The organism is Sphingomonas sp. RIT328 (genome assembly GCF_000632225.1).
GTDB lineage: Bacteria > Pseudomonadota > Alphaproteobacteria > Sphingomonadales > Sphingomonadaceae > Sphingomonas > Sphingomonas kyungheensis.
Genome location: NZ_JFYV01000054.1, coordinates 113,927 through 167,176 on the forward strand (window position 1 = coordinate 113,927; position 53,250 = coordinate 167,176).

The 53,250-nt window shown below is 68.5% G+C and carries 53 protein-coding genes and 2 pseudogenes (1 of these 55 running past the window's edge); 29 read left to right on the top strand and 26 right to left on the bottom strand.

The window, feature by feature from the left end; all coding sequences use genetic code 11:
• The 4 genes in view from ilvD to BW41_RS18250 are tightly spaced (each overlapping or abutting the next) and all read left to right on the top strand, a layout consistent with a single transcriptional unit that may run on beyond the window.
• A protein-coding gene (gene ilvD / locus BW41_RS18235) for a dihydroxy-acid dehydratase (RefSeq protein ID WP_037536368.1) crosses the window boundary here: on the top strand, positions 1 to 283 show its 3' portion. 1,436 nt of this gene lie to the left of the window's left edge; the window shows 283 of its 1,719 coding nt (coding positions 1,437-1,719); its start codon lies beyond the left edge, outside the window; it ends in the stop codon at positions 281 to 283.
• A complete protein-coding gene (locus tag BW41_RS18240) occupies positions 270 to 665 on the top strand; it encodes a hypothetical protein (protein ID WP_037536370.1) in 396 nt (131 codons plus the stop codon). The genes ilvD and BW41_RS18240 overlap by 14 nt, the downstream gene beginning before the upstream one ends.
• Positions 662 to 2,044: an NAD(P)H-hydrate dehydratase gene (locus BW41_RS18245; RefSeq protein ID WP_037536371.1), complete on the top strand. Its 1,383-nt coding sequence runs from the start codon at positions 662 to 664 to the stop codon at positions 2,042 to 2,044. The genes BW41_RS18240 and BW41_RS18245 overlap by 4 nt, the downstream gene beginning before the upstream one ends.
• A complete protein-coding gene (locus BW41_RS18250) occupies positions 2,041 to 3,225 on the top strand; it encodes a class I SAM-dependent RNA methyltransferase (RefSeq protein ID WP_037536373.1) in 1,185 nt (394 codons plus the stop codon). Before BW41_RS18245 ends, BW41_RS18250 begins: the two co-directional genes overlap by 4 nt.
• Positions 3,226 to 3,675: 450 nt before the next feature.
• Here the strand turns inward: BW41_RS18250 and truA are convergent, their stop codons facing one another.
• Together truA and fmt are read right to left on the bottom strand one after the other, a co-directional pair.
• Positions 3,676 to 4,413 (bottom strand): tRNA pseudouridine(38-40) synthase TruA, encoded by a 738-nt coding sequence (gene truA, locus BW41_RS18255; protein ID WP_037536376.1) that lies wholly within the window; start codon positions 4,411 to 4,413, stop codon positions 3,676 to 3,678.
• Complete coding sequence (fmt, locus tag BW41_RS18260; protein WP_037536377.1) at positions 4,410 to 5,336, bottom strand: methionyl-tRNA formyltransferase; 927 nt, start codon at positions 5,334 to 5,336, stop codon at positions 4,410 to 4,412. Before fmt ends, truA begins: the two co-directional genes overlap by 4 nt.
• Positions 5,337 to 5,390: 54 nt before the next feature.
• On the opposite strand from fmt, the gene recR reads away from it, so the two are divergent.
• From recR to BW41_RS18280, 4 genes are all read left to right on the top strand, one after another.
• Positions 5,391 to 5,987 (top strand): recombination mediator RecR, encoded by a 597-nt coding sequence (recR, locus tag BW41_RS18265; protein WP_037536379.1) that lies wholly within the window; start codon positions 5,391 to 5,393, stop codon positions 5,985 to 5,987.
• A gap of 68 nt (positions 5,988 to 6,055) precedes the next feature.
• Positions 6,056 to 6,574, top strand: a complete 519-nt coding sequence (gene def / locus BW41_RS18270; RefSeq protein ID WP_037536381.1) for a peptide deformylase — start codon at positions 6,056 to 6,058, stop codon at positions 6,572 to 6,574.
• Between the two features lie 178 nt (positions 6,575 to 6,752).
• On the top strand, positions 6,753 to 8,198 hold the full coding sequence (rmuC, locus tag BW41_RS18275) for a DNA recombination protein RmuC (RefSeq protein ID WP_037536383.1): 1,446 nt from the start codon (positions 6,753 to 6,755) through the stop codon (positions 8,196 to 8,198).
• Positions 8,199 to 8,209: 11 nt separating this feature from the next.
• Complete coding sequence (locus BW41_RS18280; RefSeq protein ID WP_037536385.1) at positions 8,210 to 8,440, top strand: hypothetical protein; 231 nt, start codon at positions 8,210 to 8,212, stop codon at positions 8,438 to 8,440.
• A gap of 255 nt (positions 8,441 to 8,695) precedes the next feature.
• Here the strand turns inward: BW41_RS18280 and BW41_RS18285 are convergent, their stop codons facing one another.
• The 7 genes from BW41_RS18285 to BW41_RS18315 are packed head-to-tail and all read right to left on the bottom strand — an operon-like array spanning position 8,696 to position 13,833.
• Positions 8,696 to 9,508 (bottom strand): TrmH family RNA methyltransferase, encoded by an 813-nt coding sequence (locus BW41_RS18285; RefSeq protein ID WP_037536387.1) that lies wholly within the window; start codon positions 9,506 to 9,508, stop codon positions 8,696 to 8,698.
• Positions 9,509 to 9,547: 39 nt separating this feature from the next.
• Positions 9,548 to 9,823: an HPr family phosphocarrier protein gene (locus tag BW41_RS18290; RefSeq protein WP_037536388.1), complete on the bottom strand. Its 276-nt coding sequence runs from the start codon at positions 9,821 to 9,823 to the stop codon at positions 9,548 to 9,550.
• The gene (locus BW41_RS18295; protein ID WP_037536390.1) at positions 9,820 to 10,227 is read right to left on the bottom strand and encodes a PTS sugar transporter subunit IIA; all 408 of its coding nucleotides are present in this window, start codon (positions 10,225 to 10,227) and stop codon (positions 9,820 to 9,822) included. Before BW41_RS18295 ends, BW41_RS18290 begins: the two co-directional genes overlap by 4 nt.
• A gap of 14 nt (positions 10,228 to 10,241) precedes the next feature.
• Positions 10,242 to 11,150, bottom strand: a complete 909-nt coding sequence (gene rapZ, locus BW41_RS18300; protein WP_037536497.1) for an RNase adapter RapZ — start codon at positions 11,148 to 11,150, stop codon at positions 10,242 to 10,244.
• Positions 11,151 to 11,157: 7 nt separating this feature from the next.
• Positions 11,158 to 11,586, bottom strand: a complete 429-nt coding sequence (locus tag BW41_RS18305; protein ID WP_037536391.1) for an HPr kinase/phosphorylase — start codon at positions 11,584 to 11,586, stop codon at positions 11,158 to 11,160.
• On the bottom strand, positions 11,583 to 13,154 hold the full coding sequence (locus BW41_RS18310; RefSeq protein ID WP_037536394.1) for a sensor histidine kinase: 1,572 nt from the start codon (positions 13,152 to 13,154) through the stop codon (positions 11,583 to 11,585). The genes BW41_RS18305 and BW41_RS18310 overlap by 4 nt, the downstream gene beginning before the upstream one ends.
• On the bottom strand, positions 13,123 to 13,833 hold the full coding sequence (locus BW41_RS18315) for a response regulator transcription factor (RefSeq protein WP_037536395.1): 711 nt from the start codon (positions 13,831 to 13,833) through the stop codon (positions 13,123 to 13,125). The genes BW41_RS18310 and BW41_RS18315 overlap by 32 nt, the downstream gene beginning before the upstream one ends.
• A gap of 213 nt (positions 13,834 to 14,046) precedes the next feature.
• On the opposite strand from BW41_RS18315, the gene BW41_RS18320 reads away from it, so the two are divergent.
• The 3 genes from BW41_RS18320 to BW41_RS18330 all read left to right on the top strand — a co-directional run bounded on the left by BW41_RS18320 (position 14,047) and on the right by BW41_RS18330 (position 17,601).
• A complete protein-coding gene (locus BW41_RS18320; RefSeq protein WP_051583671.1) occupies positions 14,047 to 15,660 on the top strand; it encodes a phosphoenolpyruvate carboxykinase in 1,614 nt (537 codons plus the stop codon).
• An 83-nt stretch (positions 15,661 to 15,743) separates the two neighbouring features.
• Entirely contained in the window at positions 15,744 to 16,964 is a 1,221-nt protein-coding gene (locus BW41_RS18325) for a DUF3419 family protein (RefSeq protein ID WP_037536501.1), read from the top strand.
• Positions 16,957 to 17,601, top strand: coding sequence for a class I SAM-dependent methyltransferase (locus BW41_RS18330; RefSeq protein ID WP_051583672.1), 645 nt, complete (start codon positions 16,957 to 16,959; stop codon positions 17,599 to 17,601). The genes BW41_RS18325 and BW41_RS18330 overlap by 8 nt, the downstream gene beginning before the upstream one ends.
• Before the next feature lie 8 nt (positions 17,602 to 17,609).
• Here BW41_RS18330 and BW41_RS18335 read toward each other — a convergent pair whose 3' ends face one another.
• The 3 genes from BW41_RS18335 to BW41_RS18345 are packed head-to-tail and all read right to left on the bottom strand — an operon-like array spanning position 17,610 to position 19,536.
• Positions 17,610 to 18,050, bottom strand: a complete 441-nt coding sequence (locus BW41_RS18335) for an acyl-CoA thioesterase (RefSeq protein WP_037536399.1) — start codon at positions 18,048 to 18,050, stop codon at positions 17,610 to 17,612.
• Between the two features lie 59 nt (positions 18,051 to 18,109).
• Positions 18,110 to 18,562: an NfeD family protein gene (locus BW41_RS18340; RefSeq protein WP_037536401.1), complete on the bottom strand. Its 453-nt coding sequence runs from the start codon at positions 18,560 to 18,562 to the stop codon at positions 18,110 to 18,112.
• Complete coding sequence (locus BW41_RS18345; protein WP_037536402.1) at positions 18,559 to 19,536, bottom strand: SPFH domain-containing protein; 978 nt, start codon at positions 19,534 to 19,536, stop codon at positions 18,559 to 18,561. The genes BW41_RS18340 and BW41_RS18345 overlap by 4 nt, the downstream gene beginning before the upstream one ends.
• Before the next feature lie 75 nt (positions 19,537 to 19,611).
• Here BW41_RS18345 and BW41_RS18350 point away from each other — a divergent pair, with 75 nt between their 5' ends.
• The 4 genes from BW41_RS18350 (at position 19,612) to BW41_RS18365 (ending at position 23,574) form a co-directional block, all read left to right on the top strand.
• Complete coding sequence (locus tag BW41_RS18350) at positions 19,612 to 20,349, top strand: hypothetical protein (protein WP_152542411.1); 738 nt, start codon at positions 19,612 to 19,614, stop codon at positions 20,347 to 20,349.
• A 61-nt stretch (positions 20,350 to 20,410) separates the two neighbouring features.
• The gene (guaB, locus tag BW41_RS18355; RefSeq protein ID WP_037536406.1) at positions 20,411 to 21,868 is read left to right on the top strand and encodes an IMP dehydrogenase; all 1,458 of its coding nucleotides are present in this window, start codon (positions 20,411 to 20,413) and stop codon (positions 21,866 to 21,868) included.
• A complete protein-coding gene (locus BW41_RS18360) occupies positions 21,869 to 23,041 on the top strand; it encodes an RsmB/NOP family class I SAM-dependent RNA methyltransferase (RefSeq protein ID WP_037536407.1) in 1,173 nt (390 codons plus the stop codon).
• 32 nt (positions 23,042 to 23,073) lie between these two features.
• The gene (locus tag BW41_RS18365) at positions 23,074 to 23,574 is read left to right on the top strand and encodes a tetratricopeptide repeat protein (protein WP_081793193.1); all 501 of its coding nucleotides are present in this window, start codon (positions 23,074 to 23,076) and stop codon (positions 23,572 to 23,574) included.
• 2 nt (positions 23,575 to 23,576) lie between these two features.
• On the opposite strand, the gene rsmA is transcribed toward BW41_RS18365, so the two are convergent.
• The 4 genes from rsmA to BW41_RS18385 all read right to left on the bottom strand — a co-directional run bounded on the left by rsmA (position 23,577) and on the right by BW41_RS18385 (position 29,074).
• Entirely contained in the window at positions 23,577 to 24,416 is an 840-nt protein-coding gene (gene rsmA / locus BW41_RS18370; protein ID WP_037536412.1) for a 16S rRNA (adenine(1518)-N(6)/adenine(1519)-N(6))-dimethyltransferase RsmA, read from the bottom strand.
• Complete coding sequence (gene pdxA / locus BW41_RS18375; protein ID WP_081793185.1) at positions 24,413 to 25,405, bottom strand: 4-hydroxythreonine-4-phosphate dehydrogenase PdxA; 993 nt, start codon at positions 25,403 to 25,405, stop codon at positions 24,413 to 24,415. The genes rsmA and pdxA overlap by 4 nt, the downstream gene beginning before the upstream one ends.
• A gap of 1 nt (position 25,406) precedes the next feature.
• Positions 25,407 to 26,768: a peptidylprolyl isomerase gene (locus BW41_RS18380; RefSeq protein WP_037536414.1), complete on the bottom strand. Its 1,362-nt coding sequence runs from the start codon at positions 26,766 to 26,768 to the stop codon at positions 25,407 to 25,409.
• 83 nt (positions 26,769 to 26,851) lie between these two features.
• Positions 26,852 to 29,074 (bottom strand): LPS-assembly protein LptD, encoded by a 2,223-nt coding sequence (locus BW41_RS18385; RefSeq protein ID WP_200870473.1) that lies wholly within the window; start codon positions 29,072 to 29,074, stop codon positions 26,852 to 26,854.
• 178 nt (positions 29,075 to 29,252) lie between these two features.
• On the opposite strand from BW41_RS18385, the gene BW41_RS18390 reads away from it, so the two are divergent.
• The 4 genes from BW41_RS18390 (at position 29,253) to BW41_RS18405 (ending at position 32,213) form a co-directional block, all read left to right on the top strand.
• On the top strand, positions 29,253 to 30,722 hold the full coding sequence (locus BW41_RS18390) for a leucyl aminopeptidase (protein ID WP_037536418.1): 1,470 nt from the start codon (positions 29,253 to 29,255) through the stop codon (positions 30,720 to 30,722).
• 9 nt (positions 30,723 to 30,731) lie between these two features.
• Entirely contained in the window at positions 30,732 to 31,172 is a 441-nt protein-coding gene (locus BW41_RS18395) for a DNA polymerase III subunit chi (protein WP_037536420.1), read from the top strand.
• Between the two features lie 97 nt (positions 31,173 to 31,269).
• The gene (ndk, locus tag BW41_RS18400) at positions 31,270 to 31,692 is read left to right on the top strand and encodes a nucleoside-diphosphate kinase (protein ID WP_037536422.1); all 423 of its coding nucleotides are present in this window, start codon (positions 31,270 to 31,272) and stop codon (positions 31,690 to 31,692) included.
• Positions 31,692 to 32,213: a GNAT family N-acetyltransferase gene (locus BW41_RS18405; RefSeq protein ID WP_037536424.1), complete on the top strand. Its 522-nt coding sequence runs from the start codon at positions 31,692 to 31,694 to the stop codon at positions 32,211 to 32,213. The genes ndk and BW41_RS18405 overlap by 1 nt, the downstream gene beginning before the upstream one ends.
• Before the next feature lie 43 nt (positions 32,214 to 32,256).
• On the opposite strand, the gene BW41_RS18410 is transcribed toward BW41_RS18405, so the two are convergent.
• Positions 32,257 to 32,886: a carbonic anhydrase gene (locus BW41_RS18410; RefSeq protein WP_037536425.1), complete on the bottom strand. Its 630-nt coding sequence runs from the start codon at positions 32,884 to 32,886 to the stop codon at positions 32,257 to 32,259.
• Positions 32,887 to 33,025: 139 nt separating this feature from the next.
• Here BW41_RS18410 and lipA point away from each other — a divergent pair, with 139 nt between their 5' ends.
• On the top strand, positions 33,026 to 33,961 hold the full coding sequence (gene lipA / locus BW41_RS18415; RefSeq protein ID WP_037536427.1) for a lipoyl synthase: 936 nt from the start codon (positions 33,026 to 33,028) through the stop codon (positions 33,959 to 33,961).
• Positions 33,954 to 34,412, top strand: coding sequence for a type II toxin-antitoxin system RatA family toxin (locus BW41_RS18420; RefSeq protein WP_037536429.1), 459 nt, complete (start codon positions 33,954 to 33,956; stop codon positions 34,410 to 34,412). The genes lipA and BW41_RS18420 overlap by 8 nt, the downstream gene beginning before the upstream one ends.
• Here BW41_RS18420 and BW41_RS18425 read toward each other — a convergent pair.
• From BW41_RS18425 to BW41_RS18435, 3 genes are read right to left on the bottom strand one after another with little or no spacing between them, the layout of a single operon-like run.
• A complete protein-coding gene (locus BW41_RS18425; protein ID WP_037536431.1) occupies positions 34,373 to 34,873 on the bottom strand; it encodes a CinA family protein in 501 nt (166 codons plus the stop codon). The genes BW41_RS18420 and BW41_RS18425 overlap by 40 nt on opposite strands.
• Positions 34,873 to 35,394: a hypothetical protein gene (locus tag BW41_RS18430; protein WP_037536433.1), complete on the bottom strand. Its 522-nt coding sequence runs from the start codon at positions 35,392 to 35,394 to the stop codon at positions 34,873 to 34,875. Before BW41_RS18430 ends, BW41_RS18425 begins: the two co-directional genes overlap by 1 nt.
• Entirely contained in the window at positions 35,391 to 36,515 is a 1,125-nt protein-coding gene (locus tag BW41_RS18435) for a bifunctional 2-C-methyl-D-erythritol 4-phosphate cytidylyltransferase/2-C-methyl-D-erythritol 2,4-cyclodiphosphate synthase (RefSeq protein WP_037536435.1), read from the bottom strand. Before BW41_RS18435 ends, BW41_RS18430 begins: the two co-directional genes overlap by 4 nt.
• Before the next feature lie 81 nt (positions 36,516 to 36,596).
• Between BW41_RS18435 and dusB the strand changes: the two genes are divergently transcribed.
• The 7 genes and pseudogenes from dusB to hflX all read left to right on the top strand — a co-directional run bounded on the left by dusB (position 36,597) and on the right by hflX (position 45,690).
• Positions 36,597 to 37,604, top strand: coding sequence for a tRNA dihydrouridine synthase DusB (gene dusB / locus BW41_RS18440; protein WP_037536436.1), 1,008 nt, complete (start codon positions 36,597 to 36,599; stop codon positions 37,602 to 37,604).
• 7 nt (positions 37,605 to 37,611) lie between these two features.
• Positions 37,612 to 38,664: a two-component system sensor histidine kinase NtrB gene (locus tag BW41_RS18445; protein WP_037536439.1), complete on the top strand. Its 1,053-nt coding sequence runs from the start codon at positions 37,612 to 37,614 to the stop codon at positions 38,662 to 38,664.
• A complete protein-coding gene (gene ntrC / locus BW41_RS18450) occupies positions 38,661 to 40,076 on the top strand; it encodes a nitrogen regulation protein NR(I) (RefSeq protein ID WP_037536442.1) in 1,416 nt (471 codons plus the stop codon). The genes BW41_RS18445 and ntrC overlap by 4 nt, the downstream gene beginning before the upstream one ends.
• A 111-nt stretch (positions 40,077 to 40,187) precedes the next feature.
• Complete coding sequence (locus BW41_RS18455; protein WP_051583673.1) at positions 40,188 to 42,413, top strand: sensor histidine kinase; 2,226 nt, start codon at positions 40,188 to 40,190, stop codon at positions 42,411 to 42,413.
• Between the two features lie 2 nt (positions 42,414 to 42,415).
• Positions 42,416 to 43,792 carry a nitrogen assimilation response regulator NtrX gene (ntrX, locus tag BW41_RS18460; protein ID WP_037536443.1) on the top strand — a complete coding sequence of 459 codons (1,377 nt, stop codon included), beginning with the start codon at positions 42,416 to 42,418 and terminating at the stop codon, positions 43,790 to 43,792.
• 99 nt (positions 43,793 to 43,891) lie between these two features.
• A pseudogene (gene hfq, locus BW41_RS18465) lies at positions 43,892 to 44,401 on the top strand (RNA chaperone Hfq); the annotation flags it as partial.
• Positions 44,402 to 44,403: 2 nt separating this feature from the next.
• Positions 44,404 to 45,690 (top strand): GTPase HflX, encoded by a 1,287-nt coding sequence (gene hflX / locus BW41_RS18470; RefSeq protein ID WP_037536447.1) that lies wholly within the window; start codon positions 44,404 to 44,406, stop codon positions 45,688 to 45,690.
• Here the strand turns inward: hflX and mazG are convergent.
• On the bottom strand, positions 45,687 to 46,412 hold the full coding sequence (gene mazG / locus BW41_RS18475) for a nucleoside triphosphate pyrophosphohydrolase (protein ID WP_081793186.1): 726 nt from the start codon (positions 46,410 to 46,412) through the stop codon (positions 45,687 to 45,689). The genes hflX and mazG overlap by 4 nt on opposite strands.
• Positions 46,413 to 46,706: 294 nt before the next feature.
• Between mazG and BW41_RS18480 the strand changes: the two genes are divergently transcribed.
• Positions 46,707 to 49,079: a TonB-dependent receptor gene (locus BW41_RS18480; RefSeq protein WP_200870469.1), complete on the top strand. Its 2,373-nt coding sequence runs from the start codon at positions 46,707 to 46,709 to the stop codon at positions 49,077 to 49,079.
• Between the two features lie 63 nt (positions 49,080 to 49,142).
• Here the strand turns inward: BW41_RS18480 and BW41_RS18485 are convergent, their stop codons facing one another.
• The 5 genes and pseudogenes from BW41_RS18485 to BW41_RS18505 form a co-directional block, all read right to left on the bottom strand.
• Positions 49,143 to 49,760, bottom strand: coding sequence for a retropepsin-like aspartic protease family protein (locus tag BW41_RS18485; protein WP_037536453.1), 618 nt, complete (start codon positions 49,758 to 49,760; stop codon positions 49,143 to 49,145).
• Positions 49,757 to 50,521 (bottom strand): MBL fold metallo-hydrolase, encoded by a 765-nt coding sequence (locus BW41_RS18490; RefSeq protein ID WP_037536455.1) that lies wholly within the window; start codon positions 50,519 to 50,521, stop codon positions 49,757 to 49,759. Before BW41_RS18490 ends, BW41_RS18485 begins: the two co-directional genes overlap by 4 nt.
• Entirely contained in the window at positions 50,518 to 51,294 is a 777-nt protein-coding gene (locus BW41_RS18495) for a TatD family hydrolase (RefSeq protein ID WP_037536508.1), read from the bottom strand. Before BW41_RS18495 ends, BW41_RS18490 begins: the two co-directional genes overlap by 4 nt.
• Positions 51,294 to 52,847 (bottom strand): methionine--tRNA ligase, encoded by a 1,554-nt coding sequence (metG, locus tag BW41_RS18500; protein WP_037536457.1) that lies wholly within the window; start codon positions 52,845 to 52,847, stop codon positions 51,294 to 51,296. The genes BW41_RS18495 and metG overlap by 1 nt, the downstream gene beginning before the upstream one ends.
• 41 nt (positions 52,848 to 52,888) lie before the next feature.
• A pseudogene (locus tag BW41_RS18505) lies at positions 52,889 to 53,250 on the bottom strand (DNA polymerase III subunit delta'); the annotation flags it as partial.

Sequence of the window (53,250 nt, forward strand, 5' to 3'; positions counted from 1 at the left end):
CGGCTTCTGCATCGGCCACGTCGGCCCCGAGGCGGCGGAAGGCGGCCCGATCGCGCTGGTCGAGGACGGCGATCCGATCCGCATCGATGCCGAGGCGGGGACGATCGCCCTGCTCGTCGCCGACGACGTGCTCGCCGCCCGCCGTACCGCCTGGACGCCGCGGGTGAACGATTACGGGTCGGGCGCATTGTGGCGCTATGCACAGAATGTCGGCCCGGCCTGGCAGGGCGCCGTCACCCATCCCGGCGCCAAGGCCGAAACGCACGTCTATGCGGATATCTGACCGCGGCGCGGCGGTGGCGGCTCTGCTGCTGCTCGCCGCCTGCGGGGACCGGACGACGGACGGCAACCGGCTGGCCGCGGTCGAATCGGAACAGGCTGCTGCTGCGGCGGACGCCGGCACCGTGCCGTGCGCGCGCGGCGGCGCGGCGCTTGCCTCGGTCTGCACCGTCGATCAGGTGGCGAGCGCGGACGGGCTGGTGCTCACCGTCCGTCATCCCGATGGCGGCTTCCACCGCCTGCTCGTCACCCGCGATGGCCGCGGTGTCGTCGCAGCCGACGGCGCGGAGGCGGCGCGGGTCACCATTCCGGCGTCCGGCCTGATCGACGTCGCGATCGGCGGCGACCATTATCGCTTGCCCGCAACGATCAAGCCGGCGCGATGATCGCCTGCGCCGGCCAGCCGATCCTCACCGCCGCGCAGACCCGCGCCGCCGAGGAGCGTGCGATCCGCGCCGGCCGTTCGGTCGAGGCGCTGATGCAGCGCGCGGGCGAGGGGATCGCCGCCGCGGCGCTGCGCTTCGCCGCCGGGCAGGCCATCCTCGTCGCCTGCGGACCGGGCAATAACGGCGGTGACGGATATGTCGCGGCGACCCTGCTCGCCGCCAAAGGGCAGCGCGTCCGCGTCGCCGCCTCCTCGCCGCCACGCACCGCGGCTGCGATGGCCGCGCGGGCGCGATGGGCCGGGCCGGTCGAGCCGCTGGAGACCGCCGCACCCGCCGCTCTGCTGATCGACGCCCTGTTCGGCACCGGCGCGCGGCCGCTAGATCCGGCGCAGGACGCGACGCTCGCCCGCCTTGCCGCCGCGGCCCGGCTGATCCTCGCCGTCGACCTGCCGAGCGGCAGCGACGCCGATACCGCCAGCGCGCCCGACTGGGCCGAGGCCCACCCCGCGACGCTGACACTGGCGCTCGGCGTGCTCAAGCCGGCTCACGTCCTACATCCTGCCGCCGCGGCGTGCGGCGCGGTGCGGCGGATCGATCTCGACCTTCTCGCCGATGAGACTGTTGCCGTCGCGTCCGCCCCGCAGCTGCCGGAGCCGGGCCCGACCTCGCACAAATATACCCGCGGCATGGTGGCGATCGTCACCGGCGCGATGGCGGGCGCGGCGCGGCTCGCCGGCATCGCCGCGTTGCGGAGCGGCGCCGGCTATGTCGCGCTCTACGGGGACGCCGGGCAGGGCGGCCCCGCCGCCATCGTCCACCGCGACTATGATGCGGAGGCGCTCGCCGAATCGAGGATCGGCTCGGTGCTGATCGGCCCGGGCCTCGGCCGTGATACGCAAGCGCGCGACCGCCTGACGGCGCTGCTCGCCGGCGACCGGCCGCTGGTGATCGACGGGGACGCGCTGCACCTCACCGACCCCGGGAGCCTGCGCGCGCGGCGCGCGCCGGTCGTGCTCACGCCGCACGCGGGCGAGTTCCAGGCGCTGTTCGGCACGCCCGCCGGCTCTTTGCTCGATCAGGCCCGTGCCGCCGCCGCAGCCGCGGGAGCGATCGTCGTGCTCAAGGGCGCGACGACGATCGTCGCCGACGCCGCCCGCTGCCGCGTCCATCCGCACGGCAATCCCTGGCTGTCGACCGCAGGAAGCGGCGACGTGCTCGCCGGGACGATCGCCGCGCAGCTCGCCCATCCGCACGCCGATCCGTTCGCGGCGGCCGACGCGGGCGTCTGGCTGCACGCGCGCGCCGCGGCGATCGCCGGCCGCAGCTTCCTCGCCGACGACTTGGCAAATGCGCTGACCGCGGCCAGAGCGACGGCATGACCTCGGACACCATCTTGCGCGTCGCGGCCCGCGGCGACGGCGTCACCGCCGACGGCCGCCACGCCGCCTTTGCCGCACCCGGCGATTCGCTGCACGCGGACGGCACCTTGAGCCACGGCCCGCATCACCAAATGCCGCCGTGCCGCCATTTCCCCGAATGCGGCGGCTGCCAGCTCCAGCATCTCGACGACGAGGCCTATGCCGCCTTCGTCACCGACCGGGTGGCGAGCGCGCTCGCCGGGCAGGAGCTCGCCGCCGATCTGCGTGCGCCGCTCGTCTCGCCGCCCGACACGCGCCGCCGCGCGACGCTGCACGCCGAGGCGAAGGGCGGTCGCATCCTGCTCGGCTTCACCGCCGAGAAGAGCCACGCCATCGTCGACCTGCGCGAATGCCATGTGCTCGCCCCGGCGCTGTTCGCGATCGTCGCGCCGTTGCGCGGCCTGCTCCAGTCGCTCGGCTTCCGCCGCCGCGGTGACGTCCATCTGACGCTCGCCGATCAGGGGCTCGACGTGATGGTGAGCAACCTCACCGCCGACGGGCTCGATGCGGCGGAGGCGATCACCGCCTTTTGCGAACGCCACGGCGTCGCGCGCTTCACGATCGACGGCGGCTATGGGCTGGAGACGCGGTGGGAGCCGCGGCCGGTGACGATCACGCTCGGCGGGCAGCCCGTGCCGCTGCCTCCGGCGAGCTTCCTCCAGGCGACGCAGGAGGGCGAGGCCGCGCTTGTAGCGGCGATGCGCGAGGCGACGCAGGGCGCAGGCACAATCGCCGATCTGTTCGCCGGGCTGGGCACCTTCTCGCTTGCGCTGCCGGCGCGCGTCTATGCCGCGGAGGGTGCGCGCGATGCGCTGGCGGCGCTGAAGGCGGCGGCGGGGCGCGCCCAGTTGCCGGTGTTCACCGAGCATCGCGACCTCTATCGCCGCCCGCTCACCGTCGCCGAGCTCGACCGGTTCGACGCGATCGTCATCGATCCGCCCCGCGCCGGCGCCCGCGACCAGGCCGAGGCGCTCGCCGCCTGTCAGGCGAAGGTGATCGGCTACGTCTCCTGCAACCCGTCGAGCTTCGCGCGCGACGCGCGGCTGCTCGTCGACGGCGGCTGGCGGATCGACTGGGTCCAGCCGGTCGGCCAGTTCCGCTGGTCCACCCACGTCGAGCTGGCGGCTCGCTTCGTGCGGTAGCGTCCGCGCGGACGACCGCTGTGCGGCGTGGGATTTGCCATCTTACGAAGACGCGAAGAGGTTGCGTTTAGTGTCGTCCGTATCGATCGGAAGACTATGCCTCCGGCGCGTTGATCAAATGGTTCGCGCCGAGGCGCAGAGGACGCAGAGCGGACGGGGCCGAGTCAGGCGGGCGGACCGCTCTACGGGAGCGACAATCTCCGCGCCTCCGCGTGACCCCGCTACTGCAAAATCAGAACGACACACCGCGATCGTAACGGCGTGATCGACCTCACCCGATCCCCATCATCTTCGCGTCTTCGCGAGAATATTTCACGCGGAGGCGCGGAGGCGCGGAGGCGCGGAGGCGCGGAGGCGCGGAGAGGGTGTGGTCGCGGCGGGTGTCTCGATCCTCACGGGATGAGATGGTCTGCCGTTCGCGAGCCATTCGGCGACCGCTATCGCCGCGCCTTAATACACCGCCGACATGAAGAAGAGCCCGTCCGGCGGGGCGTTGAGCCCGAGCCGGGCGCGATCCCGCGCGGCGAGCGCGTCCGCGACGTCGGCGACCGACCATCGCCCCATGCCGACCAGCGCCAGACAGCCGACCATCGAACGGACCTGATGATGGAGGAAGGAGCGCGCCGCCGCCTGCACCGCGACCCGCTCGCCGATCCGCGTCACCGACAGCCGGTCGAGCGTCCGCACCGGGCTGTCCGCTTGGCAATGCGCCGAGCGGAAGGTGGTGAAATCGTGCCGCCCGACCAGCAGCGCCGCCGCCGCCGCCATGGCGTCGCTGTCGAGCGGCTGCGGCACCTGCCACGCCAGTCCCGTTTCCCAGGTCAGCGGCGCCCGGCGATTGACGATGCGATATTCATAGGCGCGGCCGAGGCACGAGAAGCGCGCATGCCAATCGTCCGCCACCGCCTCACAGGCGAGCACTGCCACCGGCGCCGGCCGCAGCCGCGCGTTGAGCGCCTCCATCAGCCGGAACGGCGCGATCGGCTTGGCGATGTCGACGTGCGCGCGCATGCCGAGGCCGTGCACCCCGGCGTCGGTCCGCCCCGCGGCATGGACCGCGGCGCTCTCGCCGGTCACCGCGGTCACCGCCGCCTCCAGCGCCGCCTGCACGCTCGGCCCGTGCTTCTGTCGCTGCCAGCCCATGAAGGGGCGGCCGTCATATTCGACCGTCAGTGCGAACCGCGTCACGCAGCGGTGCCGCCCACCGTGGTACCGCTCGCCACCGGGAAGCCGCGCAGCAGCTCTGCGGTGCTCGTCACCGCGCGTCCGGCACGCTGCACCAGCGTCGGCCGGATCGCGCCGTCGCCGCAGGCGATCGTCAGGCCCGCATCGACCGTCGTGCCTTCGCCACCGGGGAAGCTGAACGGCAGCACCTCGGCGGCGAGCAGCTTGACCCGCTCACCCGCGATCTCGCACCAGGCGCCGGGCGCAGGGTGCATCGCGCGGATCAGCCGTTCGACCACGACGGCACTCTGGGTGAAGTCGATCCGCGCCTCCGCCTTGTCGATCTTGGCGGCATAAGTGACGCCCTCGGCGGGCTGGGCGACCGGCGGATGGGCATCGAGGTCGCCGAGCACCGTGACCATCAGCCGCGCGCCCAGCGCGGCGAGCTCGTCGGTCAGCGCGCCGGCGGTCTTGTGGTCGACGGGGACTCGCCCCTCCAGCCGCACCGGCCCGGTATCGAGCCCGGCTTCCATCTGCATGATGCCGACCCCGGTCTCGGCATCGCCGGCGAGGATCGCGCGCTGCACCGGCGCCGCGCCGCGCCAGCGGGGCAACAGCGACCCGTGCACGTTGAGGCAACCGTGGCGCGGCGCCGCCAGCACCGGCTTGGGCAGGATGAGGCCATAAGCGGCGACCACCGCGACATCGGCGTCGAGCGCGGCGAAGGCCGCCTGTTCGGCCGGGTCGCGCAGGCTGACCGGATGCCGCACCGCAATCCCCAGCGCCTCGGCGCGCTGCTGGACCGGCGAGGCGACCGTATCGCGCCCGCGTCGCCCGCCGGGACGCGGCGGCTGGCTGTAGGCTGCGACGACGTCGTGCCCGGCCGCCACCAGCGCGTCGAGCGTCGGCACCGCGAAGCCGGGAGTTCCCATGAAGATGATCCGCATGGCCCCGTCTTCAACGCGCTGGCGGGCGGGCGCGCAACCCCCTATCTGTTCTGCATGGCGTCTCCCGAAATCGAAGCCCTCACCCAGGCGCTGGCGCGGCTGCCCGGCCTCGGCCCGCGGTCGGCGCGGCGCGCGGTGCTCCACCTGCTCAAGAAGCGCGAGGCGGCGCTCGGGCCTTTGCGCGCCGCGCTGGAGGCGGTCGACGAGCGGCTGGAGACCTGCGCGACCTGCGGCAACGTCGATACCGCCAATCCGTGCGCGATCTGCGCCGATCCCCGCCGCGACGCACGCGCGCTCTGCGTCGTCGAGGAGGTCGCCGATCTCTGGGCGCTCGAACGTTCGCGGCTGTTTCCCGGCCGCTTCCATGTGCTCGGCGGCCGGCTGTCGGCGCTCGAAGGCGTACGGCCGGAGGATCTCGCGATCGACGCGCTGGTCGCCCGGATCGGCGCGGGCGGCATCGACGAGGTCGTGCTCGCGATGAACGCGACGCTCGAGGGGCAGACCACCGCCCATTATCTCGCCGACCGGATCGAGCAATTCCCGGTCCGCGTCACCCAGCTTGCGCACGGCCTGCCGGTCGGCGGCGAGCTCGACTATCTCGACGAGGGCACCCTCGCGCAGGCGCTGCGCGCACGGCGTCCGGTGGCCTGAACAGCGCCGCGGCAGCGCGGGCGCACGCCAATCTTGACGTGCCCCCGCCGCCCACCTAGCTCGACGGCATGGCAGTCCTCCCTATCGTCGAAGTACCCGATCCGCGCCTGCGCCTGATCTCCAAGCCGGTCGACGCGGTGACCGACGACACGCGCGCGTTCGTCGCGGACCTGATCGATACGATGTACGCCGCCAACGGCATCGGCCTCGCCGCGATCCAGGTCGGTGTCGACAGCCGCATCCTGGTCATCGATCTGCAGGACGAGAAGGACGCGGACGACAAGCCGATCAAGGCGCCGCACGCCTATATCAACCCGGAGATCCTGTCGGTCAGCGACGAGACGAGCAGCTACAACGAAGGCTGCCTGTCGATCCCCGAACAATATGCCGATGTAGCGCGTCCGGCGAGCTGCCGCGTCCGCTGGCTCGACGAGCAGGGGGAGAGCCATGAGGAAGAGCTCACCGGCCTCCTCTCGACCTGCATGCAGCATGAGATCGACCACCTCAACGGCGTGTTGTTCATCGATCATATCAGCCGGCTGAAGCGCGACATGGTGATGAAGAAGCTGGCGAAGATGCGACGCTGACGCACGAGGCCGGACGGGGCGGGGCCGTCCCGCCGCGGCGATCGTCGGCGCGTCACGGCGCGCTCCGGCCAACAAAGTTCTGTCTTCCTCCCGACGTTCGATCTATGTTCTTTCCGTATTGTTGTTTGTTGGTCACGCCGCCCGGGTTCGCGTCGGGAGGTGACCGTCGGGGAGAGACATGGACTTGACCACGCTCATCATCGCGATCCTCGCGCTTGCCGCCGGCCTGCTGGTCGGCTGGCTGCTCGCCAACCGCAAGGCGGCGACGCTCGCCGCCGATCTCGCGGTGGCGCAGAGCCGGGCGGCGGACCTCGATCTCGTCAGCCGCACCCGCGACGCGGTCGAGCGCGAGCGCAACGAAGCGATGCGCGAACTGGCCGCGCTGCGCGCGCAGGCGGATGATCGCGCCGCGACCCTCGATGCGCTGCGCGACGAGCTCGCCGCGGTGCGCGCCGACCGCGATGCCGCCCGGACCGGGCTGGCCACCACGCGTGCGCAGATCGAGGCGTTCGAGGCGCGGCTCGTCGACATGCGTGACGCCAAGGAGCAGATGGCGGCGCAGTTCAACGATCTCGCCAACAAGGCGCTGACCGATGCGCAGAAGGCCTTCCTCGACCGCGCCGAGGCACGCTTCCGCCAGTCCGAGGAACTCGCCGGCAACAACCTCAAATCCCTGCTCCAGCCGGTCAACGAACGCCTCGCCCGCTACGAGGAGGGCGTCGCCAAGGTCGAGGCCGAGCGCCGCGACGCCTTCGGCGATCTCAAGGGCCAGATCGAGCAGATGCGGCTCGGCCAGGAGCGCGTGTCGGGTGAGGCGGCCAAGCTGGTCAATGCGTTGCGCAACGCCCCCAAGGCCCGCGGCCGCTGGGGCGAGCAGCAGCTGCGCAACGTACTCGAGACCTGCGGCCTTGCCGAACATACCGATTTCGCGATGGAGGTCAGCGTCGCCGACGGCGAGGGCGGCCGGTTGCGCCCCGACGCCATCGTCCGCGTCCCCGGCGGCAAGTCGCTGATCATCGATGCCAAGGTCTCGCTCAACGCCTATCAGGATGCGTTCGGCGCGGTCGACGAGGCGGAGCGCCACATCGGCCTGACCGCCCACGCCGCGTCGATGCGGGCGCATATCAATGGCCTGTCCGCCAAGGCCTATTGGGCGCAGTTCGACGACACGCCCGAATATGTCGTGATGTTCGTCCCCGGCGAGCATTTCCTCTCCGCCGCGCTCGAACATGATGCGGGGCTGTGGGACTATGCCTTCGACAAGAGGGTGCTGCTGGCGACGCCGACCAATTTGATCGCAATCGCGCGGACGGTGGCGGCGGTCTGGCGACAGGAGAAGCTGGCGACCGAGGCGCGGGCGATCGGCGCGCTCGGCAAGGAATTGTACGACCGGCTTGCCAAGGCGGGCGAGGATCTCCGCAAGGTCGGCGGCGGGTTGACCACCGCGGTCAACAATTACAACAATTTCGTTTCGAGCTTCGAAAGCCGCGCGTTGGTCTCGGCGCGCAAGTTCCGCGACCTCAACATCGAGCCGGGCGCGCGGGAGATCGGCGTCGCGGAACCCGTCGAGGCGCTGGCGCGCTACGGCGAGGAAGCGCTGCGCCTCCCCGATGCGGCGGAATAGAGGAGCGGGTGATGAAGGCCATGTACGACGGCGATGTCATCATGGATCAGGACGGCCGGTTGTCCGGCATGGTCGCGGGTGACGTGATCGTGCGGCCGGGCTGCACCGTGCGGATCAGCGGGATGGTCGGCGGCGACGTCTATGTCGAAGCGGGCGCCTCCGCGCGGATCAGCGGCATGGTCTCCGGCCGGATCGTCAACCGCGGCGGCGCGATTCGCGTCACCGGCATGGTCGGCGGCTAGACTGATCGGCAAGACGTTGATTTGGCGGCGGCCGAATACAGGGCGGGTGTCCTACCGGCGGCCATCGTGATAGCCGAATGGCTCTTTCTCACCGGTGCAGATATCAAAGCGATCGGGCTCGATCGTTTCGATTAAGGTGTTCGACTTGTCCAAGTCGTCCCAGGATGGAACTCCTGGACAGGTCTTGATGCCGTCCGGAGCGGCTCGATGGTCCCTGCCGCTGCGTGATCTCGCCCCCGGCGGGGACGAGGCCATTCAGGCCCGATCGCCCTCGCCGTGCTGCGCCAGCACCTCATAGGCCATCACCGCGGTCGCCACCGCGGCGTTGAGGCTGTCCGCCTTGCCGAGCATCGGGATCTTGACCAGCAGGTTGCACGCCGCGGCATAGTCCGCGGGCATGCCCTGCGCCTCGTTACCGGTCAGCAGGAAGGTCGGCGTGGCATAGCGTGCGGCGCGATAGTCGTGATCGGTATCGAGACTGAGTCCGACGAGCTGGCCCGGCCCCTCACGCAGCCAGCCGAGGAAAGCGTCCCAGTCGCTGCGCACCACCGGCACGGTGAACAGCGCCCCCATGCTCGCGCGGACCGCCTCGACCGAAAAGGGATCGACGCATTCGCCGATCAGGATCAGCCCGCCCGCGCCGACCGCATCGGCGGTGCGCAGGATCGTGCCGAGATTGCCCGGATCGCGCAGCCGCTCGGCGACCAGCCAGATCGCCGCGCTGCCGCGGTCGAGGTCGGCAAGCGTCCGGTCGAACTCGTCGAACACGCCAACCACCGCCTGCGGATTGTCCTTGCCGGACAGCTTGCTGAGGATGTCGGGCGTGGTCTGGATCGATTCGCCGCCCGCCATCTCGACGTCGATCGACAGGGCATGGACCAGCGGATGATCGGCATTGCCCGCCGCGTAGAAGAGGATGCGCGGCAGCCGCCCGGTCTCGCGCGCTTCGGTGAGGATGCGCAGCCCCTCCGCCATGAACTGCCGGGCGCCGCGGCGATGGCGCTTGTCGCGCAGCTCGCGGGCATATTTGACGAGCGGGTTGGAAAAGGCGGTGATCTCACGGGGCATGGCGACTCCCCTCCGTCACGGCGGCGGGTCGGCGCAAGCTCAATCTTCGCCGAACTTGGCCTCGACCAGCTCGCACAGCGCGCCGACCGCCGCTTCGGCCCCGTCGCCGCAGGCGCTGATCGTGATCGCATCGCCCTTGGCGGCGCCGAGCATCATCAGCCCCATGATCGACGTGCCGGTCACCGCGCCATCGTCCTTGCGGACATGCACTTCGACCGGCTGGGTCGAGGCGAGCGTGACGAACTTGGCGCTCGCCCGCGCGTGGAGACCGCGCTTGTTGGTGATCGTGACGGTGCGGGCGACCTCGTCGCTCATGCCGCCGCCTCGCCTAGCACCTCGGAGGCGACCGAGATGTATTTGCGGCCCGCCTCACGCGCCGCGGCGACCGCCTCGACCACCTTCATCGACTTGCGCGCCGACCCCAGGCGGATCAGCATCGGCAGGTTCATCCCCGCGATCACCTCGACCCGGCCGCGCTCCATCAGCGAGATGGCGAGGTTGGAGGGCGTGCCGCCGAACAGATCGGTGAGCACGATCACGCCGCGCCCGGCATCGACCGCGCCGATCGCCGCGGCGATGTCGGCGCGTCGCTCTTCCATATCGTCGTCGGGACCGATCGCGATCGTCGCGATGCGATCCTGCGGTCCGACGACGTGGATCATCGCGGTCACGAATTCTTCGGCGAGCCGCCCATGCGTCACCAGAACCAGGCCAATCATCTCAGATACGTTACTCATTTGCTGGCCGGCGGCCCCTCGAGCGAGTCCTGCGGTGCGGCCGCGAGGTCGCGATGCGTGATGGTGGGGGAAAAACCGGCATTACGCAACCGGTAGCCGAGATGCTCGGCGACATGGACCGACCGGTGTCTCCCTCCGGTACAGCCGATCGCGACGCTGACATAGGATTTGCCCTCGGCGCGATAGCGCGGAATCAGCAGTTCGAGCAGGTCGCCGATCTGCGCCATCGCGGCGGGATACGCCGGATCGTCGGCGACATAGGCGCTGACGTCGGCATCGAGTCCGGTGCCCGGACGCAGCGCCGGGTCCCAGTGCGGATTGCGCAGGAAGCGCATGTCGAAGACGAGGTCGGCGTTGCGCGGCAGGCCGCGCGCGAAGCCGAACGACTGGATCGACAGCACCGGTTCGTCGGCACCGGTCCGCGAAAAGGTGGTGCGCACCTGTTGCGCGAGGGCGTTGGCCGACAGGTCGGTGGTGTCGATCAGCCGGTTCGCCCAGTCGCGCAAGGGGCGGAGCAGCTCGCGTTCGCGCGCGATGCCGTCGCCCGCCGGCCGATCGGGCGCGAGCGGATGGCGCCGCCGCGTCTCCGAATAGCGACGCTCCAGCTCCGCTCCCGAACAGTCGAGGAACAGCATGCCGATATCGAGGCCGTGATCGTCGCGCAGCAGCCGGATCCGTTCGACGATCCGGGTCGGATCGAAATCGCGGGTGCGCGCCCCGATGCCGATCGCCAGCGGCTGGCTGTCGTCCGCGGTGGCGGCGGCGAGCGGCGCGTCGAGCAGCCGGTCGAGCAGCACCAAGGGCAGATTGTCGACCACCTCCCAGCCGAGGTCTTCGAGCGTTTTCAGCACCGTCGATTTGCCGGCGCCGGACAGGCCGGTGACGAGCAGGATATCCTTGGTCATCATACCCTCATTCCGGCGTCGCCTCGGGCTGGCGCAACGCCCATTCGATCTTCAGCGGCGTGGCGGCGTGGAAGGCATCGAGCGCGATCTCGCGCACCGCGATTCCCGCCAGCATCCGCGTCGCGCGCTCTGGCATGCGCGAGGGGGGCACGTCGAGCCGGACGATCAGTGCGACCGGCACCGCATCGCGCGACGCCATCCGGACGATGCCGATCCCGCGCACTTCGATCTGCCCGCGGATCGTCGCCGGGGCGCTGGCGAGCACGGTGGCGTCGACGCGCGCCAGCACCGTCTGGTCGTCGCTCACCAGCGTCGCCCCGCGGTCGATCAGCCGCAGCGCGAGGTCGGACTTGCCGGCCCCCGGCGGTCCTTCGAGCAGCACGGCGCGGTCGCCGATCGCGACGCAGGTCGCATGGCGGCGCTCGGACCCGGTCATGACGGTTCGAGCGGCAGGCGGACGACGAAGCGCGCGCCGCCGAGCCGGTCCTCGCGCGACTCGACCAGGATGCTGCCCTGATGCGCCTCGACGATCGTCCGCGCGATGGCGAGGCCGAGCCCCGAATGCTGGCCGAACGCCTCGCTTTCCGGGCGGATCGACTGGAAGCGGCGGAAGATCGCCTCGCGCGCCTCCTCGGGCACGCCGGGGCCTTCGTCCTCGACGCGGATGATGAGATCGGCGTCGTCGCGGGTGACGGCGATGGCGATCAGCGCGCCGTCGGGCGAGAAGGAGAGGGCGTTGTCGATCAGATTGTCGAATACGCGTTCGAGCCGCGCGCCCTCGCCGAGCGTGACCAGCGGCGCACCGACCTGATCGAAGCGCAGCCGCACCCCGCGCTCGACGCCGCGCGACAGGCGCTGCGCGACGAGCGCTGCGAGCATCTCGGCGACGTCGATACTCTCGAACTTGGCGCGGCTGAGCTGCGCGTCGAGCCGCGAGGCTTCGGAGATGTCGGTGATCAGCCGGTCGAGCCGATGCACGTCGTCGCGGACGATCGACAGCAAGCGCGCGCGCAGCTCCGGATCGCGCACCGCGTCGAGCCCTTCGACCGCCGAACGCAGCGAGGCGAGGGGGTTCTTCATCTCATGCGTCACGTCGGCGGCGAACGCCTCGGTCGCGTCGATCCGTGCCCGCAGCGCGAGGCTCATGTCGGACAGCGCGCGGGCGAGGCTGCCGATCTCGTCCCGGCGGGACGGCAGACGCGGCACGACGACCTCGCGTGCGCGACCCAGCCTGACCCGCACCGCGGCGCGCGCCAGCCGGCGCAGCGGCCGCACGATCGTCCGCGCGAGGAACAGCGACAGCAGCACCGAGACGACCGTCACCAGCAGCAGCACGATGCTGAGCCGGAAGCGCTCGATCCGCACCGTCTGGGTGATGTCGCGAGCGTTGATCGTCGTCATCACCACCGCCCCGTCGGGGAGCGGCGCGGCGGCGGTGATCACCGGCGTGCGGTCCGGCGCGCGCCAGACGCTCGCCGAGGTCGCGCCGGTGCGGGCGACGCGGACGTCGGGCCATTGCCCGCCGTCGGCGCGCTCGCGGTAGAGCGGCGTGCGTGCGGCGCCGACGATGATGTCGATCCCGGCATCGAGCCAGCGCGCGACGACCTGATCCCAGTCCTGTTTGTCGGGATCGAGCAGCACCGCGTTGCGCGAGCCGAGCCGCCGGCTGTCTGCGATCGTCCGTCCGGCGGCATCGAAGGTGCGCAGCCGCGCATGCGTATCGTGCGCCAGCCGCAGCAGCATCTCGTCACGCTGCCCCGCCGGCACCATCGCCAGCGCCTCGCCGATCAGCCGCGCCTCGCGGCTCGCCTGTTCGACGCGGCTGTCGACGATGCGGCTGCGGTAGGAATCGAGATAGAAGAAGCCGCCGGCGAGCAGCAGCAGCGCGATGATATTGACCGCGAGGATGCGCCGGGTGAGCGAGATCTGCCCCGACCAGCGCAAGGCGAGGTCGGCGCCCTCGCCGCGCGCGTCACTCTTCGGAGAATCGGTAGCCGGCGCCATACAATGTCTCGATCGCGTCGAAGGTGGCATCGACCTGGCGGAACTTGCGGCGCAGGCGCTTGATGTGGCTGTCGATGGTCCGGTCGTCGACGTAGATGTCGTCGTGATAGGCGGCATCCATCAGCTGATTGCGCGTCTTGACGATCCCCGGTCGCTGCGCGAGCGTCTCGAGGATCAGGAATTCGGTAACCGTCAGCGTCACCGGTTCGCCGGCCCACAGGGTGCGATGCCGCGCCGGGTCCATCGACAGCCGCCCGCGGACGAGCGGTTCGACCGCTCCCGCCGCAGCCGGGTCCTCGGCGGCACTCGCCGTCACGTCGGTGCGGCGCAGGATCGCGCGGATGCGGGCGATCAGCAGCCGCTGGCTGAACGGCTTGGCGATATAATCGTCCGCGCCCATCGCGAGGCCCAGCGCCTCGTCGAGTTCGTCGTCCTTGCTGGTCAGGAAGATCACCGGGATCTGGCTCTTCTCGCGCAGCCGGCGCAGCAGCTCGAGTCCGTCCATCCGCGGCATCTTGATGTCGAAGATGGCGAGGTCGGGTGGATTGTCGGTCAGGGCCTTGAGCGCGGTCTCGCCATCCGAATAGACGCGGGTGAGAAACCCTTCGGTCTGCAATGCGATCGAGACCGAGGTCAGGATATTGCGGTCGTCGTCGACCAGCGCGATCGTCGCGGTCATGCGGGGAAAGCCCTTGCCACCATCGCATCGCGGTACGGCAAAGCGGCGCGCGGCTCAACCGCGCCGTCGCGGCAAACGCTTCGTCCCAAAGCGGTTCATCTGCGTCGCGTGGCAGTTTGACGCTACGGCCGTGCCTGCCTATGGCTCGGCTTCCACCGGCGTGCGTGCAGACCCTCCCCAGGATGCGCGCGCCGGGTCGATTGCATTGGGAGGATGTACGTGAACGAGCGCATTCCGCACGCGGATCTCGCCAGCCAGGGTTTCGAGACCCGGGCCGACTGTCACTGGAATCTGGTCACCGCACGGCTCGTCGAGGCCGCGGTCGCGCGCGGCGAAGGCAAGCTCAGCGCCGACGGTCCGCTGGTCGTCGAGACCGGCGCGCATACCGGCCGCTCGGCGCAGGACAAGTTCATCGTCCGCGATGCCGAGACCGAGGACAGCGTCTGGTGGGGCAAGTCGAACAAGGGCATGGCGCCCGACCATTTCGCCGCGCTCAAGGCCGATTTCCTCGCCGCGCTGCGCGACAAGGAGCATCTGTTCGTCCAGGACCTGTACGGCGGCTCGCAACCCGAGAACCGGGTGCGCGTCCGGGTGATCAACGAACTCGCCTGGCATAATCTGTTCATCCGCACGATGCTGGTGCGGCCCGAGGAGCGCGAGCTGCGCGATTTCGCGCCCGAATATACGATCATCGACCTGCCGAGCTTCCGCGCCGATCCCGCGCGCCACGGCACCCGCACCGAGACGGTGATCGCGGTCAATTTCACCGAGAAGCTGATCCTGATCGGCGGCACGCGCTATGCCGGCGAAATGAAGAAGTCGGTCTTCGGCCTGCTCAACTATCTGCTGCCCCGCACGGGGGTGATGCCGATGCATTGCTCCGCCAATATGGGGGCGGACGGATCGACCGCGGTGTTCTTCGGTCTGTCGGGCACCGGCAAGACGACGCTCAGCGCCGACGCCAGTCGTACCCTGATCGGCGACGACGAACATGGCTGGTCGGATACCGCCGTGTTCAACTTCGAGGGCGGCTGTTACGCCAAGATGATCCGCCTGTCGCCCGATGCCGAGCCCGAGATCTTCGCGACCACCAAGCGCTTCGGCACTGTGCTCGAAAATGTCGTGATGGACCCGGTCACCCGCCAGCTCGACCTCGACGACAACAGCCTCGCCGAGAACAGCCGCGGCGCCTATCCGATCGACTTCATCCCCAATGCGTCGAAGGACAATATGGGCGGCGTGCCGCGGACGATCGTCATGCTCACCGCCGATGCCTATGGCGTGCTGCCGCCGATCGCCAGGCTGACGCCGGATCAGGCGATGTACCATTTTCTGTCGGGCTATACCGCGCGCGTCGCCGGCACCGAGATCGGCGTCACCGAGCCCGATGCGACCTTCTCGACCTGCTTCGGCGCGCCGTTCATGCCGCGTCATCCGTCGGTCTACGGCAATCTGCTGAAGGAGCGGATTGCCAGGGGTGGGGTCGAGTGCTGGCTGGTCAATACCGGTTGGACGGGCGGCAAATACGGCACGGGCCACCGCATGCCGATCAAGGCGACGCGGGCGCTGCTCAACGCGGCGCTCGACGGCAGCCTCGGCCAGGCCGAGTTCCGCACCGATCCCAATTTCGGCTTTGCGGTACCGGTGGCGGTGCCCGGGGTCGATCCGGCGATCCTCGATCCGCGCAGCACCTGGGCGGACAAGCATGCCTATGACGCGACCGCGGCGAAGCTCGTCGACCTATTCGTCGAGAATTTCGCGCAATTCGCCGACCACGTCGACGCCGGCGTTCGCCGGTCGGCGCCGAAGGTCACCGAAACGGCATGATGCTGTCACGGTAGCTTCGCAGGAACGACCATGCGCCGTCACAAAGACGGCGCATGGGCCGCCCCGTCCACGACGAGGAGCGGATGATGCGCGGAACACAAAAGGCGGTCGCGGCAGCGATGCAACGGCATGGCCATCTGTCGAAACAGGGCCTGCTCGAACGCGCCTTCACCTGGGCGTTCCGCGGGCTCGTCTATGCGCAGATCTGGGAAGACCCGGTGGTCGACATGGCGGCGCTCGACATCCGGCCGGACAGCCACCTCGTCACCATCGCCTCGGGCGGCTGCAACATGCTGTCCTATCTCACCGCCGATCCCAAGGCGATCGACGCGGTCGACCTCAACACCGCGCATATCGCGCTCGGCACGTTGAAGCTCGCTGCGGCGCGCCACCTGCCCGACCATGTAAGCTTCCACCGCTTCTTCGGTCATGCCGCCAGCCGCGACAATCTCGCCGCCTATCAGACCTATATCCGCCCGCATATCGACGAGCCGACGCGTTGCTACTGGGAAGGGCGCGACCTCATCGGCCGGCGGCGCATCGCCGGCTTCGCCAGCGGCGTGCACAAGCGCGGCCTGCTCGGCCGGTTCATCGGCGCCGCGCATCTGCTCGCCCGGCTCAACGGCGTTGACCCACGACAGCTTCTCGCGGCGGAGACGATCGAGGAACAGCGCGCGATCTTCGAACGCGATTTCGCCCCGGTGTTCGATCGCGGCTTCGTCAAATGGCTGACCGACCAGCCGGCCTCGCTGTTCGGCCTCGGCATTCCGCCGGCGCAGTTCGAGGCGCTCGCCGGCGACGGACGAATGGCGGCGGTGCTGCGCCAGCGGCTCGAGAAGCTCGCCTGCGGATTCGACCTGCGGGACAATTATTTCGCGTGGCAGGCCTTCGGTCGCCGCTATGGCGACGGTCCATCCGCACCGCTGCCGCCCTATCTGCAGGCGGAGCATCACGATGCCATCGTCGCGCGCGTCGACCGCATCACGCTGCGCCACGCCAATATGACCGATCATCTCGCCGCGCTGCCCGCCGCCTCGCGCGATCGCTACATCCTGCTCGACGCGCAGGACTGGATGACCGACGAGCAGCTCGGCGCCTTGTGGAGAGAGATCACCCGCACCGCGCGGCCGGGTGCGCGCATCCTGTTCCGCACCGCGGGCGAGGCGGATATCATCCCCGGCCGCGTCCCCGATGCGATCGTCGCGCACTGGCGCTATCGCGCCGACGAGTCGCGCGCCTTCACCGCGCAGGACCGGTCGGCGATCTACGGCGGGGTCCACCTCTACGCGCGCGCCGATGATTGAGCGCGACCACGCCGGGCGGATGGACCGCATCTACGGCGGTCAGCGGCATATCTACGATCTAACCCGCAAATATTATCTGTTCGGGCGCGATCGGCTGATCCGCCAGCTCGATCTTGGAATGGGCGGGACGCTGATCGAGATCGGCTGCGGTACGGGGCGCAACCTCATCCGGGCGGCACGCCAATGGCCGGCGGCGCGGTGCTACGGTATCGACATTTCTGAGGCGATGCTGATGACGGCGCGTGCCAAGGTCGCAACGGCGGGGCTGGCCGATCGCATCACCTTGGCGCAGGGCGATGCCGCCGCTTTCGATCCGCTCTCCCTGTTCGGCGTCGCGAGCTTCGACCGGGTGATGCTGAGCTACACCTTGTCGATGATCCCGCCCTGGCAGGCGGCGCTGACGCAGGCGATGGCGGTGACGGACGCGACGGGACGGCTCGCGGTGGTCGACTTCGGCGAGCAATCGGGTTGGCCGGCGGTATGGCGCAACGCCTTCCTCGGCTGGCTGCGCCATTTCGAGGTCACGCCGCGCGCCGATCTCGCCAGCGAAGTCGCCCGGATCGCGCACGCGCAGGGCCGCAGCCATGAGACGCAGCAGCTCTGGCTTGATTATGCCCGGATCGCCTGGGTCGCGTAGCACGCCGCTCAGCGGCGTTCGAGGAGCCCGGTCGCGGGCAGCGGTCCATCGCCCCGCTGGAAGAATTGTTCGACGATGTCGCGCGCCAGTCGCGCCGGCTTGAGCGTTTCCGCATCGAGGCAGCACCAGCTCGACTTGACCTCGGCGAGCACCTCCTCACCGCGGCGGATCACCGTCTCGTAAAACGCCCGCGCGCCCTGGACCTTTTCGAGCAGCACCGTCGCGATGACGTCGTCACCGAGGAAGGTCGGCTTGCGATAGGTGATCTCATGCTTGAGCGCGACCCACAGGTGCGAAGCGACCGCCTCGGCCGGCGCGAGCTTCTGCCAATGGCTTACCACCGCGTCCTGCACCCACTTGAGATAGCTGGCGTTGTTGACATGCCCCATGAAATCGATGTCGGCCGGATCGATACCGATCGGGAAGGCGTGGGGGATACTGTGGGTCACCTCTCTTCTATAGCAGATCGGCGGGCCGCTGACACCTGCGATACGGCCGCGGCGGCGATTTAGCCGCCGGCCGGCTCGACGATGGCGACGCCGTCGCGGATCGCGACGATCCGCACCCGCGTGCCTACCTCGGCGACTACACCGCGTGCCGGCCATGATCCGTCGCCGATCGTCACCCGGCCGCCGTCCGGCCCGATCGGAACCTGGACGACGACGACGCTGCCGATCAGCCGCGCACGGCGGTCATTGAGCTGCGGATCGCTGCTCGCCACCGGGTAATCATGGTACCAGCGCCGGCCGATCAGCACGGTGACGATGCTCCAAGCCGCGAAGGCCGCGAGCTGCGCGGCGGCGGGGAGTTCCGGCAGCACCAGCAGGGCGACGCCGACCACCGCCGCGGCGATCGCCAGAAACACCGCGAACACGCCCGGGATCAGCAGTTCGGCGATCCCGAGCACCAGTGCGGCGATCAGCCACGCACCCGCGGCCCCGCCGATCGCCTCAAGCGTCACGCCTCCGGCAATTCGAACGGCCCGCGCTTCGGCTGCGGCTTGGCCGGGGCAGACGCAGGAGCAGGAGCCTTGGCGAGCGCATCCTTGGCAAGCTCGCCGATCCCGCCGAGCGTGCCGATCAGCTGCGTCGCCTCGACCGGGAAGAGGATGGTCTTGGCATTGGGGCTGGTCGCGAACTTGCCGACCGCCTCGACATATTTCTGCGCGATGAAATAGTTGATCGCCTGCGTTCCGCCGCGCTCGATCGCCTCCGACACCACCGCCGTCGCCTTGGCCTCCGCCTCGGCGGCGCGTTCGCGCGCTTCCGAGTCGCGATAGGCCGATTCGCGTCGCCCCTCCGCCTCGAGGATCCGCGCCTGCTTCTGTCCCTCGGCGCGCAGGATTTCGGAAGCGCGCGTGCCTTCCGCCTCAAGGATATTGGCACGCTTCTCGCGCTCCGCCTTCATCTGCCGGCCCATGGCGGCGACGATATCGACGGGCGGACGGATATCCTTGATCTCGACGCGGGTGATCTTGACGCCCCAGGGCACGGTCGCGTGATCGACCACCGAGAGCAGCCGCGCGTTGATCTCGTCGCGCTTCGACAGCGTCTCGTCGAGGTCCATCGACCCCATCACCGTGCGCAAATTGGTCGTCGTCAGCTGGAGCAGCGCGACGTACAGGTCCGACACCTCATAGGCGGCCTTCGGGGCGTCGAGCACCTGGAAGAAGACGACGCCGTCGGTCGAGACGATCGCATTGTCCTTGGTGATGATCTCCTGCCCGGGAATCTCGATCACCTGCTCCATCATGTTCACCTTGCGGCCGACGCGATAGAAAAAGGCGGGATAGAAGTTGAAGCCGGGGCTCGCCGTCGTGGTGTAGCGGCCGAAATGCTCGATCGTATATTGATAGCCCTGCCGGACGATCTTGATGCTGGTGAAGAGATAAAACAGCACCAGCAGCAGTGCGAATCCCGCGATCGTGATAGCCATAGACCCTCCCGCCGGCATGATTCTGCGTGCCGTCGCCAACTCTTAGCACAGCGCGGCGACGCAAGAAGGTGGACGATGCAGCGAATTCTCTTCGGCAATCACCCGACGCAGATGCGCGGCATCGTCGCCTGTATCGACGATCGACGGTATGAAGCGAGCTTCGCACCGCTCGACGCGGTCGACCTCGCGCGGTTCGATCTGGTCGTGCCGCTGCGCGTCGCGCAGATCGCCGCGGCACGCGCCGGCCGAACGGTGGTGCCGGACGATCGGTCGGTCGCGCTCTGCGACGACAAGCTGGCGTTCAACCTCTGGCTGATCGATGCGGGCTTCGGCGATACCGTCCCGACCCTGCTCGACACCCGGCCGACCGTATTTCCGTATATCCGCAAGACCCGGCGCGGCGACTTCGGCCACGGCTGCCGGATGATCCGCCATCCCGGCGAGGATGACGGCGACGATCATCCCGACGTCTTCCGCCAGCGCGCGGTGGCGGGGGCGGACGAATATGTCCTGCACCTGTTGCGGATCGGCGACGCGATCCGCTTCCACGTCGCCTATCGCTACGACATGGGCCAGCCGCTCGGCGTCCGCGGCGCGATCGACCGTCCGGCGAGCATCACGCCCGCCGATCCCGGCGATGCACTGCCGATCTGTACCGCCATCCTCGACGCGCTCGATTACCAGGGCACCTGCTGCTTCAACTACAAGCGCGAGGAGGGGGCGTTGCGCATCCTCGAATGCAATCCCCGCTTCGGCGGCTCGCTGGTCGGCGTCGTCAGCGAATACCTCGACGCGCATCTCGCCGCCCTCTAGCGTAGCGGCGATCCTGCGGTTACATGGCCCGCCACTATCCCTCCCGCGAGGAAACGGCACCTTGGACATCCGGCTCGGCCTCACCTTCGACGACGTTCTGCTCGTACCCGGCGAGTCGGACATCCTGCCGAGCACCGCCGACACACGCACGCAGCTGACCCGCGGCATCGCGCTCAATATCCCGATCCTGTCGTCGGCGATGGATACGGTGACCGAGGCGGACATGGCGATCGTCATGGCGCAATTGGGCGGCATCGGCGTGCTCCACCGCAATTTGTCGATCGAGGAACAGGTTGCCGCGGTGCGGCAGGTCAAGCGTTTCGAATCGGGCATGGTCGTCAATCCGATCACGATCGCGCCGACCGCGACGCTCGGCGAGGCGCAGGCGCTGATGGCGCATCACCGGATCAGCGGTATCCCGGTGGTGGAGCGCGACGGCAAGCTCGTCGGCATCCTCACCAACCGCGACGTCCGCTTCGCCGGCGATCCCAAACAGCCCGTCGCCGAACTGATGACGCGCGACAATCTCGCCACCGTCTCGACCGACGTCGGTCAGGAGGAGGCGCGCGTCCTGCTCCACCAGCGCCGCATCGAGAAATTGCTGGTCGTCGATGACGCCTATCGCTGCGTCGGCCTGATCACCGTCAAGGACATCGAGAAAGCGGTCACCTATCCGACCGCGACCAAAGACGCCTCCGGACGCCTGCGCGTTGCTTCGGCGACGACGGTCGGCGACAAGGGGTTCGAGCGGACCGAGGCGCTGGTCGACGCCGAATGCGACCTCATCGTCATCGACACCGCGCACGGGCACAACCGTGACGTCGCGCGCGCGGTCGAGCGGGTCAAGAAACTCTCCAATTCGGTGCAGGTCGTCGCCGGCAACGTCGCGACCGGCGAGGCGACGCGCGCGCTGATCGACGCGGGCGCCGACGGGATCAAGGTCGGCATCGGTCCGGGCTCGATCTGCACCACCCGCGTCGTCGCCGGCGTCGGTGTGCCGCAGCTCACCGCGGTGATGGATTGCGCCGAAGCCGCCGCGAAGCACAACGTCCCCGTCATCGCCGACGGCGGCCTGCGCACCTCGGGCGATCTCGCCAAGGCGCTTGCCGCGGGCGCCTCGACCTGCATGGTCGGCTCGCTGCTCGCCGGCACCGAGGAGGCGCCGGGCGAGACCTTCCTGTACCAGGGCCGGGCCTATAAGTCGTACCGCGGCATGGGCTCGGTCGGGGCGATGGGCCGCGGCTCGGCGGATCGCTATTTCCAGGGCGACATCAAGGATCAGATGAAGCTGGTGCCCGAAGGGATCGAAGGGCAGGTCGCCTATAAGGGGCCGGCGCGCGACGTGATCCACCAGCTCGTCGGCGGCATCAAGGCGGCGATGGGCTATACCGGATCGGCGACGATCCCGGACCTGCAACAGCGCGCGCAGTTCGTGCAGATCACCGGTGCGGGGCTCAAGGAAAGCCATGTCCACGACGTCACCATCACCCGGGAAGCTCCCAATTACCCGACCCGCTAAGTGACACCCGGCGCCCGGACCCAGGCCGCGATCGAGCTGCTCGATGCGGTGATCGATGCCGCGCGCGGTGGCGGCGCGGCGGCGGACACGCTGATAGCGCGCTATTTCGCAACGCGCCGCTACGCCGGATCGAAGGACCGGCGGGCGGTGCGCGACCTCGTCTATGCAGCAATCCGCCGCGCGGGCGAGGTGCCCGCCTCGGGTCGGGCGGCGATGCTCGCGGTCGCGGCGGAGGATGCGGCGGTTGCCGCGACCTTCGACGGATCGACGCATGCGCCTGCGCCGATCGCAGCGGGGGAAGACGCGGCGACCGGCGGCATCATGCCGGCATGGCTCGCCGAGGCGCTCGCCGCCTCCGGGATCGACGCGGATGCGCAAGCCGCGCTGATCGACCGCGCGCCCCTCGATATCCGCGTCAACCGTTTGCGCAACGACCCCGCGGCGCTGGCCGCCCGGCTCGGCGGCACGCCGATCGCCGGGCTGCCCGATGCGCTGCGGTTGCCGACCGGCACCAATCTCGATGCGCTCGACGGCGAGGCGGAGGTGCAGGACGCAGGCAGCCAGATCGTCAGCCTCGCGGTGCAGGCGGTGCCGGGCCAGCGGATCGTCGATCTCTGCGCCGGCGGCGGCGGCAAGACGCTCGCGCTCGCCGCCGCGATGCGGAACGACGGGCAAATCCTCGCCACCGACGTCGATCGCGGCCGGCTGTCGCGCCTGATGCCGCGTGCCGAACGCGCCGGTGTCGACATCGTCGCAACGCGCCTGCTCGATCCGCGCCGCGAGCTGGAGGCGCTCGCCGACTGGCAGGGGCAGGCCGACGCGGTACTGATCGACGCGCCCTGTTCGGGCACCGGCACCTGGCGCCGCAACCCAGAGGCGCGCTGGCGGCTTACCCCGGCGCGGCTCGCCGCCTTCACCGCACAGCAACGCCATGTGCTCGACGTCGGCGCAGCGCTGGTCCGGCCGGGCGGCGGCCTGGTCTACGTGACCTGCTCGCTGCTCGACGTCGAGGGGGCCGATCAGGTCGCGGCCTTCCTCGCCGCGCATCCCGACTGGCGGGCCGAGCCGCTCGATCTGCCCGCCGGCAGCCCGCGCGGGCAGGGGGTGCGGCTCGACCCGGCGCGCGACGCGACCGACGGCTTTTTTGTCGCGCGGCTGATCCGCCCCTGCTAATCCTGCGGGCAATGCCCCCGGTGGAGACCTTCATGCGCGTTACGTCCGTCGCCCTTGCTGCCGCGCTGACCGTCGTCTGCGTCTCGACCTCGCTCAGCGGCCAGCGTCCTGACGATCAGATCGACGCGCGCTCGCTGCAATTGCTGGCGCAGGGGCGGGCGGCGCGCGCCGCGGGAAATCTCGACGGTGCGACCGACCTGCTCGAAACCGCGGTGGCGGTCGATCCGCGCAACCGGCAGGCGTTCGTCACGCTCGGCGAGGTCGCCGAGGCCCGCGGCCTCCCCGGCAAGGCGATCCGCCTGTATCGCGAGGCGCTGACACTCGAACCCAATGATATCGACGCGCTGCGCGGGCAGGGCGAGGCGCTCGTCGCCAAGGGCGCGGTGGCGATCGCCCGCACCAACCTCGCCAAGATCCGCACCCTGTGCAAAGCGGGCTGTCCCGAGGCGAACCAGCTCGCCGCGGTGATCGCCAAGGGGCCGCCGGTCACCACCGCCTCGGTCGATCCCAAGCCGGCGGTAGCGAAGGAATAGGCTCAGCCGGCGCCGACGACGCGGGCGAGCTCCACGAACTCGGCGACGCTGACCGTCTCCGCCCGCCGCGTCGGATCGACGCCGATCGCCTCCAGCCCGGCCAGTGCACCGGCCACGCCCTTGAGGCTCTGTCGCAGCATCTTGCGGCGCTGGCCGAAGGCGGCGGCGGTCAATCGCTCCAGAACCCGGACGTCGACTCCCTCGGGCGCGGCCTCGGGCACGATATGGACCACCGCCGACATCACCTTGGGTGGCGGCGTGAAGGCGGAACGATGCACCGGCATCGCGATCCGTGCGCTCGACCGCCACTGGCTGAGCACCGCCAGTCGGCCGTACGCATCGTCCCCCGCCGAGGCGACGATCCGCTCGGCGACTTCCTTCTGGAACATCAGCGTGCACGACTGCCACCACGGCTGCCAGTCGGCGGTCAGCCAGCCGACGAGCAAGGCGGTGCCGACATTATAGGGCAGGTTGGAGACGATATGCGGCCGCCCGGCGAACAGCGACGGCGCGTCGATCGTGAGCGCATCCGCCTCGATCACCCGAAGCTTGCCCGGATAGGCCTCGCCCAGCTCGGCCAGTGCGGGGATGCAGCGGTGGTCGCGCTCGATCGCGGTCACGCTTGCGCCCGCGGCGAGCAAGGCACGGGTCAGGCCGCCCGGGCCGGGGCCGACCTCGAGCACCTCGGCACCGGCGAGATCGCCGGGCACCGCCGCGATGCGGCGCAGCAACTGGCCATCGAAGAGGAAGTTCTGGCCGAGCGCCTTGCTGGCATTGAGGCCGTAGCGGGCGATCACCTCGCGCAGCGGCGGCAGGGCGCCGCCCGCCGGGGTATCGCTCATGCGCGGGCGCGGCGGTCCGCCGCCTGGCCCGCCAGAGCGATCGCCGCGATCATCGCGCCGGGATGCGCCCGGTCCTTGCCGGCGAGCGCGAAGGCGGTGCCGTGATCGGGCGAGGTGCGTACGATCGGCAGTCCGAGCGTGATGTTGACGCCTTCGTCGAAATGCAGCGTCTTGATCGGCACCAGCGCCTGATCGTGGTAGCAGCACAGCACCGCGTCATAGCCGGCACGGGCGCGGGCATGAAACAGCGTATCGGCCGCAAAGGGGCCGGTCGCGTCGATCCCCTCGGCACGCAGCTGCGCGATCGCAGGCGCGAGAATGTCGATCTCCTCGCGACCGATCGCGCCGCCCTCGCCGGCATGCGGGTTAAGCCCGGCGAAGGCGAGCCGCGGCGCGGCGATACCGAAATCGCGCGTCAGCCCGATCGCGGTGGCGCGCCCCTTGGCGACGATCAATTCGACCGAGAGCAGCGAGGACACCTGCGCGAGGGGGACATGCGCGGTGATCGGCACGACGCGCAGGCTGGGCCCGGCGAGCATCATCACCGCATCCTCCGCCGCGACGCCGCAGCGGCCCGCGACGAATTCGGTCTGGCCGGGATGATTGAAGCCGATGCCGTATAGTTGCGCCTTGGACACCGGGCCGGTGACGAGCGCACGCGCCGCGCCTTGCCGGACCAGGTCGACCGATTGTTCGAGCGCCTGCAACGCCGCCTGCGCCCCGCCGACCTCGGGTGCGCCGGGCGTCACTTCGCCGGCGTTGCCCGTCGCCAGCACCGGCAAGGCGCGATCGAACACCGCCGCGGCCTCGTCGATCGCCCCGATCGTCTCGATCGGGCCGTTCCATACCCGGCGCACGGCGGCGGGATCGCCGACCAACGCGAAGTGCGGCAGGCTGCGCAAGCCGCGCACCGCCCAGCTCTTGGCGATGATCTCGGGACCGATCCCGGCGGGATCTCCCATGGCGATCGCGAGCGGCGGCTGGCTCATCTCAGCGATACTCGATCACCGCGTCGCGGCGTAGATCGCGCAGCTTGCTCTGCGCGCGCAGATTGACGCGCTGTTGTTCGAGCTGCCCCTGGATCTGCGCGGCACCCGGCACGGCCGATTGCTGCGGATCGTCGCGACCGCACAGGACCAGGGCGCGAACGCCTTCGGTCGGCGAGCCGAATGGCGGTGTCGCCTGACCGACCTGCAGCTTGAGCAGGATCTCCTGCAACTGCGGCGGCAGGTCGCGGATGCGGACCGAATCGTTGTCGACCACCTCGGCGCCGATCGTCGCGGCGACCTTCTCGACCGTACCGCAGCCCTGGATCGACTGGACCGTCTTGGCGAAGGTGGCGGCGCGGGTCTGCGCCTGCGCCTGCGTCGTGCCGGCGGGGAAGGCGACGGTAAGCTGTTTGAGGCTGAGTCGCGCGTCGCGCGGGTCGGCGGCGCCGATCGTGCGCTTGTCGGTGAGATAGAGGATCGAGAAGCCGCCCGGCGTCTCGATCGGCCCGGCGACCTGGCCGACCTGCATCTGCTGCGCCGCATCGGCGAGCGGCTGCGGCAGCGTCACCAGCCGGATCCAGCCGAGATCGCCGCCGACGCCGCGGGTCGACGCTTCCGAATAGTTGCGCGCGAACAGCTCGAACGGCTGCTGCGCCTTCTGGATCTCGCCGATGATCTGCTTGGCCTTGGCGAACACCTCGTTGCGGTTGGCGTCGTTGGCGCTGAGATAGATCTCACGCAGATTATATTCTTCGGTGCCCCGCGCCGCCTCGATCCGCTTCTGGATCGCGCTGACCTCTTCGTCGCCGACGTTGACGAACGGCTCGATCTTGCGGCGCAGGTAGCGGTTCCAGGCCAGCTCGCCCTCGATCGCGCGACGCAGCGAGCGTTCGGACGAACCCGCCTTACGCAGCGCGACACGCAGCTGCGGCACGGTCATGTTGAAGCGCTTGGCGAGCCCCGCCTCGCTCTGGTCGAGCTCGGCGGCGGTGACGGTGACCTCGGCGGTCTTCGCCTCCTGGATCTCGAGCGTCTCGTCGATCAGCTGGCGCAGGATCTGGAGCTTGAACTCGTCGATCTGTTCGGGGGCGGGGCCACGGCCGCCGTTGTTGAAGACCGTCAGCGCGAGCCGCTGATCGACATCGGTGCCGGTGATGACCGTATCGTTGACGATCGCGGTCGGCTTGCGGATGTTCGGATCGAGCTTGCCGAAGATCTGGAGATTGGCCGGAATGTTGAGGTTCGTTTCGGGCACCTGCTGATCGGCGACGGTCTGCGCGACCGCGCCGCTGGCGATCGCCGCCAGCGCGAGCCAGCTGATGGTGCGACCGAGGCGGGCGCTGCGTCCTGTGATCTGCTTCACGTTCTTCCGTTATCCCAAAGCGCGGCGTCGCCTGTCTCGCGACGCCTGTTCCCGGCTATGGCCCGATCGAGCTGAACTGCGGCTTAGCGGCCGAGGTTGGTCAACGCCAGCGTCAACAGGAAGCTGTTGCCCGAGCGGGCGTCGCCGGTGTCCTGATAATCGCGCCGCCAGGTGAAGCCGAGCCGCAGGCAATCGTCCTCATATTGCACGCCGAGGCGATGGCGGATCGGTTCGAAGCCATCGGCGAGCGACAGGGGATCTTCGCTGCGCTCGGTCAGGTCGATCACCGTCGACCCGAACGCCGACCAGAAGCGCGCAAACTGGACGCGCCCCGCGAGCCGCACCTCCTCGCGATCCTGAAGGTCCTCGATCGCGGGGAAGATGTTGCGATTGAGGCGCAGATAGCCGGCGAGCACATAGGTCTGGCTCGAACCGACCGTCGCGTCGACCTCGTTGCGGCGCACCGCGAAACTGTCCTTGTCCAGCCGGTAACGGTGGATGATCGACACGAAGTCGCGCACCCGCAGCGTCGATCGACCGACGATGTCGGAGAACCGGTCGCTGAGCCCGGTACCGACCGGCAGGATCGTCGGCCGTTCGGACAGGCGATAGCTCTGGCCGATCACCGTGTTGAAGGTGATGCCGGGCACCGCCACCGCCCATTCGGCGCCATAGGTGACGCGGCTGCTGTCCTCCCACCGGTCGTATCCGGCGAAGCGGTTGAGCGCGAAGAGGTTCGAATCCTCGAGGTCGACCGCGCGCGCATCCTCGTTGGGGATGTCGAGATTGTTGGTCTTGGGCGTGGCGACGAGCTGCACCCGCGGCGTCAACCGCTGCGTGCCGCCGAGAAACTCGCCAATGAACGGCCATTTGACGTCGACCGCGAGCGCACCGATCGCGCGGGTCTGGAAGCCGTCGAGGCCGCGGTAGCTCGCCACCGTGGTGAGCATCGAATCGTGCGTGTTATAGGCGTCGGCACGGCCATAAGCAGTGAACGTCACCTCCTGGCCCCAATTGGTCAGGCGGCGCAGGTCCCATTGCGCGGCGATGAAGGCGCGCTGCGTATCCTGCCCCTCCGTACGGGTGATCGCGAGCGAATTGGCCTGCAACTGCAGCTTGCCGCCGCCGAGGTCGATCCGCTTGCGGAAGTCGATCTCGGGCAAGGCGATCGGCTGTGTCCCCTGCGGGTCGTTGACGCGCAGCGTCTGGATATACCAGCCGGTCAGCGCGAAATAGGTGTTGGGATCGATCCGCTCGAGCGATGCGGTGGTGCGCAGCCGGTCGTCGCGCGAGATATCGTAGCGGCGCAGGAAGGTGCGATCGCTGGCGATGCGCGCCGAGCCGCTGATGCTCCAATAGGGATCGAGCTGATAGCGTGCGATGCCGTCGATATAGCCGCGGAACGCGCGCTCGGTATCGGTCGGCGTCGTCGTGTTGAGATCGTCGCTGCGGCGGCTTTCGGTCAGATATCCGGTGACCTGGAATGCGCCCTTGGTGCTGAGCGCCTCGTAGCGCGCCTGCATCATCGGCAGCACCGCCGAGAAGATATGCGGGGTGAGGGTCAGCCCCTTGTTGGGCGCCAGCCGAAAATAATAAGGCGTCACCAGTTCGAGGCCGTTGACCCGGTCGAGCTGCAGGTCGGGCGCGAGCAGCCCGCTTTCCGAGCCGCCCCCGGTCGGCATCGAAAAGGCGGGCAGCGGCACCGCCGGCAGGCCGAACAGATGGAATTGCCCGCCGCCGAAATAGACCCGCTCGCGATCCGGGCGGTAGAGGATGCGGACGGCGGTGATCTGCCACGACGGGGTCTTGGGACAGCCTTCGGACGTCTGCACCGCGCAGGGGGTGTAGGCCGCCTTGTCGAGCTGCATCGAGCCGTCGGTGCGGCGCGTGCCGCGCTCCGCCGCCATCCGCCCGCCCTGTTCGAGCACGACGAGCATGTTCTGGACGACGCCGTCTTTCAGCGAATCGGTCAGCTCGATCGAATCACCGTAGGCGACGTCGCCTTGGGGATTGGTGACGGCGATATTGCCGGTCGCGACGACCTTGCCGGTCTTGCGGTTCCAGACGACCTTGTCGGCGCGCAGCCGGTCGCCCTGCCGGAACATCCGCACCTCGTCGAGCGCGGTGACGATATCGGCGTTGCTGTCATAGTCGAGGCTGCCGGCGCTGAACTGCACCTGATCCGCCGTCGCCGGCGTCGCCAGCGCGGGATCGTTGGCCGGCGGCGGCGCGACCGGGCGATCCTGCAGGTCCTGTGCGCCTGCCGGCGTAGCGAACAGCGCGGCGGCGAGCGCACAGCCGGCCATAAGGTCGAAACGCAACACGATAATCCGAATACCCTTTCGGCGTGGCCGGCGTCGCCCTGAACGACGCCGGAGCCGCGCACCGCCTATCGCATCACCCGCACGGCGCTGCAATCGTTGTGCTCGTCGCACCGCGACCTTAGATCATGCGCCTATTGTCAGTGCCAGGAAGTGTTCCGTTATGCAGATTGCCTTCTCGTCCGATCGTTCCACCGCCGCCATCACCGCGCTGCCGGTGGAGAAGGACCTCGCCGGCCGCGGCAGCTGGGCGGGGCTGGGCGAGGGGCATCAGGCGCTGGCCAGCGCCGCGGCACAGGCGGCGCGCTTCGACGGCGAGGCCGGCGCGATCGTCGACCTGTTCGTCGGCGAGGGCGATACCCACCGCCGCGTGCTGCTCGTCGGCGTCGGCAGCGGCAGCGAGGCGGATTGGGAGAAGGCCGGCGGGGCGTTGACCGCCAAGCTGCTCACCTCGGGCGCGACCGAACTGACCGCTGATCTTGCCTCGGTCAGCCCGACCGCCAAGGCGGTCGCGCGCTTCGCCGCCGCCGCCGCGCAGCGCGCCTGGCGCTTCGACCAATATCGCACCAAGCTGCCCGAGAAGCAGAAGCCGACGCTGACCCGGCTGACGATCGTCGGCGCACCCGATGGCACCGAAGCGGCGTGGAGCGCGCAGCAGGCCGTCACCGAAGGGCTGACGCTGACCCGCAACCTCGTCGCGGCGCCGCCGAACATCCTCTACCCCGAAAGCTTCGTCGAACAGGTGCGCGCGAGCGTCGAGGGCCTCGGCCTCGAGATCATCACCGTCGACGAGGCGGAGATGGCGCAGCACGGCATGGGCGCCCTGCTCGGCGTCAGCCAGGGGTCGGTGCGGGAGGCCCGCATCCTCGCGCTCCGCTGGAACGGTGCCGGCGAGGGCGATCCAGCGGTGGCGCTGGTCGGCAAGGGCGTCACCTTCGATACCGGCGGCATCTCACTCAAGCCCGGCGCGGGCATGGAGGACATGAAGTGGGACATGGGCGGTGCCGGCGCGGTCGCGGGGACGATGAAGGCGCTCGCCGCGCGTAAGGCGAAGGTCAATGTCGTCGGCGTGATGGGGCTGGTCGAGAATATGCCCGATGGCAATGCACAGCGTCCGGGCGACGTCGTCACCTCGATGTCGGGGCAGACGATCGAGATCCTCAATACCGACGCGGAGGGGCGGCTGGTGCTTGCCGACGCGATCACCTGGACGCAGGCGACCTTCCGCCCGAAGGCGATCATCGATCTGGCGACGCTGACGGGGGCGATGATCGTCAGCCTCGGCAACGAATATGGCGGCCTGTTCGCCAATGACGACGGCCTGGCCGATGCGCTGCTCGCCGCGGGACTGGCGACGGGCGACAAATTGTGGCGCTTCCCGCTGTCGGACACGTACAACAAGCTGATCGATTCGCCGATCGCCGACATGAAGAACGTCGGTCCGCGGGGCGCCGGCTCGATCACCGCGGCGCAGTTCATCCAGCGCTTCGTCGACGAGGGCGTCGCCTGGGCGCATCTCGACATCGCCGGCATGGTGTGGAGCGACAAGGCGGGCGCGACCTATGACAAGGGCGCGACCGGTTACGGCGTGCGGCTGCTCGATCGCGTCATCGCCGATCGTTTCGAGGGCTGAGGCTGGCCCATGCAGGTCGATTTCTACCACCTTACCGCGACCCCGCTCGATCGAGCGTTGCCACAGATTGCGGCGAAGGTGGTGGAGGGCGGCCAGCGGTTGCTCATCGTCAGCGCGCGGGCGGAGCAGCGTGCCGGCATCGACCGGCTGCTGTGGAGCTATCGCGCCGACAGTTTCGTGCCGCATGCACAGATCGGGGCGGGGGATGACACGCGCCAGCCGATCCTGATCGCCGACGACGTGGTGGCGGCCAATGCCGCGCGCCACGTTGCGTTGGTCGACGGCGAATGGCGGGAGGCAGCGCTCGACTTCGATCGTGCCTTCCACTTCTTCGAGGACGAACATATCCGCAGCGCGCGCGAGGCGTGGCGCGCGCTCGGCGGCCGCGACGGGATCGAGCGGCGATATTGGAAGCAGAATGACGCCGGCCGCTGGGAGCAGGCCGCCTGAGCCGGACCGCTCAAGCCGAACCGGTTGCAAACAGGCCGCCCCGCGACTAGGGCTCCGCGACTTCCACGATTGCCCAAGACAGGAGCCCGTGACCATCATGGCCGCGAACCGTACCTTTTCGATCATCAAGCCCGATGCCACCCGCCGCAACCTGACCGGCGCCGTCACCAAGATGCTCGAAGAGGCCGGCCTGCGCGTCGTCGCGTCGAAGCGCATCCAGATGACGCGCGAGCAGGCCGAGGGCTTTTACGCCGTGCACCGCGAGCGTCCGTTCTTCAACGATCTGGTCAGTTTCATGATCTCCGGCCCGGTCGTCGTCCAGGTGCTCGAGGGCGAGAATGCGATGCAGCGCAATCGCGACATCATGGGCGCGACCAACCCGGCGAATGCCGAGCCGGGCACGATCCGCAAGGAACTCGCCGAATCGATCGAGGCGAACACCGTTCACGGTTCGGATTCGGACGAGAATGCCGAGATCGAGATCGCCTATTTCTTCAAGCCCGAAGAGATCGTCGGCTGATGCACTGGCGGCTGCGGCGCGCGTCCCCCGCGGATGCGCCTGCGGTCGCGCTGGTGGCGGGCGCGAGCTTCCTCGCGACCTTCGCCGGCATCCTCGACGGGGCGGACATCGTCGCCCATGTCGCGAAGAACAGCTCGGTCGAGGCGTTCAGACGCTGGATCGCCGACCCGGCGAGCGTCGTGACGCTCGCCGAACATCCCGACGGCGCCGCGCCGGTCGGCTATACGATGCTGACTGCCCCCGATCTGCCGATCCCGGCAGGACCGCACGATATCGAACTCCGCCGTATCTACACCTTGCCCGTCGCGAGCGGCACGGGGCTGGGCGCGTTGCTGATGGCGCGGGCAGTCGAGGACGCACGGGCGCTGAGCGCGACCCGCATGCTGCTCGGAGTCTATGGCGGCAATAGGCGCGCACGACTGTTCTACGAACGCCAGGGCTTCGAGCTGGCGGGTCGGCGCCAATATCAGGTCGGCGCTACCTTGCACGACGATGTCGTCTATGCGCGGGACATCGGCTGAGATCGTGAACGGCGGCGCCCCTGCGGAGCGCCGTCGGCTTTGATCACGCCGGAGCGAAGACCCCGTCGTCATCCATCACGTGCAGCACGCCGTCCGCGATCGCGAAATAGGCGCCGCGGAGCTTGAGCTTGCCCGCAGCCTCGCGCTCGGCGACGAAGGGGAAGGTGCGCAGGTTGGCGAGACTGACCCGCACCGCCTCGTGCTCCAGCTCGCGCTTCGCCTCAGCGCCTTCGCCGAATTCGGCCTTCACCTTGTCGCGAGCCGCGTCGAGCAGACCGACCCAGTCGGAAATGAAGCCGCCGTTGCCCTTCTCGCGCCCGGCAAAGCCGCCCGACAGTGCCGCGGCGCAGCCACCGCACGAGGCGTGGCCCATCACCACCACCTCGGGCACCTCGAGCTGCGTCACCGCGAACTCCACCGCGGCGGAGACGCCGTGGAAACCCTTGTTCGTTTCGAACGGCGGGACGAGATTGGCGACGTTGCGCACGGTGAAGATCTCGCCCGGCGCGACGTCGAAGATCTGCATCGGATCGACGCGGCTGTCCGAACAGGCGATCACCATCACCTTGGGATCCTGTCCCTGGCTTAGCTGGCTCCAACGCTCGCGCTGCTCGGTCCAGCCCTTGTCGCGGAACCGGCGATAGCCTTGGACCATGTCGGCGAAGTCGGTCATTGTACCTCCAATTAGCGTCCGTTTCGGCAGCTATAACGCACATTTATCCGGTGTGTGCCGGCTATGGCAGGCGGGCAAAGCTTCTTCACAAACGGCATGATGGTTGTTCACAAACCATGGAGTCGCTATCTCGCGGATCATGAACGAGATGACTCCGCTCGCCCGTCCGGAACGCCAGCGCAAGCCCGACTGGATCCGCGTCAAGGCGCCGACCAGCGCCGGCTTCGCCGCGACGCGCGAACTGATGCGGTCGAAGAGCCTGACCACCGTCTGCGAGGAGGCGGCGTGTCCGAACATCGGCGAATGCTGGTCGAAGAAACATGCGACGGTGATGATCCTCGGCGACACCTGCACCCGGGCCTGCGCCTTCTGCAACGTCAAGACCGGCATGCCGCGCGCGGTCGATCCGATGGAGCCCAACAACGTCGCCGACGCCGCGGCGCAGATGGGGCTGGAGCATATCGTCGTCACCTCGGTCGATCGTGACGATCTGCCGGACGGCGGTGCCCAGCAGTTCGTCAAGGTGATCGAGGCGATCCGCCGCGCCAATCCGCGCACGACGATCGAGATCCTCACCCCGGATTTCCGCAACAAGCACGAAGCCGCGGTCGAGGCGATCGTCGCCGCGCGCCCCGATGTCTACAACCACAATCTCGAAACCGTGCCGCGCCTCTATCCGACGATCCGTCCCGGCGCGCGTTACTATGCCTCGATCCGCCTGCTGGAGAGCGTCAAGAAGCTCGATCCGTCGATCTTCACCAAGTCGGGCGTGATGCTCGGCCTCGGCGAGCAGCGGCTGGAAGTGCATCAGGTGATGGACGACATGCGCTCGGCGGACATCGACTTCCTGACGATGGGGCAATATCTCCAGCCGACGCCGCGCCATGCCAAGGTGGCGGAGTTCGTCACGCCCAAGGCGTTCGACAGCTATGCCGCGATCGCGCGCGCCAAGGGCTTTCTGCTCGTCGCCTCGTCGCCGCTGACCCGGTCGAGCTATCATGCCGGCGACGATTTCGCCAAGATGCGCGATGCCCGCGCCGCTAAGCTCGCCGGGAAGACGCTCGAACGTGCCTAAACACGCCGAGACCCGGCATCTGCCGTACACGCCCGAGCAGATGTTCGACATGGTCGCCGACGTGAAGCGCTATCCGGAGTTCCTGCCCTGGGTCAGCGCGATGCGCGTCCGCCAGGACAGCGACACCGCGACGCTCGCCGACATGATCGTCGGCTTCAAGGGGCTGCGCGAGACGTTCACCTCGAAGGTGGAGAAGGTGCGGCCCGACAGCGTCCATGTCGAATATATCGACGGGCCGCTCAAATATCTGCACAACGACTGGCGCTTCCGCGCCGAAGAGGGCGGCTGCGCAGTCGATTTCGCGGTCGACTTCCAGTTCAAGAACCGGATGTTCGAGATGCTCGCCGGCCAGGTGTTCGGCGTGGCGTTGCGGCGGATGATCGGCGCGTTCGAGGATCGCGCCAAAGTGCTTTACGGCAACAGCAACTCGAGCGCGACCAGCGCCGCTTGAAGCCGGATGCCGCCGCGGCCGAGGTCGCCGAACGCCTTGCGGTCGGCATGGACGTCCGACGGATCGCCGCCCTTCTCCGCTCGTGCGAAGACGACGGTGCCGACCGGCTTCTTGACCGATCCGCCGCCCGGCCCGGCGACGCCGGTGATCGCCACCGCGACATCGGCGCCGCTGTTGGCGAGTGCGCCCTGCGCCATGCTCCACGCCACCGCGATCGACACCGCGCCGAACGTCTCCAGCACGTCGCTGTTGACCTTGAGCAGCTTCATCTTGGCGTCGTTCGAATAGGTGACGAAGCCGGCGCCGAACACGTCGGACGCGCCCGGCACTTCGGTGATCGCCGCGGCGACCAGCCCGCCGGTGCAGCTTTCGGCGAGCGCGACGGTGCGGCCCGCGGCGCGGTTCGCCTCGACGACGCGTGTGGCGGCGTCGATCAATTCACGGGGTAGCAGCGTATCCATCAGCGCGAACCCTCCGGGCAGAGCGGCAGGTCGGGCACCGCGCTCGCCTTGCCTCTGGCCTTCTGCTCCTTAAAATAGCGCAGGGTGGTGACGATCACCGCCGCGGTATTCTGCGGCGGCAGCGGCGCGAGCGGCGTCACGAAACGGTCGATCGTGCCGCAATCGGCCGGGTTGATCCGCCCGACCAGCAAGGGCGCGAGCGCCGCCGTGAGCAACGGGCGGGCGAACTCCGACTGGAGCAGCGAATCGATCATCGGATCGGACAATTTGACGATCGCCGCCCGCGCGTCCGGCCAGGCGCGATCCGCCGCTGCCTGATAGCGGCCGAGGAATTGGCTGTCGGTGCGGCGGATCAGGCTCGACGACGGCAGGCGCGTCGCGCAGATGATCCCGGTCTGCTGGATGATGTCGGGCAGGGCGACGAGCGTCATCGCCTCCGCCTCGGGTGTCGTGATGCACCGGGTCTGCGCCTCGGCGGACGAGGCGGCGAGAAGGCCGACGATGGCGAGCAGCGCTCTCATCGCGGCAGGCTCACGGTGGCGACCGCCTGTGCGGCAATGCCTTCGCCGCGGCCGGTGAAGCCGAGCCGTTCGGTCGTCGTCGCCTTGATGCTCACCCGGTCGATCGACAGGTCGAGCAGCGCCGCGATCCGCTCGCGCATCACCGCGCGGTGCGGCCCGATCTTCGGCGCCTCGCAGATCAGCGTCAGGTCGACGAAGTCGATCCGCCCGCGGCGCTCCGCGATCAGCGTCGCGGCATGTTGGAGGAATTGCGCCGAATCGGCCCCCTTCCATTGGGGATCGGAGGGCGGGAAGTGGGTGCCGATATCGCCCGCGGCGATCGTGCCGAGCAGCGCATCGGTCAGGGCATGCAGCGCGACATCCGCGTCGCTATGACCCGAGAGGCCCTTGTCGTGTGGGATCAGCACGCCGCCGAGCCAGAGTTGCTCACCGGCCTCGAGCCGATGCACGTCGAAGCCGGAGGCGCTGCGTGACTCCCATTGCACGCGCGCCTCGGCGGCGGCGAAATCTTCCGGATGCGTTACCTTGTCGAGCATCGCATCGCCCTGCACCAAAGCGACGCTGCCGCCAAGTCGCTGCACCATTTGCGCATCGTCGGTCGCCTCGTCGTCGGCGGGCCAGGCCGCATGCGCGGCGCGCAGCGCTTCCGTGCGGAAGCCTTGCGGCGTCTGCACGCGCGACAGGCCGTCGCGCGGCACCACCGTGCCGTCGCGCACCAACGTGTCCGCCACGGCGATCGCCGGGATGACACCGTCCGCCGCATCGAGCGCGGCGACGACCCGATCGATCACCGCGGCGGGCACGAACGGCCTTGCCGCATCATGCACCAGCACCCGCGCGCCGGTGACCGCGGCAAGGCCCTTCGCCACCGACTCGCGCCGCGACGCGCCGCCCGTCACCAGCGTCACCGCGCCCAGCGCCGCCTGCGCCAGCGGCTCGGCGCCGGGGGCGATCACCACCACCACCCGATCGATTGCGGGATGGTCGGCGAAGGCGGCGTAGGCATGGGCGATCAGCGGCTTGCCGGCGATCGTGGCATATTGTTTGGGCAAGGCCCCGCCGGCGCGCACGCCGCTGCCCGCCGCCACGATCAGCGCCGTCGTATAAGCTCGTTCGGTCATCGCCCCATCCTAGCCCGCCGCCCGCGACCTTGCCAGCACCGCGGCAAGTCGCTAGGGCGATGCCTGTTTTTCAGGCAGATCATGGCAGCTCTTTCGCCCATCCAGATCGGTCCCGTGCGGATCGACACCCCCGTCATCCTGGCGCCGATGACCGGCGTCACCGATATGCCGTTCCGCACGCTCGTCCGGCGCTACGGCTCCGGCCTCAATGTCACCGAGATGATCGCCAGCCAGGCGGCGATCCGCGAGACGCGCCAGTCGATCCAGAAAGCGGCCTGGCATCTGTCCGAAGAGCCGGTGTCGATGCAGCTGGTCGGCTGCACCCCCTATGAGATGGCGGAGGCGGCGAAGCTCGCCGAGGATCGCGGCGCGGCGATCATCGACATCAACATGGGCTGCCCGGTGCGCAAGGTCACCAACGGCGACGCGGGGTCGGCGCTGATGCGCGACCCTACGCTCGCCGCGCAGCTGGTCGACGCGGTAGTCAAGGCGGTCAAGGCGCCGGTGACGCTCAAGATGCGGATGGGCTGGGACCTCGACAGCCTCAACGCGCCCGAGCTGTCCCGGATCGCGCAGGATCTCGGCGTCCAGCTCATCACCGTCCACGGCCGCACCCGCAACCAGATGTACAAGGGCAGCGCCGACTGGCGCTTCATCCGCACCGTCAAGGATGCGGTCAGCATCCCGGTGATCGCCAATGGCGACATCTGCTCGATCGAAGATGCGGTCGCCGCGCTCGACCAATCGGGTGCGGACGGCATCATGATCGGCCGCGGCGCATACGGCCGGCCGTGGCTGCTCGGTCAGGTGATGGAATATCTCGCCACCGGCACGCGTCGCGCCGACCCTTCGCTCGACGAGCAATATCGCGTCATCAGCGAACATTATGACGCGATGCTCGATCATTACGGCAGCGTCACCGGCGTCAATATGGCCCGCAAGCATATCGGCTGGTACACCAAGGGGCTGACCGGATCAGCCGAGTTCCGCAATACGGTCAACCAGCAGCCCGATGCGGCGGTGGTCAAGCGGATGCTCGCCGACTTCTACGCGCCGCTCCGCGACCAGCCGATCGCGCAGGCTGCCTGACCGCGTGATGACGCCGCACAGCGGCTATGCCTCGGGTCGCCCCGGTTTCGCCGAGCTGTTCGGTGCGCTGCCGGTCGCGGTGATCGTCATCGATCCGGACGATCGCATCGCCCATGCCAATGCCTTCGCAGAGCAATTGCTCAACCTGTCCGAGCGGGTGATGCGCGGCCAGCCGCTCGCCGCGATCCTGCCGCCGCCGGCTGCCGACGATCGCCGCGAGGGCGGCTTCGCTTATTATGACGCCGAGATCGCGACGCCGCACGGCCCCAAGATCCGCGTCGACTTCGTCGAGGCGGCCGTGTCCGATCATCCCGGCTGGCGCGCCATTACCCTGCACAGCGCGGCGACCACCCGCGGGCTCGCCCAGTCCGGCGGCGGGGCGCGCGCGGCGAGCGGCGCTGCGGCGATGCTCGCCCATGAGATCAAGAACCCGCTGTCGGGCATCCGCGGCGCGGCGCAATTGCTCGGCACCGGCGAACTCACCACGCTGATCGTCACCGAGGTCGATCGCATCGCCGCGCTGATCGACCGGATGCAGGATTTCAGCGACACCCGCCCGCTGCCGATCCATGGCGAGAATATCTACCCGTTGCTCGGCCATGCGCGCCGGCTTGCGCTCGCCGGTTTTGGTCGCGGCGTGACGATCGAGGAACGGTTCGATCCGTCGCTGCCCGATGCGGCGATCAACCGCGATGCGCTTCTCCAGATCCTCATCAACCTGCTCAAGAATGCGGTGGAGGCGTGCCGGACCGAGCGCAACCCGCGCATCCTGATCACGACGGCCTATCGTCACGGCATGTCGGTCGCCGCCGCCGCGGGCCGACCGCGCACGCCGTTGCCGATCGAGATCTGCGTGACCGACAACGGCCCGGGCGCGCCGGCCGACATCGCCGACCATCTGTTCGACGCCTTTGTCTCGGGACGGCCGGAGGGGCAGGGGCTCGGCCTCGCCCTGGTCGACAAGCTGATGCGCGACATGGGCGGCATCGTCCAATATGCCCGCGAAGGAACCCCCGAAATGACGACGTTGCGCCTCCTGCTGCCGCGAGCGACGCTGTGAGCCGTGTCCTCGTCGTCGACGATGATGCCGCGATCCGCACCGTCGTCGCGCAGGCGCTGCGCCGGGCCGGTCATGACGTCCAGACCGCCGAGACGCTGGCGCAGCTCGACCGGATGCTCGCCACCCGCGTGCCGGACGTGCTGATCACCGATGTCATTTTGCCCGACGGCGACGGCATCGCCCGTGCGCAGGAGATCGGCGAGCGCCTGCCGCAATTGCCGGTGATCATCCTGTCGGCGCAGAACACGCTGACCACGGCGGTGCGTGCGGCCGAGGTCGGGGCTTATGAATATCTCCCCAAGCCCTTCGACCTCGACGATCTGACCCGCGCGGTCGCCGGCGCGCTGGCGCGCGGCGCGGTGATGCCGCAGCCCGAGGCGGGGGAGGACCCCGCCTTGCCGCTGATCGGTCGCTCGCCGGCGATGCAGGACGTCTACCGCATCATCGCGCGGGTGCTCTCGAACGATCTGACCGTGCTGATCTCCGGCGAGTCGGGCACCGGCAAGGAATTGGTCGCCCGCGCGATCCACGATCTCGGCGCGCGGCGGGCGGCGCCGTTCGTTGCAATCAACATGGCCGCGATTCCCCGTGAGCTGATTGAGGCGGAGCTTTTCGGCCATGAGCGCGGCGCCTTCACCGGCGCCGCGGTGCGCAATGCCGGCCGGTTCGAACAGGCGGCCGGCGGCACCCTGTTCCTCGACGAGATCGGCGACATGCCGATGGAGGCACAGACGCGGCTGCTGCGCGTGCTCCAGTCGGGTGAATTCACCACGGTCGGCGGTGCGCGGGCGATGCGTGCCGATGTCCGCGTCGTCGCGGCGACCAACCGCGATCTGACGACGCAGGTCGCGTCGGGCCAGTTCCGCGAGGATCTGTTCTACCGCCTCAACGTCGTGCCGATCGCGCTGCCCGCGCTGCGCGAACGGCGGCAGGACATCCCGCTGCTCGCCCGCCACTTCCTAGAGAGCGCCGCGGCGCAGGGACTGCCGCGGCGCCAGCTCAGCGATGCGGCGCAGGCGGCGCTGACCGCGCACGACTGGCCGGGCAATGTCCGCGAGCTGGAGAATCTGATGCGGCGCCTGGCGGTGCTCGCCCGCGACGAGCTGATCGACGCGGCGACGATCCGCGATCTGCTCGGTGCGCCGGGCGGCGCGGGGGAGGCGGCCGATCCGGGCATCGCCGAGGCGGTCCGCCATCTCGTCGAGCGGATCGCGCGCGAGCGCCCCGACGCGCTAGACGACGGCAGCCTGTACGATCGCGTCATCGGCGAGGTCGAGCGACCGCTCATCGCCGTGATGCTCGCCCGTCACGGTGGCAATCAGCTCCGTGCAGCGCGTGCGCTCGGCCTAAACCGCAACACGCTGCGCAAGCGGCTCGACACGCTCGGGATCAGCGCACGCACCGACGAATGAGGGGCGGCGGGGCCGGCCGCTAGCGTCGTTCGTCCCGGTGTCACCACAAACCACCGGCAACGCCAAATTATGTGGTTTCCGTGCAACAATCCACGTTGTACGATGGCGACAATGAACGCGGCCGTCACGCCCGATCTGATCGAATCCCTCCCGGATCGCCGGCTGCGCATCACGCCCGCCGTCGAGGCGTTGGTGCTGGCGCTCGCCATAGCGATCGCGACCGCCACCTATTTCATCATCACCGGCAGCAGCAAGCCGGCCCAGCCCCTGTCACCGCCGGCGATCGCCTCGTTGCTCGTCGCCAATCTGGTGCCGGGTATCGCGCTGCTGATGCTCGTCGGGCGGCGTATCGCGCGGCGGCGGGCCGCGGCGTCGCTCGTCGGGGGCGAGGGCGTGCTGCACGTCCGCCTCGTCGCCATCTTCTCGATCATCGCCGCGGTGCCGGCATTGCTCGTCACCATCTTCGCCTCCCTGCTGTTCCAGATCGGCGTCGAATTCTGGTCGTCCGATCGCGCGAGCGGCATGATCGAGAATGCGCGGACCCTGGTCGGCGAGAACTATCAGCGCGAGGCCAATCGCGTCATCTCGCAGGTCCAGGCGATGAGCGGCGACCTCGCCGTCGATTTGCAGGGTCATGCGATCGACAGCGCCTATTTTCAGCAGGCGCTCCTGATCCAGACCTATCGCCGTGAACAATCGGAGGCGATGATCATCCGCCGCGGCGAGTCCGATCCGCTGATCGTGCTCAACCCCTATGGCAAGCCGCTGCGGAACCTCGTAACCCCGGCGGTGGAACAGGCGCTCGATACTGGCGCCGGCTTCGTCGTCATCCGCAGCGACGACCGGATCGGTGTGGTCGTGCCGATCGCTTATGGCAAAGGCGCCTATCTCTATTCGGCGCGCATCTTCGATCCGCAGCTTGCCAGCCAGCTGCGCCGCGGCGACGCGATCATCCGCGACTATCAGGCGCTGCAAAGCCGGTCCCGGTCGCTCCAGCTCAAGTTCAATGCGGCCTTGCTGATCGTCTCACTGCTGATCGTCGGTATCGCCGTCTGGGCGGCGCTGGCTGTCGCCGATCGCCTTGTCCGTCCGGTCGCGGAGCTCGTCGGCGCCGCGCGTAAGGTCGCCACCGGCGATCTCACCGCGCGCGTCCCCGATCCGCGCCGCAAGGACGAGGTCGGCACGCTCGCCAATGCCTTCAACCAAATGACCGGTCGACTGCAGGAGCAGAACAGCGCCCTGGTCAGCGCCAATGATCAGCTCGACAATCGCCGTGCGCTGATCGAGGCGGTGATGGCCGGGGTTTCCGCCGGTGTCATCGCCACCGCCGAAGACGGGACGATCCGCATCGCCAACCGCTCGGCGACCGAATTGATCGGCACCGGCGCCGATGGTCTGATCGGCCGCCCGCTGAGCAGGATCGCGCCCGAGCTCGCCGAACTGGTCGACGGCGACATGCGCGAGGCGATCGTCCAGGTCATCCGCAGCGGCGACACGCGGACGCTTGCCGTGCGGATCGCGCGGACCGACGCCGGGCCGATCCTGACCTTCGACGACATCACGCAGCAGCTGCTCGACCAGCGCCGCGCCGCCTGGTCCGACGTCGCGCGCCGGATCGCGCATGAGATCAAGAACCCGCTCACCCCGATCCAGCTCGCCGCCGAGCGGCTCCAGCGCCGCTACGGCAGCAAGATCGACCCCGAGGACACGACCTTCGCGCGGCTGACCGACACGATCGTTCGCCAAGTCGGCGACCTGCGCCGGATGGTCGACGAGTTCAGCTCCTTCGCGCGCATGCCCAAGCCGGTGTTCCGCGAAGAGTCGCTGGTCGACATCGCCCGACAAGCATTGTTCCTGCACGAGGTCGCGCATCCGTCGATCCGCTTCACGCTCGATCACAGCCTGCCGGCGCCCGCGCTGGTCTGCGACCGGCGGCAGCTCGGGCAGGCCTTCACCAACATCGTCAAGAATGCGGTCGAGGCGATCGAAAGCAAGGGCGATGCGGGCGGCAGCGTGACGATGCGCGTTGCCGAGGAGGATGCGGTGATGATCGTGGAGGTCGCCGACACCGGCGTCGGACTGCCGCCCGATCGCGACCGGATCGTCGAACCCTATATGACGACACGCGCACGGGGCACCGGGCTCGGCCTCGCGATCGTCAAGAAGATCGTCGAGGAGCATCACGGCATGATGACCTTCGCCGACCGCGACGGCGGCGGCACCATCGTCCGCATGACCTTCGACGCCGCCGCTCTCGCCGCCCTCGACCAGGGGGCCGCCGCGCCCGAGCCCGCCGGCGACGGCCAGCTCGCCGCCCTTACTCGTAATCGGAATTAATTATGCCGCTCGACATCCTCGTCGTCGATGACGAACACGATATCCGCGAACTCGTCGCCGGCGTCCTTGAAGACGAAGGCTATGACACCCGCTCCGCCGCGAACAGCGACGCGACGCTGGAGGCGATCGCCACCCGCCGGCCGTCGCTGGTGCTGCTCGACGTCTGGTTGCAGGGATCACGACTCGACGGGCTTGAGCTGCTCGACGAGATCAAGCGGCGCGATCCGTCCATCCCGGTGCTGGTCATTTCGGGCCACGGCAATCTCGATACCGCCGTCGCCGCGATCCGCCGCGGCGCCAGCGACTTCATCGAAAAGCCGTTCGAGGCGGAGCGGCTGCTGCTGCTCGTCGCCCGCGCGACCGAGACCGAGCGCTTGCGTCGCGAGGTCGCCAGCCTGCGCGTCTCGGCAGGGCGGGAGAGCGATCTCACCGGCAGTTCGGGTGCGATCAATGGCGTGCGCGCGACGCTGAAGCGCGTCGCCGCGACCGGCAGCCGCGTCCTCATCATGGGGCCGGCCGGGGTCGGCAAGGAGGTCGCTGCCCGGCTGCTGCACGGCTGGAGCAACCGCGCGCAGGCGCCGTTCGTCATCGTCAGCGCGGCGCGGATGACGCCCGAGCGCGTCGAGGAGGAGCTGTTCGGCGTCGAGGAAGGCGGGGACCTGATCCGTCCCGGCCTGCTCGAACAGGCGCATGGCGGGACCTTGTTCCTCGACGAGATCGCGGACATGCCGATCGCGACGCAGGCGCGCATCCTGCGCGTGCTGACAGACCAGAGCTTCAGCCGCATCGGCGGCACGCGCATCGTCAGGGTCGACGTCCGCGTCGTCTCGGCGACCTCGCGCGACCTGACCCACGAGATCAGCGAAGGCCGGTTCCGCGAGGATCTCTATTATCGCCTCAATGTCGTCCCGGTCGTGCTGCCGCCGCTCGCCGAACGGCGCGAAGACATTCCCGCGCTGGTCGAACATTTCATGGCGCATTATGCCGCCGAACGCCGCGTGCCGACGCCGGAGATCGCCGCCGACGCGATGGTCGCGTTGCAGTCGTACGACTGGCCGGGCAACGTCCGTCAGCTCCGCAACGTGGTGGAGCGGACGATCATCCTCGCGCCGGGCGACCGGATCGGGCGGATCGATCTCGACCTGCTGCCCGCGGAAGTGCTCGGCGACCAGGGCGACCTTGGCAGCGGCGGGGGCGGGGCGATCATGGGCGCGCCGCTGCGCGAGGCACGCGAGACCTTCGAGCGCGAATATCTCCGCGTCCAGATCCGTCGCTTTTCCGGCAACATCAGCCGCACCGCCAGCTTCATCGGCATGGAGCGTTCGGCGCTGCACCGGAAGCTCAAGCTGCTCGGCATCACCGACGTGCGCGAGGATTAGGTGCTGGACGCAGCGCCCCATCGTTCATAGATGCACGTCGTCGCCCGATCCGGGCGGTGATCCGACGCCGGGAAACGGCGCGATAGCGGGCAAACGGCTCGCCAAGAACCGAAAGGCTTATGTATGGCCGAAAAACAAGGCTCGTTGCAGGACCTCTTCCTCAACGCTCTCCGCCGCTCCAAGACCCCGGTGACCATGTTCCTGGTCAAGGGCGTCAAGCTCCAGGGCATCGTCACCTGGTTCGACAATTTCTCGGTGCTGCTGCGCCGCGACGGCCAGTCGCAGCTCATCTACAAGCACGCCATTTCGACGATCATGCCGTCCGGCCCGATGGATATCGCCGCGCTGATCGAATCGGTCGGCGAGGCGCAGCGCAAGCAGCCGCTGTTGCAGGAGATCTTCCTCAACGCCGTGCGCAAATCGGAAGATTCGGTGACGATGTTCCTGATCAACGGCGTCATGCTGCAGGGTCAGATCGCCGGCTTCGACCTGTTCTGCATGCTGCTCCAGCGCGAAGGCATGGCGCAGCTCGTCTACAAGCACGCCGTCTCGACCATCCAGCCGGCGCGCGCGCTGAACCTCGCCGATGAAGGGGAGACGGAAGACTGACCGTGACCAATGGCTTCAATCGCGATCGCGATGAATTCGCCCGCGGCGGCCGCACCCTCGTCGTGCTGCCCGATTCCGGCGACGCGCATCGCGATGCCGATGCCCGGCTCGACGAGACGGCGGGCCTCGCCGCGGCGATCGGCCTGGTCGTCGTCGACAAGGTCGCGGTGCGGGTGAGGGCGCCCAAGGCGGCGACCCTGATCGGCAGCGGTCAGGTCGAACAGCTCGCCGTACAGGTGCGGCAGAACGAGGCCGACCTCGTCGTCTTTGATGCGAGCCTCACCCCGGTGCAGCAGCGCAATCTCGAGACCGCGCTCGAAGCCAAGGTAATCGACCGCACCGGACTGATCCTCGAAATCTTTGGCGAGCGTGCGGCGACCGCCGAAGGGCGGTTGCAGGTCGAACTCGCGCATCTCGACTATCAGGCCGGCCGGCTGGTGCGCAGCTGGACCCATCTCGAACGGCAGCGTGGCGGCTTCGGCTTCCTAGGCGGTCCGGGTGAGACGCAGATCGAGGCCGATCGCCGGCTGATCCGCGACCGGATGGCGCGGCTGCGGCGCGAACTCGATCAGGTCAGCCGCACGCGCGGTCTGCATCGCGATCGGCGCCAGCGGGCACCGTGGCCGATCATCGCGCTGGTCGGCTATACCAATGCCGGCAAGTCGACGCTGTTCAACCGGCTCACCGGCGCGCACGTCATGGCCGAGGATCTGCTGTTCGCGACGCTCGACCCGACGCTGCGGCAAATCTCACTGCCGGGAATCGACAAGGCGATCCTGTCCGACACGGTCGGCTTCGTCTCCGACCTGCCGACGCAGCTCGTCGCCGCCTTCCAGGCGACGCTGGAAGAGGTCGTCTCGGCCGATCTTCTGATCCACGTCCGCGATATCGCGCATCCCGACAGCGAGGCGCAGCGCAGCGACGTCGAGGCGGTGCTCGCAGAGATCGGCGTATCCGAGCAGACCCCGCGGTTCGAGGCGTGGAACAAGCTCGACCTGCTCGATCCCGAGCGGCACGAGGACGTGCTGGTCGAGGCGGGGCATCGCGATGATGTCGTCGCACTTTCCGCGTTGAGCGGGGAAGGGGTCGACGACCTGATCGAACAGGTCGCCGCCAAGCTGACCGCCGGGCACCGCCGTTACTGGATCACGCTCGACGCCGGTGACGGCGCCGGCGCGGCATGGCTGCACGCGCATGGCGAGGTGCTCGGGCAGATCAGCGAGGATCTCGAAACGCAATATGAGGTGCGGCTCGCCGAGCGCGACTATGCGCGTTTCCTGCAACGCTAGCCGTGCTTGACCCGCTGCCATAACGCTTCCTTGTCGGCGAGCGGCAAGGCGGCGAAAGCGTCGCCGGCGATCCCCTCCATCCCCCGGAAGCGTCGTTCGAACTTGGCATTGCCCCGACGCAGCGCCGCTTCCGGATCGATGCCGAGGTGGCGCGCCCAATTGACCACGGCGAACAGCAGGTCGCCGATCTCCTCTTCGACCGCGTCGCCCGTCGCCGTGGCGACCTCCGCGATCTCCTCATGCACCTTGGCCAATGCGCCGTCGCCGTCCGGCCAGTCGAAGCCGACCCGGGCGGCGCGGTTCTGCAACTTCACGGCGCGCATCAGCGCGGGCAGGGCCACCGCGACGCCGGCAAGCGCACTGGTATCGCTTTGGCCTTCCCGTTCGGCGGCCTTGATCGCTTCCCAGCCCGGCGTCGCATCGGCGTCGCCGAATATATGAGGATGCCGCCGCTCCATCTTGTCGCTCACCGCCGCGGCGACGTCGTCGAGCGTGAAGGTGCCGGCGTCCTCGGCGATCCGGCTATGGAAGACGACCTGGAGCAGCAGATCGCCGAGTTCATCCTTAAGATCCGCCGCATCGTCGCGCGCGATCGCGTCGGCGACCTCATAGGCTTCCTCGATCGTATAGGGCGCGATCGTCGCCCAGGTCTGCGCCACGTCCCACGAGCAGCCGTGGACGGGATCCCGCAGCCGCGCCATGATCGCCACGAGCCGATCCATCGCCGATGACGTCACCTCAATCCTCCCTCGTCGTGTACTGTCTGTAGCAGCGCCCGGGAGGTGGGGCTAGATGACTGCGATTTCGCCATATCCGTCCATCCTGCCACGAGAAAAATAAATGACGCACGACCGGCCTGGCATTCGTGGATGTAAATTTGACACTTTTCTATTCGCCAACAGTAACTTGGCTGCTTCTAGCTCAGGCTAAGCATCCCAATACCGGTCATATACTCGTCATGGAGGTATGACACGGCGCCCGCGAACCGGATCAACGGTCACGCTATCATGCGGGGGATGAATATCATGTTGAAATATGGCGCTGCGATCATTGCGATCGCGGCAGCGTCGGGTCCTGCCCGAGCTCAAACTGTGCCGGCCGGCGGCAGCGTGCCGGCACAGTCGCGGGACGCCGGTGACGATCAGGAGGTCGTCGTTACGGGCAGGGCGGTGACCTTTGCGAACACGCAGGTGACCAATGCGATGATCAGCCGCCAGTCGGCGCTGACCAGCGTCAACGATGTCATCAAGGAGCTGCCCGGCGTTTTCGTTGCTGAGGGCGATGCGTTCGGTTCGTCCGACTGGGCGACCTCGATCAGCATCCGCGGGTTCAGCAGCGGGGGCGGGGGCGGTCAGCAGATCGGCTCGACGATCGACGGCCTTCCCAATGGCGGGTCCGGCTATGGCGGCGGTGCCCGCGCCAACCGCTATATCGACTTGCTCGATCTCAAGACGGTGCGCGTGTCGCAGGGCACCGCGGACATCGCGTCGCGATCGAACGAGGCGCTCGGCGGTACGCTCGATTACGTCACCGACGATCCGGCGGCCGAGCGTCGGTATCGCTTCACGGCGGCGGGTGGTGACTTCAGTGCGCGCAAGCTCTACGCGCGCGTCGATACGGGCGACATCGCGCCGTCCACGCGCGCCTTCGTCAGCGCTTCCACATCGCGGGTCCGGGACTGGATCGGCGGGGCCGGTGAGACGCGCCGCGACCATGTCGAGGGCAAGCTGAAGAGCACGATCGCCGCGGTCAATCTCACGGCTTGGCTGTCATACGACGATGCCGATGAAGCGGAATTCGGATCTGTCTCGCCTGACTCCTTCGCCAGTGATCCGAACCACGATGCCTATACCGATCACTGGACCGGCGTCCCGTACATCGACCAGAGCTACCGTGCCGGATCGCGGGCCTTGCGGCGCAACCTGTTCGGCTATCTCAAGAGCGATACCCATATCGGCGAGGTGGCGCTGTCGCTGACCGGTTATTACCATCGGCTCCGGGGTCGCGGCGATTTCCTGCCGCCCTATCTGGTCGATGTCCGTCAGGACGGCGTGGGCGCTTCCGAAAGCGAATATACGGGTTCGCAGCCCACCCGGATCGGTGGTGCGCCGCTCGGCAAGATCTATTTCGTCACGCCGACCGGGGTCGCGGCGACCATGAACGAGGGGTGCGCCGGTACTGCGCTCGTGCCGCCGAGCTATGCAGCGGCCTGCTATCCGAGTGGATCACAGGCGGTGATGTCCTATCGCCATACCCATTATCGCGGCGAACGCGGCGGCTTCACCACCGATGCCGGCTGGATGCACGAGTTCGGCGGTGTGGAGAACCTGCTGCGGGCCGGCTTCTGGTTCGAACGCGACCGCGCCAACCAGATCAGGGACTGGCACAAGGTCACCAATCCGCTGGTCGGCATGGCGTTCGACGGGACGGCCTATTACGAGCAGTACAGCACGGATTATGATGTCGACGAGGCCATGTATTATGCCGAGGACACCATAACGATCGGTCGGCTGAGCGCGCGGTTCGGCGTCAAGCAATTCTTCCTCGATCAACGCCGCGCCGAACAGCTCAACGACCGGGCCAGCACGTCGCTGCGCTCGCACTCGCAACCGTTGATCTCGGCGGGCGTGACGGTGCAGGCGCCGCTGCCTGGACTGGAAGTCTTTGCCGGCTACTCGCAGAATTTTGCCGCGATCGGCAATGGCCCGCTCGGCCAGCCGCGTGTGGTGATCGCGCGGATCAAGCCGGAGACGGCAAACAATATCGAGATCGGCGGCCGCTACAATGCCGGCCGGGTGGAAGCGTCGCTGACCGGCTATGACATCAAGTTCAACAATCACATACAGTCGATCTCGGCCAACCTCGTCAGCGAGATCGATTATCTGAACGAGCAGAGCAGCGTCTATCTCAACGTCGGCGGCATACGCAGTCGCGGGATCGAGGTCGCTCTGGCTTATCGCCTCACGCCGGCTTTGAAGCTGTCGGGCAGCTATACCTACAATCACGCGACGTATATCGGCACCGGCAATGCTGCGCAGGATGACGATATCGGCGTGACGCCGGGGCGGCAGGTGATCAATTCACCACGCACGATGTGGGTGCTGGCGAGCGACTATAAAGGATCGGTGCTGAAAGCCGGCGCAGCGGCTAAGAAGGTCGGCGACCGTTTCCTCGATACCAGCGGCGATGTGAGTGGCGCCGGCTTTCTGTTGGTCGATGCCTATGTCGGCGCGGATCTCGGCAAGGTCGCCGGACCGCTCAAGGGTCTGTCATTGACGATCCAGGCGAACAACCTGACCGACAAGCGCTATCTTGCCGGCAGCGACGGTGGTTCGGCGTTCCTCGGCACGCCGCGCACGATCACCGGATCGTTGACGCTCGACTTCTGAACGCAAGAGAGGGCGCGTACGCCGCGCCCGCTCGACCCTGCTACTCGAGTTCGATAATATGTATTATGTAAAATCCTGCGGGTGGTGCGGCTCTAGGATCAGCGTGCTGCCCTCCACCCGCCACGATTTCAGCTTCGACAGGAAGTTCATCCCGAGCACATCGGTGTCCCCGAAGGCCGGCGACACGACGACGCCGAGATCCCGTGCAGCGATATCGCCGAGCCGCAACTCCCGCACCGTCGCGGTCTGCGCACGGATCTGGCCGTTGGCGGTGTTGAGGATCATCGGAAATGCGCTGTCGCGGACGTCGAGCGCGGCTGCCTGCGCCGTAGTCGTCGAAAGCGCCGTCACCGTCGCACCACTGTCGACGAGCATCCGTCGCGACACGCCGTCGAGCGTCACGCGCGCCCAGAAATGGCCGTCGGGCGCCATCCGGATCCGCGTCTCCTTGCCCGCGACCGACTGATCCTCGATTCTGAGCAGCCGTGCGACGTGCTGGAGGTACGGATCAAAGCGCTCCCGCTGTGCCACGACGATCGCGAGCAGCCCGAAGATTGCCGCCCAGCTGACGAGCGACAAGGCGATCCGGGCGATCGGTACGCGCCGCGCCACCAGCGCCGCGATCGGCAAGCCAAGCAACACCACATAGAATAATGCAGAGCCGCCCAGTTCGTGTGTCATAATCGAAATTCGAGTCCGTCATAGCCAGGTTCGACGCCCGGCGGCAGCGCCGCGACGAGCGTCGCATAGTCCATGGAATGATCCATATGTATGAAGGCTGACCGGCGGGGACGCAGCTCCTCGATCCAGTGCAAGACGGTCGGTACGTCGGGGTGCGTCGGATGCGGTGCGTAGCGCAGCGCGTCGACGATCCACACGTCGAGGTTGGTATAAAGGGCGCGCATCGCCGGGGTCAGCTCGTGAAAATCGGTCGCATAGCCGATGACCGCATCGTCCGTGGTGAAGCGCAGCCCGGCCGAGCTTATCCGGCCATGCGGCTGGTCGACCACATCGATGGTGATGCCACCGATGGTCAGGCGATCCGGCAGCTCCGCCGCCTCGACCGTCGGTGGATAGCCCTGCCGCCCGGCGAAGACATAGGTGAAGCGCTCCCGCAGCGCCGCGAGCGTGCTTTGTCGGGCATAGCCCTGCACCGGCGCGCCCCGCGCATGGAAGATCTGGCGGACATCGTCGATGCCGTGGCAATGATCGGCGTGATCGTGCGTCCAGAGGATCGCGTCGACCGCCGCCACCTCCGCGGCGAGCAACTGCTCGCGCATGTCCGGCCCGGTGTCGACGAGGATGCGGGTGCCCTCATGCTCGACGAGGATCGACGCGCGGGTGCGGCGGTTGCGCGGCTCGGCGGGATCGCACACGCCCCAATCATTGCCGATCCGCGGCACGCCCGATGACGTACCGGAGCCGAGGATGCGGACCTTCATCCGCGCGCCTTGCCGAACAGCGTGAAGAAATTGTCCGCCGTCCGCGCCGCCAGCATATCGAGCGGCTCTCCGCGCAACGCGGCGAGGAAGGCGGCGGTATCGGCGACGAACGCCGGCTCACCGGGCTTGCCGCGGTTGGGCACCGGGGCGAGGAACGGTGCGTCCGTTTCGATCAGCAAGCGATCGATCGGCAGCCACGCCGCCGTCTCCTGCAGATCGCGCGCGTTCTTGAAGGTGACGATGCCCGAAATCGAGATGTAGAGACCGAGTGCGAGCGCCGCATCGGCGAAGGCGCCGCTCGCGGTGAAGCAGTGGATGACGCCGGTATAGGCCCCCTGCTCCATCTCGTCGCGCAGGATCGCCAGCGTATCCGCCTCGGCGTCGCGGGTATGGACGATCAGCGGCAGACCGGTTTCGCGGCACGCCGCGATATGCGTGCGGAAGCTCGCCTGCTGACGGATGCGGTCGGACCGTTCGTAGAAATAGTCGAGGCCGGTCTCGCCGATCGCGACGACGCGCGGGTGCGCGGCGCGCGCGATCAGCGTGGCGCGGCCGATGTCAGGATAATGATCGGCTTCATTGGGGTGGATGCCGATCGCCGCCCATACGTCGGGCTCGCGTTCGGCGGTGGCGATCACCGCATCCCACTCGCTCTCGCGCGTCGAGATGTTGAGCATCGCGCCGACGCCGCGCGCGCGCGCGCGGCCGAGCACGTCCTGTTGCTGCTCGAACACCCCCTTATAGTTAAGGTGGCAGTGACTATCCGCGAACATCATGCCGCGGCGGCCGGCAGTTCGAGCCGCGGGAAGATCGGCGACGGCGGTGCGATGACGAAGCCCGATGTCGCCTGGCGGCCGTACCAGCCGTCATCGTCGATTGCCGCGTGATCGCGCGCCTCGGCACCGATCTGGTCGAGCACCTTGCCCGCCGATTCCGGCACCACCGGCAGGATCGCGATCGCCAGCATGCGGATCGCACGGACCAGCGTGCCGAGCACCGCGTGCATCCGCTCCGGATCCGTCTTGCGCAGCGCCCATGGCGCCTGTGCATCGATATATTGGTTGCAGGCGAAGACGCCGCGCATCCACGCCTCGATCCCCTGGCTGAGCATCAGATCGCCGAACGCCGAGGTGAGGCCGGCGCAGGCGACGACGACCTCTTCGAGCAGCATCGCATCGGCCGGGTCACTGCGCCCGGCCTCGGGGAAGGCGCCGGCCAGATTCTTGGCGATGAACGACAGGGTGCGCTGCGCGAGATTGCCGAAGCTGTTGGCGAGTTCGGCATTGACGCGCGTGACGATCGCCTCGGCCGAATAGCTGCCGTCCTGACCGAAACTGACGTCGCGCAGCAGGAAGTAGCGGACCGCGTCGACACCGAACGCGTCCGTCAGCTCGTCGGGGCTGACGACGTTGCCGACCGACTTCGACATCTTCTCACCGCGGTGCAGGACGAAGCCATGCGCGAACACCTGCTTGGGGATCGGCAGCTGCGCCGACATCAGGAAGGCCGGCCAATAGACGGTATGGAAGCGGGTGATGTCCTTGCCGATCAGATGCAGATCGGCCGGCCAGAACCGCGCCAGCGACGCGGAATCGTCGGGATAGCCCGCGCCGGTCAGATAGTTGGTGAGCGCGTCGACCCAGACGTACATGACATGGCCCGGGCTGTCGGGCACCGGTACGCCCCAGTCGAAGCTGGTCCGCGACACCGACAGATCGGACAGGCCGCCCTCGACGAAGCGCATCACCTCGTTACGACGCGCCTCCGGCCGGATGAAGTCCGGGTTGGCGGCATAGAAGTCGAGCAACGGCTGCTGATATCTGGACAGGCGGAAGAACCACGTCTCCTCCGCGGTCCATTCGACCGGCGTGCCCTGCGGCGAAAGGCGCTGCCCCCCTTCCCCGTCGACCAGCTCCTTCTCGTCGTAGAAGGCTTCGTCGCGGACCGAATACCAGCCTTCGTACCGATCGAGATAGAGGTCGCCCGCGTCGCGCATCGCGCGCCAGATCGCCTGGCTGGCGGCGTAATGACCGGGTTCGACGGTGCGGATGAAGCGATCGTAGCTGATGCCGAGCTTGTCGGCCATGCCGCTGAAATGCGACGACATTTCGTCGGCGAAGGCGCGCGTTTCCATGTTCCGGGCGCGCGCGGTCTGCGCCATCTTGAGGCCGTGTTCGTCGGTACCCGTCTGGAAGCGGACGTCGCGCCCCGCTTGCCGCTGGAAACGGGCGATCGCATCGGCGGCGATCATCTCATAGGCATGGCCGATATGCGGACGCCCGTTGGGATAGTGGATCGCGGTCGTGATATAATAAGGATCGGCCATGCCGGCCTCCTAGTCGATCCACCCGGCGAGGTGAAGCGGGCTCAGCGCAGCGTCGCGACGATCGCCGCCATCTCGAACACCGTCGCCTGCGCATCGAGCGACAGGCCGAGCGCCGCGCCGGCGAGGTCGCGCGCCGCAGCCTGCGCATCGATCGCGGTCTTCAGACGCGGACCGCTGCGCCCGCGCGCCTCGCGCGCGATCAGCGTCGGCACGCGATCGAGAAAGGCTTCGTAGCGCGCGGCATTGCCCTTGCCGGCGAGCGCCTTGGCAAGCGCCGCCCGGCGCGTGTTGGCGGGATCGCCGTCCCCGGCGATGGCGACGATCGCCCGATCGATCCCGTCGATATCGAGCCCGGCATAACGGATCGCCCGCCCCGGCGCCCCCTCCCCGCTGCCGACCAGCG

Excerpts from the sequence above, each read along its gene's own strand:
- ntrX (WP_037536443.1), top strand. The coding sequence starts at position 42,416 with ATGCCGCTCGACATCCTCGTCGTCGATGACGAACACGATATCCGCGAA.
- BW41_RS18385 (WP_200870473.1), bottom strand. The coding sequence starts at position 29,074 with ATGGCCGGCTGTGCGCTCGCCGCCGCGCTGTTCGCTACGCCGGCAGGC.
- BW41_RS18455 (WP_051583673.1), top strand. The coding sequence starts at position 40,188 with ATGAACGCGGCCGTCACGCCCGATCTGATCGAATCCCTCCCGGATCGC.
- BW41_RS18365 (WP_081793193.1), top strand. The coding sequence starts at position 23,074 with ATGCGCGTTACGTCCGTCGCCCTTGCTGCCGCGCTGACCGTCGTCTGC.
- BW41_RS18280 (WP_037536385.1), top strand. The coding sequence starts at position 8,210 with ATGAAGGCCATGTACGACGGCGATGTCATCATGGATCAGGACGGCCGG.
- BW41_RS18325 (WP_037536501.1), top strand. The coding sequence starts at position 15,744 with ATGATGCGCGGAACACAAAAGGCGGTCGCGGCAGCGATGCAACGGCAT.
- BW41_RS18405 (WP_037536424.1), top strand. The coding sequence starts at position 31,692 with ATGCACTGGCGGCTGCGGCGCGCGTCCCCCGCGGATGCGCCTGCGGTC.
- BW41_RS18485 (WP_037536453.1), bottom strand. The coding sequence starts at position 49,760 with ATGACACACGAACTGGGCGGCTCTGCATTATTCTATGTGGTGTTGCTT.
- BW41_RS18240 (WP_037536370.1), top strand. The coding sequence starts at position 270 with ATGCGGATATCTGACCGCGGCGCGGCGGTGGCGGCTCTGCTGCTGCTC.
- recR (WP_037536379.1), top strand. The coding sequence starts at position 5,391 with ATGGCGTCTCCCGAAATCGAAGCCCTCACCCAGGCGCTGGCGCGGCTG.
- BW41_RS18290 (WP_037536388.1), bottom strand. The coding sequence starts at position 9,823 with ATGAGCGACGAGGTCGCCCGCACCGTCACGATCACCAACAAGCGCGGT.
- dusB (WP_037536436.1), top strand. The coding sequence starts at position 36,597 with ATGGCAGCTCTTTCGCCCATCCAGATCGGTCCCGTGCGGATCGACACC.
- BW41_RS18480 (WP_200870469.1), top strand. The coding sequence starts at position 46,707 with ATGAATATCATGTTGAAATATGGCGCTGCGATCATTGCGATCGCGGCA.
- rapZ (WP_037536497.1), bottom strand. The coding sequence starts at position 11,150 with ATGACCAAGGATATCCTGCTCGTCACCGGCCTGTCCGGCGCCGGCAAA.
- mazG (WP_081793186.1), bottom strand. The coding sequence starts at position 46,412 with ATGGATCGGCTCGTGGCGATCATGGCGCGGCTGCGGGATCCCGTCCAC.
- lipA (WP_037536427.1), top strand. The coding sequence starts at position 33,026 with ATGAACGAGATGACTCCGCTCGCCCGTCCGGAACGCCAGCGCAAGCCC.
- BW41_RS18285 (WP_037536387.1), bottom strand. The coding sequence starts at position 9,508 with ATGCCCCGTGAGATCACCGCCTTTTCCAACCCGCTCGTCAAATATGCC.
- pdxA (WP_081793185.1), bottom strand. The coding sequence starts at position 25,405 with ATGAGCCAGCCGCCGCTCGCGATCGCCATGGGAGATCCCGCCGGGATC.
- BW41_RS18350 (WP_152542411.1), top strand. The coding sequence starts at position 19,612 with ATGCAGCGAATTCTCTTCGGCAATCACCCGACGCAGATGCGCGGCATC.
- metG (WP_037536457.1), bottom strand. The coding sequence starts at position 52,847 with ATGGCCGATCCTTATTATATCACGACCGCGATCCACTATCCCAACGGG.
- BW41_RS18315 (WP_037536395.1), bottom strand. The coding sequence starts at position 13,833 with ATGACCGCGACGATCGCGCTGGTCGACGACGACCGCAATATCCTGACC.
- BW41_RS18390 (WP_037536418.1), top strand. The coding sequence starts at position 29,253 with ATGCAGATTGCCTTCTCGTCCGATCGTTCCACCGCCGCCATCACCGCG.
- BW41_RS18395 (WP_037536420.1), top strand. The coding sequence starts at position 30,732 with ATGCAGGTCGATTTCTACCACCTTACCGCGACCCCGCTCGATCGAGCG.
- def (WP_037536381.1), top strand. The coding sequence starts at position 6,056 with ATGGCAGTCCTCCCTATCGTCGAAGTACCCGATCCGCGCCTGCGCCTG.
- BW41_RS18435 (WP_037536435.1), bottom strand. The coding sequence starts at position 36,515 with ATGACCGAACGAGCTTATACGACGGCGCTGATCGTGGCGGCGGGCAGC.
- BW41_RS18305 (WP_037536391.1), bottom strand. The coding sequence starts at position 11,586 with ATGACCGGGTCCGAGCGCCGCCATGCGACCTGCGTCGCGATCGGCGAC.
- ndk (WP_037536422.1), top strand. The coding sequence starts at position 31,270 with ATGGCCGCGAACCGTACCTTTTCGATCATCAAGCCCGATGCCACCCGC.
- rsmA (WP_037536412.1), bottom strand. The coding sequence starts at position 24,416 with ATGAGCGATACCCCGGCGGGCGGCGCCCTGCCGCCGCTGCGCGAGGTG.
- BW41_RS18320 (WP_051583671.1), top strand. The coding sequence starts at position 14,047 with ATGTACGTGAACGAGCGCATTCCGCACGCGGATCTCGCCAGCCAGGGT.
- BW41_RS18330 (WP_051583672.1), top strand. The coding sequence starts at position 16,957 with ATGATTGAGCGCGACCACGCCGGGCGGATGGACCGCATCTACGGCGGT.
- BW41_RS18345 (WP_037536402.1), bottom strand. The coding sequence starts at position 19,536 with ATGGCTATCACGATCGCGGGATTCGCACTGCTGCTGGTGCTGTTTTAT.
- BW41_RS18425 (WP_037536431.1), bottom strand. The coding sequence starts at position 34,873 with ATGGATACGCTGCTACCCCGTGAATTGATCGACGCCGCCACACGCGTC.
- BW41_RS18410 (WP_037536425.1), bottom strand. The coding sequence starts at position 32,886 with ATGACCGACTTCGCCGACATGGTCCAAGGCTATCGCCGGTTCCGCGAC.
- fmt (WP_037536377.1), bottom strand. The coding sequence starts at position 5,336 with ATGCGGATCATCTTCATGGGAACTCCCGGCTTCGCGGTGCCGACGCTC.
- BW41_RS18430 (WP_037536433.1), bottom strand. The coding sequence starts at position 35,394 with ATGAGAGCGCTGCTCGCCATCGTCGGCCTTCTCGCCGCCTCGTCCGCC.
- BW41_RS18310 (WP_037536394.1), bottom strand. The coding sequence starts at position 13,154 with ATGGCGCCGGCTACCGATTCTCCGAAGAGTGACGCGCGCGGCGAGGGC.
- BW41_RS18250 (WP_037536373.1), top strand. The coding sequence starts at position 2,041 with ATGACCTCGGACACCATCTTGCGCGTCGCGGCCCGCGGCGACGGCGTC.
- BW41_RS18490 (WP_037536455.1), bottom strand. The coding sequence starts at position 50,521 with ATGAAGGTCCGCATCCTCGGCTCCGGTACGTCATCGGGCGTGCCGCGG.
- BW41_RS18495 (WP_037536508.1), bottom strand. The coding sequence starts at position 51,294 with ATGTTCGCGGATAGTCACTGCCACCTTAACTATAAGGGGGTGTTCGAG.
- rmuC (WP_037536383.1), top strand. The coding sequence starts at position 6,753 with ATGGACTTGACCACGCTCATCATCGCGATCCTCGCGCTTGCCGCCGGC.
- BW41_RS18245 (WP_037536371.1), top strand. The coding sequence starts at position 662 with ATGATCGCCTGCGCCGGCCAGCCGATCCTCACCGCCGCGCAGACCCGC.
- BW41_RS18445 (WP_037536439.1), top strand. The coding sequence starts at position 37,612 with ATGACGCCGCACAGCGGCTATGCCTCGGGTCGCCCCGGTTTCGCCGAG.
- BW41_RS18295 (WP_037536390.1), bottom strand. The coding sequence starts at position 10,227 with ATGATTGGCCTGGTTCTGGTGACGCATGGGCGGCTCGCCGAAGAATTC.